Origin of the sequence: Streptomyces synnematoformans, from assembly GCF_039531005.1 — a bacterium.
Lineage (GTDB): Bacteria > Actinomycetota > Actinomycetes > Streptomycetales > Streptomycetaceae > Streptomyces > Streptomyces synnematoformans.
Genome location: NZ_BAAAPF010000011.1, coordinates 1 through 53,277, shown reverse-complemented (window position 1 = coordinate 53,277; position 53,277 = coordinate 1). Strand labels below are relative to the sequence as shown.

Here is a 53,277-nt window from a genome sequence, read left to right as displayed (position 1 = left end):
CGCTGGCGCACAACCCCGCCTACCGCAACGACATGACCGTCAAGGGCTACATGCAATCCCACCACGTCGACTACTTCCTCGGCGCCGGCATGACACAACCCCCGCGGCCCGACATCACCTACCCCGGTAGGTGACGGACGAGCGAGTCACGTGTCCACGTGCGCCGGCGCCGTACGGCCCGGCCCGATCAGCGCCGCGCGCCGGCGCACGTGGACACCTTCCCCAACCCTGCCATCGGGAGGAATTGATGAAACCGCTCAGCAAGGCCTCGAAACTCGGGGCCGCCGTCGCATTGTCCATGGCGTTGGCGGTTCCGCTCTCCGCGAGCACGACCGCGGCGCAGACACCGGCGGCGCAGACAACAGCAACGCAGACACCGGCAGCAGCGCCGCCGGCAACAAGGCTCAACGATCAGGGTCCCGAAGCCAAACCGGTGCAGGAGCGCGGCTTCGATCACCTGGTCTCGGACTACCAATCACGCGACAAGGCGGACTACACGGCCGAATCCTGGGCACCCTTCGCCAAGGCGTTGACCGCCGCGGACGTTGTCGCGGACGACACGTCGGCCAGCAAGTCGGACGTGGCGGCCGCCAAGACGAAGCTGCAAACGGCCGCCTCCGAGCTGGAGCCGCTCCAGTCGTCGTTCGAGACCATCACCAACGACACCTTCTGGAACGACACCGACGGCAATCCCATCTACTCTCAGGGCGGCGGGGTCTTCAAGTTCGGCGACACCTACTACTGGTACGGCGTGCACTACCTCGGCGCCGAGTCCTACCGGGCCAATCCGACGCGGAAGTACGACGACCAGGTCAGCTTCAGGTCCATCCCGGTGTACTCGTCGCAGGACCTGGTGAACTGGAAGTTCGAAAACCGCGTCGCGACGACCTCCACCGACGCCGGCGACGGCGCCACCATGGGTGGTGCGGGCTGGATCGGGCGGCTCGGTGTCACCTACAACGAGAACACCGGCAAGTACGTGCTCGCCGTCCAGATGTGGCACCCCGGCCGGGGCGGGCACGGCGTTTTGCTGCTGCAGGGCGACTCGCCGACCGACAGCTTCGACTTCGGCCACTTCCAGACCTGGGTCGAGAACTCGCCGACGTCCGGCACCGGAGACCAGACCGTCTTCACCGACGACGACGGCACGGACTACCTGATCTTCTCCAACCGCGAAGGACGCTCGCGCGGCTTTGTGTCGAAGTTCCGGGAGTCCGACTCGCTGCGGATCGAGCCCGGCGTGGAGATCCGCCGCGGCGACGGCCGCGAGGGCAACGCCATGTTCAAGCTCGACGGCAAGTATTACCACGCGGCGTCGGACCTGCACGGCTGGAACACCTCGGTCAATTACGTCAACGAGTCGACCAGCGGCAACATCCAGGGTGACTATTCCGGCGAGTTCGTACTCGACGGCACCGAGATGGACTACAGCCACGTGACCCAGACCGGGTTCTTCGTGACGGTCAACGGCACCGAGCAGAGCACGGTGATCTACGCCGGCGACCGCTGGGCCGACTTCGCCTGGAACGGCATCGGATACAACCAGTGGGTACCGATCACCAAGACCGGCTCACGGCCGGAGTTCCACTCCATGAGCCAGTGGCAGTTCAACGCCACGACCGGAGAATGGCGCGCCGGGCCGGCGAACAACTACATCCTCAACCCGGACATCCAGGCCGACCGCATCATCGTCTCCAACGTACGGGGATGGCAGCGGACCGGCGGCTGGTCGACAAACGTCGAGGGCGGCGCGAACGGGTCCCGCTTCGCACTCCAGGTCGGTGACAGCGGCGGCGTCGAGCAGCGCATCGAGTCCGTGCCCAGCGGCGAGTACACCCTGTCCCTGCACGCTCGGGGCAGCTCCGGGCAGGTCGTGGTCACCGGCGCCAACGGCAGTCAACGCACCCTGAGCGTCCCGTCGTCCGGCGGCTGGACCCAGCGCGAGCTGACCGGCATCGAGCTGCCCAGCGGGGCCGCCACCGTCACCGTCCGGGCGTCGGGTTCCGGCGGCTTCACCGTCGACCAACTCTCCCTCGTCAAGACCGACGACGGCCCGCCGCCGGAGCCGCCGGGGCCGCGTTACGAGGCAGAGTCCGCAGCGGCGGAGTGCCAGGGCACGATCGACTCGGACCACGCCGGCTTCTCCGGCACCGGGTTCTGCAACGGTGACCAGGCCGCGGGTGCCTACGCACAGTTCACGGTGACCCCGGAGGCAGACGCCGGTACGGCCACGGTGGAGGTCCGCTTCGCCAACGGCGCCAGCGACGGAAACGCCCGGCCGGCGAACCTGGTCGTCAACGGGACCACGGTGGACACCGTCTCGTTCGAATCCACCGGTGCCTGGTCCACCTGGGCCACCAAAACCCTCACCGTGTCACTCGACGAGGGCGACAACACCATCCGGCTCGACCCCACCACAGCAGCAGGGCTGCCCAACGTCGACTACCTGGAAGTCGGCACCACCACCTGACACCTCCACGGCGCTTCCGGGCAGCAGCACGCGCTGCTGCCCGGTCAGGGTCCGTCACACGAACGGACGTTCAGTGTAAGTGCTCACACTCTCATCGACCCTCACTGATGAGGAGGCCGAAAATGCGCTTGACGAGATCACGACTGGTGATCCACAAGGCAGTGACTGCGGCCATCGCGCTCGCGGCAGGACTGCTGGTCCACATCCCCGCCAGCGCGGCGCAAGAGTCCGAGCCGTACGCGGGGTACCTGTTCACCTACTTCACCGGTGAGGGTTCGAGCAACGGCGAGCAGATCTACTTCGCGCTGAGCCGAGGCAACGATCCCCTGCACTGGCGCGAACTCAACGGCGGCAACCCGGTGCTCACCTCCGGGGTCGGCGAACGGGGGATGCGTGACCCGTTCATCATCCGGTCCGCGGACGGCTCCAAATTCTATCAAATCGCCACTGATCTGCGGATTTACGGCAACGGGGACTGGAATCGGGCCCAGCGGCACGGGAGCAAGTCCATCGTGGTCTCCGAGTCGGACGACCTGGTGAACTGGAGCACGCCGCGGCTGGAGCGCGTCTCGCCGGACACCGCCGGCAACACCTGGGCGCCCGAAGCGTTCTACGACGAGTCGCTCGGCGCGTACGTGGTGTTCTGGGCGTCCAAGATCTACGCCGCCGACGACCCGGACCACACCGGAAGCTCGTACAACCGGATGATGTATGCCACCACCCAGGACTTCCGGACGTTCAGCCCGGCAAGGGAGTGGTACAACCCGGGCTACTCGGTGATCGATTCCACGGTGCTTGAGCACGACGGCACGTACTACCGATACACCAAGGACGAGCGGGACGGCGCCACGTGCGGCAAGTACATCACCTCGCACACCTCGACCTCGCTGACCAGCACCGACTGGCGGCTGCAGGCCGAGTGCATCGGGCGGGGGACGATCAACCAGGGCGAGGGCCCGCTGGTGTTCAAGTCCAACACCGAGGACCGCTGGTACCAGTTCATCGACGAGTACGGCGGCCGCGGGTACGTACCGTTCGAAACCACCGACCTCGCCGGCGGCCGGTGGACCGAGTCCTCCTCGTATGACCTGCCGTCCTCACCGCGCCACGGCACGGTGGTGCCGGTCACGGCGGCCGAATACGACCGGCTGGAGCAGACGTACGCCGGCGGCGGTGGCGACGCGGTCACCCTCGCCGCCCGGCATAGCGGGAAATGCGCCGACGTGGCGAGCAGCTCGACCGCGGACGGTGCCACGTTGCAGCAGTGGTCCTGCCATGACGGGACGAACCAGCAGTGGACGCCGCGGGATCTGGGCAACGGCTATGTGCAGCTGGTGGCGCAGCATTCGGGGAAGTGCCTGGATGTGGCCTCCAGCTCGACCGCGGACGGTGCCACGTTGCAGCAGTGGTCCTGCCATGACGGGACGAACCAGCAGTGGCAGCTGCGCGACGCCGGTGACGGATACGTGTCGCTGGTCGCCCGGCACAGCGGAAAGTGCGTGGACGTCTCCAGCAGTTCCAGCGCCGACGGAGCCCGGTTGCTCCAGTGGTCCTGCCACGGCGGCACCAACCAGCAGTGGCGACGGAGTGCGGCATGAACCCCGCACGGAGAGGACATCGGATGAGCAGGCCCCTCAAGGCCGCGCTGACCGCAGCCCTCGGCCTGGTGCTGTCCGCGCCGCTCAGCGGGCAGGCGCATGCGGACGAGCCGACTTCCCTCGCCGCCCTGCACAGCGGGAAATGCGTTGCGGTGGTCGGCGGCTCGACCAGCGACGGCGCGGAGACCGGCCAGTGGCCCTGCGACGGCGGCACGAACCAGATGTGGGACCTGCGGGAGGTGGGCAACGGCCACGTGCAGGTGGTCGCGCAGCACTCCGGCAAGTGCCTGGACGTGGAGGGCAGCTCGACCGCCGACGGCGCCAGGGTGCTGCAGTGGTCCTGCCATGACGGGACGAACCAGCAGTGGCAGCTGCGCGACGCCGGTGACGGACACGTGTCGGTGGTGGCCCGGCACAGCGGGAAGTGCCTGGACGTGTCCGGCGTTTCGAGCGAGGACGGAGCCCGCACACAGCAATGGTCCTGCCACGGCGGCACCAACCAGATGTTCGGGTTCGACCACGACGGTGAGGGCGGCAACAACAACCCGGCGCTGCCTGGTCTGTACGCCGACCCCAACGTCGCCTTCTTCGACGACCGGTTCTGGATCTACCCGACCACGGACGGGTTCGACGGCTGGAGCGGCACGCAGTTCAAGGCCTTCTCCTCCCCGGACCTGGTCAACTGGACCGACCACGGGGTGATCCTCGACCTCGGCGAGGACGTCTCCTGGGCGGACCGCAACGCCTGGGCGCCGGCCATCGCGGAACGCGACGGCAAGTACTACTTCTACTTCAGCGGCGGCAAGGCCAGCGGTGACACCCGCAAGAACCTGGGCGTCGCGGTCGCCGACTCACCGGCGGGCCCGTTCCGGGACGCGCTGGGGCGACCCCTGGTCTCGGCGGGATCCTTCGGCGGGCAGATGATCGACCCCGCGGTGTTCACCGACGACGACGGGCAGCCCTACCTCTACTGGGGCCAGGGATATGCGCACCAGGTTCCGTTGAACGCGGACATGGTCTCCTTCGACCGGGCAAAGGTGGAGACGTACCAGCCGAGCGGCTACAACGAAGCCGCCTTCGTGTTCAAGCGCGAGGGGCGCTACTACTTCCTGTGGTCAGAGAACGACACCCGCAGCGAGAACTACCAGGTCGCCTACGCGACGGGGCCATCGCCGACGGGCCCGTGGAGCCGCAAACAGGTCATTCTGCGCAAGGACCTCTCGCTCGGGATCAAGGGCACCGGCCACTGCTCCGTGGTCCAGGCACCGGGGCGGGACGAGTGGTACATCGCGTACCACCGGTTCGCCATCCCGAACGGTGATGGCACACACCGGGAGACCGCGATCGACCGGCTCACGTTCAACGCCGATGGCACCATCAAGCCGGTGACACCGACGTTGCAGGGTATCGACCCGGTGCGTCCCTGATACCTGAGAGCGTCAAACCTCATGGGGCGGAATACGACACAAAAAGAGCTGCTGGCCTGCATTCCCCGCAGGTCAGCAGTTTGTTCCGAAGTGCCCCCGGCGGGGGACCCAGAACATGGGAACAGGGAGAACCGCTGGTCGGGGGTGGGCGACTGGTGATTCAGATGATCACCCGACTAAACCGGTAGATAGGTGATGCTCAACCGTACGTCCGCCCCTGGTGGCGCGCTAAGCGGGTGGGAACGGCTGTGACCAGCGGGTTGATGGCCCTTCGCCTACCGCGTGCCCGCTTTCGACGTTTTGGCAGGGCTTCATCAAGATGGAGGTCACCTCCCGCGGCGACCTCGTCACCGCCGATTCTGTCGGCGACCCGCGGGCAAGTAATACGCGATGGGGGTCGGCGATGTGGCGGAGTTTCGCTTCAACGTATAGGCCACGCGATGCCGTGGTTCCGGCGAATTAGCAAACCACCAGGTCAGCGGGGGTGGTCTGAATCCGGGCCGCCCCCGTTGGCGTACCGTGGCTGGATTTTGGCTGGAGAGCGCTCAACGGCGAGTCAGCGCACGGGGCGCGGGCGGACGGCGTGTACGCCCGCGCCGGCCGAGCAATCGGGGGAACGCACCCCGGGGACCCGGCGTGTGTGAACGGCACCGTCGCCGCCCCCGTGGGCCGCTGGGCGGAGCCGCCCGGGTCTGGAGCCGGTGCCTGCCAAGGTCGCGGGGGTGCGGTCGAAGGCGCGGCGGCTGGTGGAGCAGGGCTGGGCGGTGCCGTTGGAACCGGGGGTGTTCAGAAGTCGACCGGAACGGCTCGCCACTTGATGCCGTTGTCCGCGACGTAGCGGATCGCATCGACCATCTGCCGGTCACAGTAGCCCTCCGGCTACCCGCCTCGCCCGGACAGCCGGGCCGGCAACGGCAGCAGCGGGCGGACGGCCTCCCACTCCGCGTCCTGGCGCGGATGGCGGCGAGGAAGGAGTGCGCGAGCATCGCGAGGGTCAGCCAGCGCAGCCAGGGGGTGTAGCGGCGGACCTGGTGTTCGTCCCAGTCCCGCGGTCGCCTGGTGGAGCTTCGGGGCATACCAGCGCCCCGGTGCCGATGGCTGTGGCGGTGACCATGGAGGAGTCGCCGGTCGCGTAGACGACGGTGCCGCGGCCCCCGGGAGAGCTTTCCCGGGGGCCGCCTCTTTCTGTCAGGCCAGGGGCAGTTCCGCCATGGCGTCCGCCAACTGCCCGGCAGTGTTCCCGGCGGCCCATAGGTGCCCGTCCGGGCGTATCAGCGCGGCGGCCGTGGGCCAGGGCAGCTCGGTCTCGTACAACCGGAGGTCCGCGCTCGTGGCCAGGTCCTTCAACGCCGGGCTGGCTTCCGGGGCCAGCAGCACCGGGCGGCCCGCGCGCAGCAGGTGGAGCTGCTCGCGGGTGGTGGCGGGGAGGCGCCGGCCTGCCAGGGGATGGGTGCCCGGATAGCGCACGTCCAGCGCGGTCACCGTGTGGGCCAGTGCGGTCGCCACGTCGGGATGGGTGCGCAGCAGATCCGCCATGAACCGACGCAGGGACAGGCCCTCCTCGCTGGTGGCGGTGATCAGGGCGGTCTGGGCCTTGGTGTGTTCGCCCAGGGCCACGCCGACGGGGTGGCGTTCCGGGTGGTAGGTGTCCAGCAGGGCCGCGTCCGCCCGGCCCTGCTGGACCGCGGCCAGTTTCCAGCCCAGGTTCATCGCGTCCTGCAGGCCCACGTTCAGTCCGATGCCACCCGCCGGGAAGTGCATGTGCGCGGCGTCGCCCGCCAGAAACACCCGGCCCTTCCGGTACTCCGCCGCGAGCCGGGTGGCGTTGCCGAAACGGGACAGCCACACCGGGGAGTGCAGGCCGAAGTCCGTGCCCGCGATCCGTTGCGCCGTCTCCCGCAGGGACTCCAGGGTTGGGGTGGGAGCTGACGGGGCGTACCCGGTGACGCGGTAGTGCCCGCCGGGGATCGGGGCCACGATCAGCGCGCCGTGTTCGTTGTGCCAGGAGCCCGGCTGCTCTGGCGGGTCGGCCAGCTCGACGTCGCCGAGGAAGCCGAAGACGGTCGAGTCGGTGCCGGGGAAGTCGATGCCCGCCGCCTGGCGCACGGTGCTGCCCGCGCCGTCCGCCCCGACCACGTGGTCCGCGGTGATCTCGTACTCGCCGTCCGGCCCGCTGACCCGCAGCGTCACGCCCTGTTCGCCCTGGCTCAGCCCGGACACCTGGTGCCCGCGCCGGATCACCACCCCGAGGGCCAGGGCGTGCTGTTCGAGCAGTTCCTCGGTGCGCAGTTGCGGGTGCGCGAGCATGAACGGGAACGGCGTGGCCAGCTCTCGGAAGTCCAGGCGAACAGGCAGCATGCCGAAGTGCCCGTCCGGCACGGGCAGACCGCCGTCGAGGAAGGCCTGTTCCTGCCCGCGCATCGCCAGTACCTCGATCGTGCGCGGGTGGATGGCCAGCGCCTTCGAGTGCGGGCTGCGCTGCTCGGCCCGTTCCAGGACCAGCGGTCGCCCGCCGCCCAGGGCCAGTTCCGCCGCCGTCCACAGCCCGACCGGGCCCGCGCCGACCACGATGGTGTCGTGTGCATTCACAAAGATCACTCTCCATTGAATCGAGGTGTGACGCGTGCGGTGATTCCGGCCGCGCTGAGGTGGGGTACGGGTGCGGCGCCGAGGTCGCGGTGACCGACCTTGCGCTCCCGGCCTTCGCGGAAGGACCGGGCGGCCTGGCGGGAGACCGAGGCCTCACCGAGCGCGGGTGAGCCGATGTGAAGCAGGCAGGACATGGAGGGGTTCCTTCAGAGTGGTTTGAGAGCGCGCTCCGGTGACCAGGGAGAGGGCCGGAGTCGTGGATTGGTGCGTGGTCGCCCCGCGGGCGTTACATACTGGTAGTGCGGTTGCACCCGGATGAGAGGGAATCGGGATGGCGTCAGCGCGACAGATCAGTGGTCCGTGTCAGGCATGGCCGGAGGACAGCGCCTTCATCCGTGAGGTGCTCGACCGCGTCGGCGACAAGTGGACGGTGTTGACCATCAGCACCCTGAGCGCCGGCTCATTGCGCTACTCCGACTTGCAGGCGAGCATCCCGGGGATCTCCCAGCGGATGCTGACCCAGACGCTCAAGCATCTCGAACGCGACGGCCTGCTCACCCGGACCGCGTACGCCGAGGTCCCGCCGCGAGTGGAGTACGAGCTGACGGACCTGGGCCGGTCGCTGATCGACGCGGTGATGGCGATGGCCGATTGGGCCGCCACCCACCACGGCGAGATCGCCGGCAACCGGGCCGCAAGCGAGCTGACCGGAGTCGGCCGAGCCAAGGCCGCGGTCAGCGCGTCGGCAGGCTGAGGTGCCGGTGGCACTCATCGGTCCGCAGCGTTGGGTACATCGAGCACGTCGCCCGCGGCACCTCGTTGTCCGCCTCGGCGCTCGCCGCCTCGTCGGCGGTGTCGATGTGGCACACCCCGGTGTGGGGATCGCACCACCCGCCGACGGGAGCCGCCACGATCTGAAGCCCGTCCTTCGCCTTGCTCATGACACACGCTCACTCGGCACGGGCCCGGCCGCCTGCTCCAGCAACCGGGCATAGACGGCGACCTTCTGCGCGCCGGGGGCGGCGACCCGGCGGTCGAGGACGACGAACGGAACGCCGGTCGCGCCCAACTCCACACCCGCGCGGCGGTCGGCGCGCACACGGTCGGCGTACTCGTTGCTCGTGAGGATCTCGCGGCCCGTCCAGCCCGACCGACTCCGCGACGCCTGCCAGCGCGTCCGCGTCGTAGGGGTTGAGGGTGCCCGCGAAGAAGCCGTCCTGGGCATCGGAGAAGAACTCGAACCCGCGGCCCTGATCGTTGGCGTACTGCACCACGCGGTGCAAGCCGAACGTGTTGGCGTTCAGGCGGTCCAGAGAGTACTCGAGCCCCTCCTTGCGGGCCATGGCTTGCATCTGGCGCTCCGCCTGGAGGACGTGGGCGGCGGTGCCGCCGTGGGTCCGGATGAAGCTCTCCTCGTTCTTCTCCAGCTCCTGCGGCGCCTCCGGGTCTAGCTCGAAGGATCGCATCATGATCTTGAACCGATCCGCATCCGGGCGCTGTGAGATCGCGGCCTGGAGCCGGTGCTTTCCGACGTAGCACCAAGGGCAGCCCAGGTCAGCCCACACCTCGATGACGACCTGCGACCCCGTGGATCGTGTCGATTGCTCAACCATCTTCCTCACCTCACTAGCAGTGCGTAACCTCATCATGAGTGAGTATGAGAGGGCCTGCAAAAGGCACTTTCACGTGCGTGGGCAACGCCCGCGCGATGCGGCCGTGGAGGGGTGCTGCTGAACGCCGGGAAGAGGTGACGTGATGAGGCGGGATCATCGACAATGAGTGACATGGCCCGCCACTCTCGACGTGTCGCCCTCCTCAGCCGATGCCGGAAGCTGCCGCACAGTTCGGCATGTCGTCAAAGGTCCCACGGGCGGCGGCGCGTTCGCGTAGGCGGAAGCCGCCCATCCGTTCGTCCCGCGTCCACAGGAAGTCGCCCGGGTTCGCCGGGGTGGACCGACATGGGATACGTGGGCGGCCCGGCATCCCGGTGTGTCGGCCGGCGCCGATGAGCGGAACGACGCTCCGAGGCCGGCGGGCCGAATGTGAGGTCGTCGACCGGTTGCTGGGCCGGGCGCGCGACGGTCGCAGCGGCGTGCTGGTGGTGCGCGGCGAGGCCGGCATCGGTAAGACGGTGTTGCTGGAGTACGCCGGCGTCACCGCGCGCGGGTTCCGGGTGGAGCACGCGGTCGGCGTGGAGTCCGAGATCGGATTCGCGTTCGCCGGGTTGCACCAGATGTGCGCGCCACTGCTGGGCCGGCTCGACGCGCTGCCCGAACCGCAGCGAGTCGCCCTGGACGTGGCGCTGGGGCGACGTACCGGTGCCCCGCCGGCCCCTTTCCTGGTCGGACTGGCTACGCTCAGCCTGCTGGCAGAGGTCGCGGAGGACCAGCCTCTGCTCTACCTGGTGGATGATGCGCAGTGGCTGGACGCTGCCTCCGCGCAGACGCTGGCGTTCGCGGCGCGGCGCCTGCACGCGGAGCGTTTGGCGTTGTTTTTCGCGATGCGTGATCCCGGCCCCGAGTCGGGTGAGGCTGAGACGTTCGCCGGGCTGCCGCAGCTGCGCCTGGACGGACTCGGCGAGACGGACGCGCGGGCGATGCTGGCCACGGCCGTCCACGCCCCGCTGGATGAGGGCGTGCGCGACCGGATCGTCGCCGAGGCACGGGGGAACCCACTGGCGCTGCTGGAGCTGCCTCGAAGCGTGGAGTCGGCAGAGCTGAGCGGGTTCGGGCAACCGATCGCGCAAAGCGTGCCGAACAGACTCGCGGAGAGCTTCCGGCGCCGGGCCGGCAGTCTGCCCAGAGACACGCAGATGCTGCTGCTCGTCGCGGCGGCGGAGCCGCTCGGCGACCCGACGCTGTTATGGCGCGCTGCCACGCAGCTCGGCATCGGTGCCGAGGCTGCGGCACCGGCGGAAGCGGCGGGGCTGCTGGAGATCGGCACCAGGGTGCGATTCTGGCATCCGTTGGTGCGCTCGGCGATCTACTGGGCCGCTGGACTGGCTGAGCGCCGCCGCGCGCACTGGGCGTTGGGCGCGGGGACCGATGCACAAGCCGACCCCGATCGCCGTGCCTGGCACCGCGCGCAGGCCATGCTCCGGCCCGACGAGACGGTCGCCGCGGAGTTGGAACGCTCAGCCGACCGGGCCCGGGTCCGGGGCGGGCTGGCCGCCGCGGCCGCGTTCCTGGAACGAGCGAGCGCGCTGACCCCCGCGCCCGCAGAGCGGGCGCGCCGGGCGCTGGACGCCGCGTACGCCACACACCACGCCGGGGCGCCCGACGCCGCCCTGGAACTGGCGACAGTCGCGGCGGCCGGACCGCTGGACGCCATGCAGCGTGCCCGGGTGGAGTTACTGCGCGCCCAGGTGGCGTTCCACACCACCCGCGGCAACCAAGTGCCGGGGATGCTGCTGGACGCCGCCAGGACGCTCGCCCCGCTTGATGCCGCGCTGGCCCGCGAGACCCGCCTGCAGGCGCTTGAGGCGTCCATGCTCGCCGGTCCGCTCGGCCGCGACCGCGGTGTGCTGGAGGTGGCCGAGGCCATCCGGGCAGCGCCCGCACCGCCCACACCACCGGGGCCGGTCGACCTCCTGCTCGACGGGCTGATGACCAGGTTCACACACGGATACGAGGCGAGCGTGCCCGGCCTGCGCCGGGCGCTGGAAGCCCTCGGCCGCCCGGGGCACGGTTCCCGCACGGTGGCGGTGGACGACGGCGACAACCGCCGCTGGCTGTGGCTGGCCTGCCGTGTCGCGACGACACTGTGGGACGACGAGCGACTGTACACACTGTCCGGCCGCAACGTCCGGCTCGCCCGCGAAACCGGCGCGCTGGCCACGCTCCCCACCGCGCTCAACCACCACGCCGCCGTGCTCGTGCTCACCGGCGAGCCCGCGCACGCCGCTGAGCTGGCAGCCGAGTCCGCGGCGATCACGCGGGCGACCGGCGGTGCGCCGGCTCCCAACACCGGGCTCCTGCTGGCCGCCTGGAGCGGTGGGCGGGCCGAGGTCTCCGAGCTGTATGCGGCCAGCGTCCAGGACGCGACCGAGCGGGGCGACGGCACCGTCGTCACCTTCGCCCTGTACGCGCTGGCGGTGCTGCACAACGGCCTGGGCAGCTACGACGCCGCGTTGAGCGCCGCGGAGCGGGTGTGTGAGTACGACGAGGTGGTGTACAGCAGCTACGCCCTGCCGGAGCTCGTCGAGGCGGCTGTGCGCAGCGGCCATCCAGCCCGCGCGGCCACCGCGCTGGAGCTGCTCAACTCACGGGCTCGCGCCAGCGGTACCCACTGGGCGCTCGGGGTGGAGGCGCGGTCGCGGGCGTTGATCAGCACCGGGACGGCCGCCGAGAAGCTCTACCTGGAGGCGATCGAGCGGCTCGGCCGCTGCCGGATGGCCGCCTACCTCGCTCGCACCCACCTGGTCTACGGGGAATGGTTACGCCGCCAACGCCGCCGCCGGGACGCGCGTGAGCAGCTGCGCACCGCGCACGAGCTGCTGTCGGGCATGGGCATGAAGGCGTACGCGGCACGCGCCGCCCGCGAACTGCGCGCCGCCGGCGAGCAGCCCCGCAAGCCGACCGCCCGGCCGACCGATGCGCTCACCGCCCACGAGCTGCACATCGCCCGGCTGGTGGCCACCGGGGCCACCTCCAGGGAGGTCGGCGCACAGCTGTTCCTGAGCCCGCGCACCATCGACGCACATCTGCGCAGCATCTTCCGCAAGCTCGACATCACCTCCCGCCGCCAACTCCGGAACCTGTCGCTCCCCTGACCCCCGACCGCCAGGCGCCACGCCGGGGCGCCCGGGAGACATAGGCGACTATCGCCGATGCGACCGCCGCGCGGCAGCGGCAAGGATGGACACGCGTCCGGAGCAACCCGCTCCGGACAACGCGCGGACGAGACGTTGACGTAGATGTGCCGCATCACGCCACAGCGTCTCTACCGCGCCCACGACAACTGACGTGCACTCATGAGTGAGACTCCGCAACGGGGTCCCGGACTGGGTGCGACGTTCGACCTAGGGAGAGCTACGATGCGCCACACGTTCAAGCGGAGTTTGACGGTCGCGTTAGCGACGCTCACCGCCTCAGTCGTCAGTGTGGGACTGTCCACCACCGGCGCGAATGCCGCCACCGACCAGACCCAGCGCGCCGACAACTGTGTCGTCAACGTCGATTCGGGCAGCAAGCAGTGCTTCGGCACCTTCCGCGAGGCCATTGCGGCCACCACGGACGGAAAGATCACCAACGCGCCGCTGTCCGCCAAGCACATCGACCAGAAGCTGACCGACCGTCTCAGCGCCGCATCCCACACCACAGGGGCGCAGGCCGTGCAGCTGGGCGTCGTCTTCAGGGACTCGAACTACGGGGGCAGTGCCCAGGTCTTCGAGGCGTCCAGCGGGTGCCAGAGCGGAAACGGCCGGGACTTCCAGATCGACCTGTCCGGCAGCTGGAACAACGCCGTCAGCTCGCTCACCACGCTCTCGTGCTGGCTGGAGCTGTGGGACGCCCCCGGGACGGCTGGCTTCCACCAGGAGTACCAGCAATCCACTTCGTATGTCGGGGACGCCATGAACGACCGGGCCTCCTCGATCGCCTTCCTGTAGACCACCGCACGGTGCCCACCCCGCGAACCGCGGGGTGGGCCGGGGTGTCGCGGAAGACGAGCCTGGCGCCGCCGGGCTCCTCGTCGAGCCGGACGAAGCGGGCCTCCGCTCCGCGGAGGCGATCCTCGTCTTATGCCGATACGGGCAGGGCGGGGAGCGTGCCAACCCTGCCGAACGATCATGCAGAATGCCCTGGGGCCGGGCGGCCTGGCGTAGGGGTGCAGGGTGGGCACTCGCCGGGCAATGGATCCGGCGTGAATAGGGTCAAGAACCCGCCGGTTCCGGCGGCTGGATACTCGCTGGATCCAGTCCGGCCCTCCGGCGTTTCCGCAGGCCAAAACCGTGCGCCCGGCGTTCCGGTTCTATGAGGTTTTCTCAGCCGAGTTCATCGCCATGAGGTGTTGAGGACGAGGGCTGCTTTGGCGATGGTGCCGATGCGGCTGGGGCTGATCGTGACGTGTTGGAGTGCGCGCCAGCGTTGTTTGAGTTCGGCCGCGGCACGTTCGCCCAGGGATCGGATACCGCGCAGGAGCTTGTTGTGAGCGGCGATGAACTGCATGTTCCCGGCGAAGTGCTTGGCCTTGCCGGAGTACCACAGGTCGTTGCCTCGCTCGGTGGCCCCGGCCACGCGGTCGCAGGAGATGAGGGTGCCGTCCAAGACCACGTGGGTCATGCCCTTCTCCCGGCAGCGGGCCAGGACCTCGTGCAGGTCCGGGGCCCGCGCGGCCAGCAGGTCGATGCCTTCGTGGAGGTAGCGGTAGCCGGTGGCCTGCGATATTCCCGCTTCGCGGGCCAGGCAGTGCACGCATCCGGCCTCGCGGAACCAGCGCAGCACGAGCACGGCTTGGCGAAATGGCCCCAGCGCCCGGCTCCCGCGCGGGGTGCCGATCCGCCGGCGGTGCGCGGCCAGCAGCCGGGCAAGGAACTCCACCACCGGGCGGGGGACATCGAGGCTGACTGCTCACGTGCCCGGCATGGAACGAACGTTTCGAGCGCTGCAGCGCCCCGGCACACCGAGCTCAGACCTTGACGACGGTGACGCGCGCTCTGCACGGGATGGCGAGGTTCCTCGGGATCGGAGGTGAGGACTGTGGCCGGGCCTGGGGCAGCGAGGGCGGTGGCGTGGCGGGTGGTCGGCTCGGTGGGGTGTCCCAGGGTGCGGCGGCGGGAGGGGCGACGGTCTCGTTGGCGGGACCCGCCGGCCAGCAGCCGGCGGACACCCGCGGAACGGCTTTCTCTGGGGGGTACCCCAGCCTCCACCCCAGGTTCGGTACCGGAGCCTCCGTCCGTGCGTGGGCGCGCCTTTACGGTGAGGCTGAGCTCAGTGCCGAGCGCCAGGTTGGAGCAGTGCACGTGATCACTATTCCGCAGGAAAAGTCCCTGATGGGTGTGGCCGTCGACGACATGGACGTCCTCGGCGCACCGGACGCGGACCTCGCGTCGCTGAAGCAGCTCGTCTACACCCACAAGATCGTAGTGCTGAAGAACCAGAAGCTGGACCCGGCCGAATTCGTGGCGCTGGGCAGACGTCTCGGCGAGGTGGAGACGTACTACCAGCCGATGTACCACCACCCCGAGCATCGGGAGATTTTCGTCTCCTCCAACGTGAAGAAGGAGGGGGAGCAGGTCGGCGTCCCTCAGACGGGGAAGTTCTGGCACCACGACTATTCCTTCATGCCGCGCCCGTTCGGCCTGACCCTGATCTATCCCCAGGTCATTCCGCGCGGCGAGCGCGGTACGCTCTTCATCGACCTGGAGGCGGCGTACGAGCAACTGCCCGAGAAGCTGAAGAACGAGATCGAGGGCACCCGCGTCCTGAACAGCGTGCGGCGGTATTTCAAGATACGGCCGACCGACGTCTACCGCCCGATATCCGAGATCATCGCGGAGATCGAGGAAACGACCCCGGCGATCGCCCACCCCACCGTCTTTCCCCACCCGGTCACCGGCCGGCCGGTGCTCTACATCAGCGAGGCGGTCAGCTTCCAACTGGTGGACGGCGAAGGTAAAGCGCTGCGCGACGGGCTGCTGGAGGATCTCTTCACGGCCGTCGGCCAGTCCGACACCACCTTCACCCACCCCGCCATCCACCTGCAGCGGTTCGACGAGGGCGACCTGCTGATCTGGGACAACCGCAGCCTGGTGCACCGAGCCCTGCACACGGTCAATCCCGAACCCACCGTGTCCTTCCGGGTGACCGTCCACGACGAGTACGAGTTCTACCCCGGCATCGGGCAGCCGTGAGGTTCGGCGACGACGAGGCACTGCTGGAACGCGTGCTTCGGGTCTACAAGCCGCATTGCCGGTACCTGGGTTCGGCCACGGTGACGGTCAAGGGGGATCCGGCGGACGAGGGCGGGCAGGTCCGCGTACGCGGCCGGTTCCACATCCCCGAATCGTGCTACATCGATGACACCGGGCACTTCAACGCTGTCGAGTTCAACATCTGCTACAACCAGATGATTTATCTCCTCATCGCGAAGTCGGTCGACGGGCGGCTGATGCGCTCCTTCGACGGCTGGTCCATGGACGACTTCTGGGCGCGGCAGCTGGAAGACATGTTCATCGCCGACTTCCACAGCTCCTTCCGCCGGCCTATGCGCGGTCGCCGTTTCTGGGGAGAACTCGACGTCGTCGAGGCGTTCCAGGGCGACTGGGGAAACGGGCCGTTCCTGTTTCTCCGCACGACGTGCCGATTCGGCGAGACGGAGGAGGCCGCCGCGCACGGCAAGGTGCTGGTCGCCGTGAAGGCCGCCGCCGGCGCCGCGGGCTTCTCCGCCCCGGCGCCGTAGACCGACCAGACCCTGACCACGGATGACACGGGAGTACGGAGTCATGTCCACACCCCATGGGGAGCCCATCGCCGTCGTCGGTATCGGACTGCGGTTTCCGGGCGGCAACACCACCCCCGACGGATTCGCCGACTTTCTCCGCGACGGGCGCTCCGGTCTGCGGCCCCTCCCCACCGACCGGTGGGACCCGGTGGACGCGGGTCAGGACGACCCCGAGGAACGGGGCGTCATCCGGTGCGCGCAGGGCGGGTTCATCGACAAGGTCGACCACTTCGACGCGAAGTTCTTCCACATCTCGCCGAAGGAGGCCGACTACATCGACCCCCAGCACCGGGTCGCGCTGGAGGTCGCCTGGGAGGCGCTGGAGGACGCGGGCATCGACCCGACCCCGCTGCGGCACGGCACCGGCGGCGTCTACATGGCCGTCAGCAACGTCGACTACGTCGGGGAGATGTCCGCGTACCCCCTGGACGAGCTGAACACCTACATGGCCACCGGAGGGACGTTCAGCGCGCTCTCCGGCCGGCTCTCCTACTTCCTCGGCTGGCGCGGGCCCTGCGTGACGGTGGACACCGCCTGTTCCGCCTCCCTGGTCACGGTGCACCTCGCCGCGCAGGGCCTGCGCGCCGGCGAGACCGACCTCGCGCTGTGCGGCGGGGTCAACACCATCCACAGCCCGCGCCCCTACGCCATGGCCGCCAACGGGAACATGCTGGCCCCCGACGGCGTGTGCAAGACCTTCGACGAGGCCGCCGACGGCTACAGCCGCAGCGAGGGCTGCGGCGTCATCGTGCTCAAACGGCTCCGCGACGCCCAGCGCGACGGCGACCGGATCTACGCCCTCGTCCGCGGTTCCGCCATCGGTCAGGACGGCGAGAGCAGTTCCCTCATGGTGCCCAACGGCACCGCCCAGGAGCGGCTGATCCGCGCGGCCCTCGCCGGCGCCGGGCTGGCGCCGGGCGATGTCTCGTACGTCGAGGCCCACGGCACGGGCACGCCGCTCGGCGACCCGATCGAAATGGGCGCCATCGGCGCCGTGTTCGGCGCTTCGCGCACCCGCGAGGACCCGTTGGCGGTCGCGTCGCTCAAGACGAACATCGGGCACATGGAGTCGGCCGCGGGGATCGGCGGCGTCATCAAGACCGTCCTGCAGCTACGGGAGGGTGCGCTCTACCCGCACCTGAACCTCGACACGCCTTCCCGGCGCATCCCCTGGGACGACCTCCCGGTCACCGTCCCCACCGAGCGGCGCCCGTGGACCGCCGACACCCGGCGGGCCGTGGTCAGTTCGTTCGGCCTGACGGGCATCATCGGCTCGGTCGTACTCGAAGAAGCGCCCGCGGAGACCGGGGCCCCGCCGGCGGACCCCGCCCCGCCCGGCGAGGCGCACGTCCTCACCCTCTCCGCGCGCAGCGCCGGGGCGCTGCGCGGGCAGGTCCAGCGCTGTCAGCGACTGCTGCGCGACCGCCCCGAGACCGACGTGGCGGACCTGTGCCACGCCGCCGCCACCACCCGGGCCCACTTCGACCTGCGCACCGCGGGAGTCGTCCGCGACCAGGACGACGTCGCCCGGTTCCTCGACAACGCTCTGACCCGCTCCACCCGGCCGAGCCGGGCGGCCGCATCCCCCTCGGTGGCGTTCCTCTTCTCCGGCGGCGGCACCCAGTACGTGGGGATGGGGCGGCCGTTGTACGAGCGCTTCGACGCCTTCCGCGCGCACCTGGACTCCTGCGACCGGTTGTTCACGCCGCACCTCGGCCGGTCGATCCGGGACATGGTGCTCGGCGACGCGGACGACGCCGAGCTGATCCACCAGATCCGGTACATGCAGCCCGCGCTGTTCGCGCTGGAGTACGCCGTGGCCGGGCTCTGGCTCTCCTGGGGCGTACGTCCGGCCGTCCTGGCCGGCCACAGCATCGGCGAGATCGTCGCGGCCACCGCCGCCGGCCTGTTCTCCCTCGACGACGCCGTCACCCTCATGGCCGCCCGGGCCCGCCTCATGGACGCCTCGCCGCCCGGCGCCATGGCCGCCGCGGAGGCGTCGCCGGCCGAGGTCGCCGACCTGCTGGAGGAGCACGACGACCTCTCCGTGGCCGCCGTCAACGGCTCCCGGCAGATCGTCCTCTCCGGCGGCAAGGCAGCACTGGCGAGCGTCGAGGAGGCCCTGACCGGGCGCGGGGTCAAGACGCGCCGGCTCGCCGTGTCCTGCGCCTCGCACTCGCCGCTGATGGCCGGGGCGGCCGAGGAGCTGCGCGAGGTCGCCGCGGGACTCACCTTCCACCCGCCCGAGTTCACCCTCGTCTCCAACCTGACCGGCCGGATCGCCGACCCGGCCGAGCTGTCCACGCCCGACTACTGGGCCCGCCACCTGCGGGAGCCGGTGCGGTTCGCCGAGGGCGTACACGCCGTCGCCGAGCGCGGCCGGCACGCCTTCCTGGAGATCGGCCCGGCCACCGAACTCGTCGGCATGGGCAAGCAGGTCCTCGACGCCCCCGGTGACCACCTGTGGCTGAGCAGCCTGCACGCCGAGGACACCGACGGCACGGTGGCCCGCCAGTCCCTCGCCCAGCTCTACGCCGCCGGCGCCCCCGTGTCCTGGGCCGGCTACTACGGCGACCGCCCCCGCAGCCGGCTCACCCTGCCCACGTACGCCTTCGACCGTCGCCGGCACTGGCTTCCCGCCCCGAGCGGCACCACCGCTGCCCAGGGCCGCGCCGGCGTGCCCCCGCTCCTCGGCCGCGAGGTGTCCACCGAGGAGGAGCGCGCCGCCGGGGTCCGTGCGTTCGCCACCCGGCTCGACGCCCGCCGGCCCTACCTCGCCGACCACAAGGTGCGGGGCCGGGTCGTCTTCCCCGGCGCGGCCTACGTGGAGACGCTGCTCGCGCTCCAGGACGCGGTCTACGGCGAGACGAGCCTCCCCGTCACCGACGCGACCATCCACGAGGCCCTGCTCATCCCCGACGAGGGCACCGTCGAGCTGCGCACCCGGCTGCGGCCCGGCGCCGGAGACCTGGCGGAGGTGGAGATCGTCAGCCTGGTGGAGAGCGAGGACACCGGCGCCGCGCCGCTCGAACGGCGCCATTTCACCGCCACCGTCGACGCCGCCGGGCTCGCGGACACCGGCGCCGCGGCCGGGCTCGCCGATACGGTACGGTCCCTGCACACCCTCCTCGGCCAGGCGGGCGAGCCCCGCTCCCGGCTGCGGTCCGACGACCTCTACGCGGACTTCGCCGAGCTGGGCGTGGAGTACGGCCCGCATTACCAGGGCGTACGGAGCATCGAGCGATACGGCGACCACCTCGCCGTCGGCGAACTGCGCGGCCAGCAGGCGACTCCGGTCGAGCACCTGCCGCCCGCCGTCCTCGACGCCGCACTCCAGAGCCTCACCGCGCTCGCCGTCGACGACACCCTCGCCATGCCCGTGGGGTTCGGCCGCTGCCGGCTGCTGCGGAAACCCCGCGGCCACACCCTGCGCAGCGTCCTGCGCACCACCCCGCCCGCCGTCGGCGAGGAAGGGGAGCTGCCCACGGCGGACGTCCTCGTCCTGGACGGGGACCGTCCGGTCTTCGTACTGGAGGGCCTCACCCTGCGGCGGGTCACGAACGCCGCCCCCGACCGCGACCGGATGTACTCCGGGGTGCGGTGGGTCAAGCGTGCGCCGCAGGCCACCTCCCGCGAGCCGCGCCGGGTGCTGCTCGTCGGCGCCACGCCCGCCGGCCTCGACGCCCTGGCCGGCCCCGCCAAGGAGCGCGACGTGACCCTGTCGGTCGCCGCCGCCTCCGCCGAGGCCGTGGCGCTCCTGCGGGAGCGGCCCACCGACGTGTGCTGGTTCTGGAGGCCGCCGCGGGAGCCCGGCGAACCGCTGCCCGCCGAGTGTGAACGCAACTACCGCGACCTGCTGGCGCTGCGCGACGCGCTGGAGGAGACGGGGTCCGGGCAGGCGCCACGGCTGTGGCTGGTGACCGAGGGCGGCCAGTGGGTTCCCGGCGACCGGCCTGAAGGACCGGAAGGACCGGAAGGACCGGAAGGAGGGGCCGGGGCCGGGCAGGCGCCGCCGGCGGCCGCCACGCTGTGGGGGTTCGGACACGTGATGTGGACCGAGTACCCGTCGTACGGCGTCACCCTCGTCGACCTGCCGCGGCCGGCCGCGGACGGCGCCGGTGCCGGCTCCGGCTATCCGTTGCTGCTGGACGAGTGGAGCGCCACGGAGTCCGCCGACTTCCAGGTGGCCTACCGCTCGGGGGTGCGGCACGTACGCCGGGTGTCCGCCGAGCCGGGCGGCCCGCGCACCGACGTCGAGCTGGTCACGGGGCAGGGGCAGATCGGCGTCGTCGCGGTGCCGCTCGCGGAGGAGCCCGCTCCCACGGGCGGCCGGATCCGCGTGCGGGTCCACGCGGCGGGCCTGAACTACGTAGATGCGGCGAACGCGCTGGGCCTGCACAGCGAGGCCGTCGAGGACGTCGCGGACGCGCTGGCGGAGCTGCCGCTGGGAATGGAGTGCGCGGGCGTGGTGACGGCCGCAGGACCCGACGCCGCGTTCCGGGTGGGTGACGCCGTCGTCGCGGCCCACATCGGCGTGCTGCGCCGCGAGGTGACGGTCGAGTCGGACACGGCGGTCCCCAAGCCCGCGCGGCTCGGCTTCACCGAGGCCGCCGGCCTGCCCATCGCGTACCTCACCGCCCACTACGCGCTGCACGACCTGGCGGGGATACGGCGCGGCGACCGGGTCCTGATCCACTCCGCGGCCGGCGGCGTCGGCCAGGCCGCGGTGCGGCTCGCGCAGCGGGCCGGGGCGGAGGTGCTGGCCACCGCCAGTCCGCAGAAGTGGCCGCTGCTCAGGGCCCAGGGCATTCGCCACGTCATGAACTCCCGCACGCTCACGTACCCCGACGAGGTGCTGGCCGCAACGGACGGCCGGGGAGCCGACGTCGTGCTCCACAGCCTCAGCGGCGACCGCGTCGAGTCCAGCCTCCGGTCGCTCGGGCGCGACGGCCGCTTCGTCGAACTGGGCAATGTCGGCACCTGGACTCCCGACGAGATCCACCGGGTCCGGCCCGACGTCGCCTATCACACCTTCGACTTCATCGACTTCACCGCCGAACAGCGCCGGCGGCTGATCGGGGACGTGCTCGGCACCGTCATGGAGCTGATGGACGCCGGGGAGCTGTCCCCCCTCCCCACCACCGTCTACGCCGTCGACGAGGTCGACGAGGCGTGCAGGTCGATCGTCCGCGGCACCAACGTCGGCAAGCTCGTCGTCGGATTCGACGACTGGCTCGGCGCCGAACCTCCGTCCGCCGCACGGCCCGTCGAGGTCGACCCCGACCACACCTACCTCGTCACCGGCGGGTTCGGCGCGCTCGGCCGCCTCGTCGCCGAGCGCCTCGCCGCCCTCGGCGCCCGCCACCTCGCCCTGCTGGGCAGGCACACCCCGGCGGACGAGGACCTCGCCGCCCTCCGGGCCCGCCTGGGCCCGGACGTCGAAGTCGTCGCCTACGCCGCCGACATCGGCGACGACGGCGACGTACGCCGTGTCTTCGCGGACCTGCGGGCCCGGCCGTGGCCGCTCGGCGGCATCGTGCACGCGGCGGGCACGCTGGCCGACGCGCCGGTGGCGGCGCAGACCTGGGAGAGCATCGACACGATCTTCCGGACCAAGGTGTACGGCAGCTGGCTGCTGCACCAGGCCGCTCTTTCCCTCCCCGATCTGCGGTTCTTCATCGGCTACTCGACCGTGACCGCCATCCTGGGCAACGGCGGCCAGGCGAACTACGCGGCGGGCAACGCGTTCCTCGATACCCTGATGTGCCGCCGCCATGCCGCCGGGCTGCCCGGGACGAGCGTCAACTGGGGCGCCTGGGGCGAGGTCGGTCTGGCCGCCGCCGCGGACGCGCAGCATGCGGCGAACGTCGAGCGGCAGGGGTTCACCTTCTTCCGGCCGGCGGCCGGGATCCGCGCCCTGTTCCGGTTGCTGGACCGCCCGCCCGCCCAGGTCACCATCGCCGAGGTCGACTGGGACCGCTTCGCCGCGACCCGTCCGCAGCACAACGCCCTGTACCAGCAGGTCGCTCGCGGCCCGAGGCGCCGGGCCGGCGACGTCGACCCGGACGCCCTGCTGGCGCTTCCCCCGGCCGAGCGGCGGGAGACCGTCGCTCGTATCCTCCGCGGGCTCATCGCCGACCTGCTGCACTACGACAGTACCGACGACGTGCCAAGCGACGCCCGCTTCTTCGAGGTCGGCCTGGACTCCCTGGCCGCCGTCGAGCTCAAGAACGCGCTCCAGCAGTGCTTCCGGCTGCCGCTCTCCGCCGCCAGCGTCTTCGACCACCCGTCGGTCTCCCAACTCGCGGAGTTCCTTGACGGGCAGCTCACCACCGCCGCCGGCACAGACGGCGCCGGCAGCACAGACAAAGCAGACGGCACGAACGGAGTCACGCGATGAGCCAGGCCACGGAAACCGCCGTCCGGCTCCCCACCATCGCCGCCACCGCGGCCCACCATGCCGGGGTCCGCCCCGACGCCACGGCCGTCGAGTGCGCCGGCCGCGGCGTCACCTTCCGCGACCTGCACCACCGCAGCAACCGTACGGCCCACGCGCTGGCCGCCGCGGACGTCACCGCCGGCTCCCGTGTCGCATACCTCGCCCGGGACACCGAGCACTACTACGACCTCCTCCTGGCCTGCGCCAAGACCGGCGCCGTACTGGTGCCGGTCGACCCGCGGCTCACCCCCGGCGAGGTCGAGCACGTGCTGCGCGACTCCGGGGCCGTCCTGCTGGTCACCGACGCCGAGCGGCTGCCCGGCGCCGAGGGGATCCGCCCCGCTCTCGCCGCGCTGCGTACCGTGATCTGCCTCGACGAGGACACGCCGCACGGCGGCTTCCCCGGCTGGACCGCCGGCCACCCGGCCACCGACCCCGACCCCGGCACCGCTCCCGGCCCCGGGCAGCCGCTGACGCAGATGTACACGAGCGGCACGACCGGCGCACCCAAGGGTGTCGTGCTCAGCCAGGGCAGCTACTGGGCGATCAACGACCTGCTGGCCCGTCACCGGCTGGACTGGATCGACTGGCGCCCGGACGACCGGATCCTGCACGTCCTGCCGGGCCATCACATCGGCGGCCCGTGGTGGTTCCTCCAGGGCTTCCGCGCCGGGGGCGTCAACGTGCTCGGGCAGGGCTTCGAGGGCGGCCGGACCCTCCGCACGATCCGGGACGCCGGCATCACGACCACGCTGATGGTGCCCTCCATGCTGCAGGTCCTCCTCGACGAACCGGGCGTCGGCCCGGCCGACTTCGCGGGCCTGCGCAAGGTCGTCTACGGCGGCTCCCCGATGCCCGAGGCCCTGCTGCGCAGGTGCCTGGAGACGATGGGCTGCGAATTCGCGCAGATCTTCGGCCTCACCGAGACCTGCGCCTCCGCCCTCTGCCTGCCCCCGGCCGACCACGTGCCGGGCGGGCCCCGCCTCACCGCGGCCGGCCGGGCCTACCCCGGCGTGGCCGTGCAGGTCGTGGACCGCGCCGGCGAGCCGCTGCCGGCCGGGGAGGTCGGCGAGATCCTGCTCGACACCCCCGCCGTCATGGACGGCTACTGGAACCGTCCCGACGAAACCGCACGCACCGTCGTCGACAGCTGGCTCCACACCGGCGACGCGGGCTTCCTCGACGAGGACGGCTACGTCTACGTCCGCGACCGCATCAAGGACGTCATCCTCGTCGCCGGTGAGAACGTGTACCCGGCCGAGGTCGAGAACGCCCTGGGCACGCACCCGGCCGTGGCCGAGGTCGCCGTGGTGGGCGTGCCCGACCGGGTACGCGGCGAGGCGGTCCGGGCGTACGTCCTCGCCCGGCCGGGGGAGCGGCCGACGGCCCACGCGCTGAGGACGTTCCTCAAGGACCGGCTCGCCGACTACAAGAGCCCCACGGACTACGCCTTCGTGGACACCCTGCCGCGTACCGCGAGCGGCAAGATCCTCCGCCGCGAGCTGCGCGGCCGTTCTTAGAGAGGCGACACCGACGATGAACGAGTCTACGGACCGACCGGGCGGGCCGGATCTTCTGGAACTGCCCTTGCCAAAGCCGGGGGAGTGCCCCTTCGGGCCGCCGCCGGAGATGGCCGGGCTGCGGGAGCGGACACCGGTGGTACGGGTGAAGTGCCCGACGGGCCTGACGGCCTGGCTGGTCACACGCTACGACGACGTGCGCGAGGTGCTCGGCGACGCCGAGCGCTTCAGCAGCCGCGCCGGCCAGGCAATCCACCTGATGGCGCACGCGGACCCCGAGCGGCCGGTCGGCGACCTGGAGTTCTCGCGCCTGGACGGCGCGGACTACCAGCGGTTTCGCCGGACCATCGGCCCGGAGTTGTCCACCGCCCAGCGCATGGCGGAGCTGCGTCCGATGGTGCAGGCCCTCGTCGACGAGCGGCTCGACGCGCTCGCCGCCGCCGGGCCGCCCGCCGATTTCTACGGCGACTTCGCCGTCCCCGTCACCACGGCCGCGATCGGCGGGCTCGTCGGCGTGCCGTACGCGGACCGGGAGCTCTTCCACAACGCGGCGGCGGTGATGTTCAGCGGCGCCACCAGCCGGGCGGACGTGCTGGAGGCGATGCGTCCGCTCCACGAGTACCTGTTCACGATGGTCGTGACCCGCCGCGCGACACCCGCGGACGACAGCCTCAGCCGCATCATCGCGCGCAGCGAGGCAAGCGAACGGCCGTACACCGACGTGGAGCTGGTGGGGATCTGCGCCGCCCTGCTGGTCCCCGGCTTCGACACCAGCGCGACCGTCATGGCCCACGGCCTTCTCACCCTGCTCGCGCACCCGGAGGAGCTGGCGCGGCTGCACGCGGAGCCGTCGCTGATCCCCCGCGCGGTCGAGGAGATCGTGCGCTTTCTCGGTGGCGCCCCGGGCATCGTCCGCCAGGCGACTCGGGATACCGAGATCGGTGGCCACCCCGTCGCCGGAGGCGACTACGTCGTCCTTGCCATGCAGGCGGCCGACCGCGACACCGCGGCGTTCCCCGACCCCGACCGGCTGGACGTGGGCCGGCGGCCCAACAACCACCTGGGTTTCGGCTACGGCACGCACCAGTGCTTCGGACAGCAGACGGCGCGGCTGGAGCTGACGGTGACCCTGGAGACCCTGCTGCGCCGCGTCCCGTCGCTGCGCCTCGCGGTGCCGTTGGAGGACGTTCCGTTCAAGACCGGGAGCATCGTGTACGGACCGGCCGAGGTCCCGGTGGCTTGGGACGCCGTCCTTCCCGTGGCAGCGGCGGGAGGACGGGGGACGGGGCCGGCCGGCCGATGAGGATCAGCGTCGACACCGCCAAGTGCGTGGCCTCCGGCATGTGCGCGTTCGTGGCACCCGAGGTCTTCGACCAGAGGGCGGAGGACGGCGTGGTCGTGATCAGGCGCTGGGACCCGCCAGAGGACCAGCTCGACGCGGTGCACGAGGCGGCCGTGAGGTGCCCCGCGCAGGTGATCGACGTCGAGTAGCCCGCCCCCGCTCCATGTCACCGACGGGAGTCTCTTCCGATGTCTGCTGACGAACAACAGCTGCGCGAGTACCTCAGGCTGGTGACCGCCGACCTCCGCCGGACCCGGCAGCGTCTTGAAGAGGCGGCGGCGAGCCGGCCCGAGCCCGTCGCCGTCACCGCCATGGCCTGCCGCTTCCCCGGCGGAGTGACGTCACCCGAGGAACTGTGGCGGCTCGTCGCGGACGGTGCGGAGGGCCTGTCGCCCCTTCCGGGCGACCGAGGCTGGGACCTGGACGCGCTCTACGACCCCGACCCCCTGGCGCCCGGCCGGAGTTACCTGCGCGCGGGCGGATTCCTGTGCGAGGCGGGCGACTTCGACGCCGAGCTGTTCGGGATCTCGCCCCGTGAGGCGCTGGCGACGGACCCGCAACAGCGGCTGCTGCTCGAAGTGGCGTGGGAGGTTTCCGAACGTGCCGGACTGCCGCCCGGAGAGCTGCGGGGCGAGCCCGTCGGCGTCTTCGTCGGGGGGACTCCTCAGGAGTACGCGCCGCGCCACGGTGACCCGGCGGCGCGGGATCTGGAAGGCTACCTGGCCGTCGGCACCACCACGAGCGGGATGTCCGGCCGTATCGCGTACACCTTCGGACTGCGCGGCCCCGCCCTCACCGTCGACACCGCCTGCTCGTCCTCGCTGACCGCCCTGCACCTCGCCGTGCAGGCCCTGCGGCGCGGCGAGTGCACCCTGGCGCTCGCCGGCGGGGTCACCGTCATGTCCTCGCCGAACTGGATCGTCGACCTCAGCCGCCAGCAGGCCCTGGCCGCCGACGGCCGGTGCAAGGCGTTCGCCGCGGCGGCCGACGGCTTCGGCCCCGCGGAAGGCGTGGGCCTGTTGCTGCTGGAGCGCCTGTCCGACGCCCGGCGCCACGGCCACCCCGTGCTGGCCGTCGTGCGGGGTACGGCGGTGGGGCAGGACGGCGCGAGCAACGGCCTGACCGCCCCCAACGACGAGGCGCAGGAACAGGTCATCCGGGACGCCCTCGCCGACGCCCGGCTCACCGCCGCCGACGTGGACGCGGTGGAGGCCCACGGCACCGGCACCCGGCTCGGCGACCCGATCGAGGCCCAGGCGCTGGGCGCCGTCTACGGCCCAGGGCGCCCGGCCGAACGGCCGCTGCTGCTGGGGAGCGTGAAGTCGAACATCGGGCACACCCAGGGGGCGGCCGGCATGGCCGGGGTCATGAAGATGGTCATGGCGATGCGCCACGGGATGCTGCCCGCGACGCTGCACGTCGATGCGCCGTCGGCCCATGTCGACTGGGCGGCCGGGGTGCTGGAGCTGCTGACCGACGCCAGGCCGTGGCCGAAGGGCGGTGGGCCCCGGCGGGCGGGGGTGTCGTCGTTCGGCATCACCGGTACGAACGCACACGTGATCCTTGAGGAAGCCGGGGAAGCCGGGGGAGCCGCCGCCGACACCGTCGACTCCGCCGCCCCGGCCACCGTCGTCCCGTGGATCCTCTCCGCACGCGGCGAGACCGCGCTGCGGCAGCAGGCGGTGCGGCTACGGGAGTACGCGGCCGGCGCCGACCCGTACCCCCGCCCTCTGGACGTCGGCTGGTCGCTGGCCCGGACCCGTACGCCCCTGGAGCACCGCGCGGTCGTGGTCGGCGGTACGCCGGCGGAGCTGACCCGCCGCCTCGACGCCGTGGCCGCCGGCACGGAACAGCCCGGCGTGGCCCGCGGCGTGGCGCGCGGCGACGCCGCCGGCGTGGGCCTGCTCTTCGCCGGCCAGGGCGCGCAGCGGCCGGGCATGGGCCGGGAGCTGTACGAGGCGTTCCCGGTGTTCGCGGCGGCCTGGGACGAGGCCCGCGAGATCCTCGACAAGCTGCTGCCCCGCCCGCTGAACGACGTCGTCTCCAGCGCGGACGAGGAGACCCTGCGCCGTACCGAGTGGGCGCAACCCGCCCTCCTCGCCCACGAGGTGGCGCTGTTCCGGCTGGTGGAGTCGTGGGGCGTCCGGCCGGCGCTCGTGGCGGGCCACTCGGTCGGCGAGATCGCCCTCGCGCACGTCACCGGCGTCCTCTCCCTGGCGGACGCCGGCACGCTGGCGGTGGCCCGCGGCCGGCTGATGCAGGCCCTGCCCGCGGGCGGCGCCATGGTCGCCGTCGCCGCGCCGGCGGACGAGGTCGTATCCGCGCTGGCCGGGCACGAGGGCGACGCGGGCATCGCCGCCGTCAACGGCCCGCGCGCGGTGGTCGTCTCCGGGGCGGAACCGGTGGTGACGGCCCTCGCCCGGCGGTTCACGGACCGCGGGGTGAAGACCCGCCGACTGCGGGTGAGCCACGCCTTCCACTCGCCGCTGATGGAGCCCGTGCTGACGGACTTCCGCGCGGTGGCGGAGGGCCTGCGGTTCCACGCACCGCGGATCCCGGCCGTCTCCACGGTGACCGGCCGGCGCGCCGGGGCGGGAGACCTGGCGTCCGCGGACTACTGGGTGCGGCACGCCCGCGAGGGCGTGCGCTTCCACGACGCCGTACGCACCATGGCGGCCGAGGGCATCCGGCACGTGCTGGAGATCGGGCCCGACGCCACACTCAGCGGGATGGCCGCCGAAGCCCTCGCGGACCCCGACGACATGGTGTTCTGCCCCCTGGGCCGCGCGGACCGCCCCGAGCCGTCGGCCGCCGTCGAAGGACTGGCCCGCGCCTGGTGCGCCGGCATGGACGTCGACTGGCAGGCCCTGTGCTCCGGCGGGCGCCGCGTCGAACTGCCCACGTACGCCTTCCAGCGGCGGCGGTACTGGCTCCGGCCCGCGCCGGAAGGCGCGGCGGCGGCCGATCTCGGGGTACGGGCCGCCGGCCACCCGATGCTCGGCGGAGCGGTGGACATGGCCGACGGCCGGGGCGTGGTCCTCACCGGACGGCTGGCGCGGTCGGCGCAGCCCTGGCTGGCCGCCCACCGCGTGGGGGAGCGCACGCTGGTGCCGGGCACGGCGTTCGCCGACCTGGCCCTGCGCGCCGGTGACGAGGCCGGCCGCGGCCGGCTGGACGAACTCACCCTGCACACCGCGCTGGTCGTACCGGAACACGGCGGCGTCCAGCTCCAGCTCGTCGTGGACGGTGCGGACGCGGCCGGCCGGTGCCCGTTCGGCGTGTACGCCCGGCCGGACATGGATTCCGAGGCGGTGTGGACCCGGCACGCCACGGGCGTGCTCGCGCGGACCGCGGCAGACCCGCCCGCCGACCTCACCGCGTGGCCCCCGCCGGGCGCCGACCCGGTCGACCTCACCGACTGCTATCCCCGGCTCGCCGCCGCCGGCCTGCGCTACGGCCCCGACTTCCAGGCGCTGCGCGCGGTCTGGCGGCGCGGCGACGAGGTGTTCGCCGAAGCCGCCCTGGCCGCGGACGTGGACGTACGGGGCTTCGGACTCCACCCGGCGCTGCTGGACGCCGCGCTCCACCCGGTGGTCCTCACCGGCATGGTGCCCACCGACGGAACACCGGCCCTGCCCTTCTCCTTCGAGGGGGCCGAACTCCTCGCCACCGGCGCCACCACGCTGCGTGTCGCGCTCACCCCGGTCGCCGACGACGCGGTCTCCGTGACCCTCGCGGACGGTTCCGGCCGGCCCGTGGCCACCCTCGCCTCCCTGACGTTCAGGAGCGCCCCCGTCGAAGGCCCCGGCCACGTACCGGCCGCGCGGAACTCCCTGTACCGCGTCGCGTGGGAGCCCGTCACCGCCGAGCGCACCCCCGTCCCCGACCCCGATCTCGTCGTCGCCCGGCTCGACGAGGACACCGACGCGCGCGGAGCCGTCCACCAGGCCCTCACCTTCGTACGCGGCTGGCTCGGCGCGCAGCGGCCCGCCGAGGAGCGCATGGCGATCGTCACCCGCACCGGCCTGCCGCCGCACGCCGCGGCCGAGGGCCTGATCCGCTCTGCGCAGGCGGAACACCCCGGCCGCTTCGTGCTGGTGACCACCGACCGGGACCCCACACGGCCCGCCGACGTCGCGGGCATCGCGGCCGCCGTCGACGAGGACCACATCCGCCTGCGCGACGGCCTCGTCCTCCGCCCCCGCCTGGTCCGGGCCGACCCCGGGGAGACGCCCGGGCCCTCGCCGCTGGCCGACGACGGCACCGTGCTCCTCACCGGCGGGACGGGGCACCTGGGCCGGCTGCTGGCCCGCCATCTGGTGACCCGCCACGGTGTGCGGCGTCTGCTGGTGGCCGGCCGGCGCGGCCCGGCCGCCGAGGGTGTCGAGGCGTGGGCGGCGGAGCTGACCGGGCTGGGTGCCACGGTGCACGTGGCCGCCTGCGACGTGGCCGACCGTGCCGCGCTGGCGCGTCTCCTCGCGGACATCCCGGCGGAGTTCCCGCTACGGGCCGTGGTGCACGCCGCCGGTGCGGTGGACGACGCCGTCGTCACCTCCCTCACGGACGAGCAGGTGGACCGCGTCCTGGCGCCCAAGGCCGACGCGGCGCTCGCGCTGGACGAACTGACCGCCGGGACGGACCTGTCGGCGTTCGTGCTGTTCTCCTCCGTCGCGGGCGTGCTCGGCACCCCCGGCCAGGGCAACTACGCGGCGGCCAACGCCTTCCTCGACGCACTCGCCGCCCGCCGCCGCGCACGCGGCCTGCCCGCCGTGTCGCTGGCCTGGGGCCCGTGGGCGGAGACCGGCGGCATGACCGGCGGGCTGAGCCCGGCCGACCGGGCCCGGATGGGCCGGTGGGGCATGCGCGGACTCGGCACCGAGGAGGCCCTGGCGCTGTTCGACGCGGCGCTGGCCCGGAACGGGACCGAGCGGACCGGCGGTTCGCAGCGGCCCGGCCGGACCGACAGGACGGGCGGCTCCTTCGGGGCGAACGGGCCAGACAGGGCAGACGCGGCTGACGCGGCCACCCTGGTGCCCGTCCGGCTCGACCCGGCCGCCCTCCGGGCCCGCGGAGCGGCCGAGGGCGGCGTCCCGCCGCTGCTGCGCTCCCTGGTCCGTACTCCGGCCCGGCGCACCCTACCCGCACGGGACGCGGCAGACCCGTCCGACCCGTCCGACGCGGAGAACCTGTCGCTCGCCCTGGCCGGCGCTTCCGCGGACGAACGCCGGCGCCTGCTCCTCGACCTGGTGCGTACGCACGCGGCCGTGGCCCTGGGCCACGGCCGGAGTGACGACACCGGAGCCGACAGGGCCTTCCACGATGCCGAACGGCCCTTCCGCGACGCCGGGTTCGACTCGCTGGCCGCGATCGAGCTGCGCAACCGCCTGGTCACCGCAACCGGACTGCGGCTGACCGCCACGGCCGTGTTCGAGCACCCCAGCCCGGCCGCACTCGCCGCTCACCTCCTTTCCCGCTGGGACGCCGCAACGCCCTCCGACCGGCTCTCCTCGTAGCGGCAACGCCCGGGCCGCGCCGCCGCCCGGCCCCGCCCGGCCCCGGGATGGCTGGGGTCTGGCCGGGGGTGTGCACCGGGGTGGGCGGCTGGTACAGGGGCACAGAATCTGTTGTCTCTGCAATGACAAGACCGCGAGCGGTGCGGCGGCCGAGCCACCGCACCGGTGACATGGCAGGGGGAGCGCCGCGTATGACCGGAACGGATCCGATCGCCGTCGTCGGCCTCGCCTGCCGGTTGCCGGGCGCGTCGAGCCCGGCGGAGTTCTGGCGGCTGCTGCGCGACGGGGTCGACGCCGTCGGAGAGGTCCCCGAGAGCCGCAGGCGGCACGCCGGCGGACCGGGGTACGGCGCCTTTCTGGAGCGCGTTGACGCCTTCGACCCGGAGTTCTTCGGCATCTCCCCGCGCGAGGCCGCGGTCATGGACCCGCAGCAGCGCCTGATGCTGGAGCTGGCGTGGGAAGCGCTGGAGAACGCGGGCATCGTCCCGTACGACCTCTCCCGGACCGCCACCGCCGTCTACGCCTCCGCCATCTGGGACGACTACGCGGAACTGGCCCACCGGCGCGGCGGCCCGGCCCGCACGCACCACACCTTCGCCGGCACCCGGCGGGCGATGCTGGCCAACCGGGTGTCGTACGCCCTCGGATGCACCGGTCCGAGCCTCACGGTGGACACCGGGCAGTCCTCCTCCCTCGTCGCCGTCCACCTCGCCTGCGAGAGCCTTCGCCGCGGGGAATCCACCCTGGCCCTCGTCGGGGGAGTGAACCTGGTCCTCGCCCCCGGGTCCACCGCCACCTCCGACCGGATGGGCGCGCTGTCCGCCTCCGGACGCTGCCGCACCTTCGACGCCGCCGCCGACGGCTACGTCCGCGGCGAGGGCGGTGCGGTGCTCGTCCTCAAGCCGCTGCCACGCGCCCTCGCCGACGGTGACTTCGTGTCGTGCGTGATCCGCGGCAGCGCCGTGAACAACGACGGGGGCGGCGACTCCCTCGGGGCACCGCGCCGCCGTACGCAGGAGGAGGTGCTTCGGCTGGCGTACCGGCGGGCCGGCACGGACCCCGGTGCCGTCCAGTTCGTCGAACTGCACGGCACCGGCACCCCCGCCGGGGACCCCGTCGAGGCGGCGGCCCTCGGCGCGGTGGTCGGCGCCGCGCGTCCCGCGGGCGACCCGGTCCGCGTCGGCTCGGTCAAGACCAACATCGGGCACCTGGAGGGCGCGGCGGGCATCGTCGGCCTGCTCAAGGTGGTCCTCAGCGTGCGCGGTCGGGAACTCGCGCCCAGTCTCCACTACGTCACACCGCATCCGGGGATTCCGCTGGACCGGCTCAACCTGCGGGTGCAGGCCACCCGCGCGGGCTGGCCGCGCCCGGAGCGGCCGCTGGTGGCGGGCGTGTCCTCGTTCGGCCTCGGCGGCACCAACTGCCATGTCGTGGTGGCGGAACCGGAGATCCCGGCGCCCGGCGGCGCGTTCGGTGGCGCCGGCGGCTCGCGGGCGGAGGGCTCGCGTGTGGCGGGCGCGGATGCGCCGTCGCTGCCCTGGCCGTTCTCCGCGCGCGGGCCCGCCGCCCTGCGCGAGCAGTCGGCCCGGCTCCTGCGCGACCTGCGCGCACACCCCGGGCGTACCCCGCAGGACGTCGGCCTGTCGCTGGCCACCACCCGCGCGCGGTTCGACCACCGCGCCGTCGTCCTCGCGCCCGGCGAGGACCGCTTGCGCGACGGAGCCGCGCGCCTGTCGAGGGGAGAGCCCGCCCCCGGGGTCGTGCAGGGCGTCGTCCTCCCCGGCGCGGGGCCGGTGTTCGTCTTCCCGGGCCAGGGGTCCCAGTGGCGGGGCATGGCGCTGGAGTTGTACGAGGAGTCGGAGGTGTTCGCGGGGGCGCTGGACGAGTGCGCCGCCGCGTTGGCCCCGTACACGGGCCGTTCCCTGCTGGCGGACGTGCGCGGGGAGCTGAGCCGCGGGGACGTGGTCCAGCCGGCGTTGTGGGCGGTGATGGTGTCGCTGGCCCGGCTCTGGGAGTCGTTCGGCGTGGTGCCGTCGGCCGTCGTGGGTCATTCGCAGGGCGAGATCGCCGCGGCCGTGGTGGCGGGGGCGTTGAGCCTGGAGGAGGGTGCCCGGGTCGCGGCGCTGCGCAGTCAGGTCATCGCGCGCGGGCTGGCCGGGCAGGGCGGGCTGGTGTCGGTGGCGCTCCCGGCGGACGAGGTCCGCGACCTGCTGGCTGCCGTCGGCGGTGGGCTCTGCGTCGGGGCGGTCAACGGCCCGGCGGCCACGGTCGTCAGCGGGCCGCCGGCGGCCCTGGAGAAGCTGACAGCGGTGCTGGCGGTCCGGCGGATCCGTACGCGCCGCGTCGACATCGACTACGCGTCCCACTCCGCGCAGGTCGACGCCGTCGTGCCGGAACTCCTCGACGTCCTGGGCGAGGTCTGTACCCGGTCGTGCCGCGTGCCGTTCTGCTCGACGGTGACCGGGGAGATGCTGGACGGCCGGGAGCTGGACGCCGGTTACTGGGTGCGCAACCTGCGCCGTACGGTGCGGTTCTCCGACGTCGTACGACATCTGCTCGGCCGGGGACACCGCCTGTTCATCGAGACCGGCCCCCACCCCGTGCTGAGCGCCGCCGTCTCCGCGACCGCCGACGCACTCGGCGTCGAAGCCGGCGCCGTCGGCAGCCTCCGGCGCGGCGACGGCGGCCGGCAGGGGTTCCTCACCGGCGTCGCGCAGGCGTGGACGCGGGGCGCGGCCGTCGCCTGGGAGGCCGCGTTCGAGGGCCTCGGCGCCCGGCGCGTCCCGCTGCCCACGTACCCGTTCCAGCGCACCGGCCACTGGCTGCCGCCCGGTGCCGACGAGGCGAGCGACGAGGCGAGCGCCGCCGCCCCACCGGCCGGCCCCGAGACCGGGGACGCGGCGCCGGTGTCGGTGCCGGCCGGGGCACCGGCCGCCGGCGACCGGCAGGGTCGGTCGCTGCTCGACGTCGTACGCAGCCACGCGGCGGCGGTGCTCGGATACGCCGACCCCGAACGTGTCGCCGAGCGGACGACGTTCAAGGACGCGGGCTTCGACTCGCACATGTCCGTCGAACTGCGCGACCGCCTCGCCACCGCCACCGGGCAGCGCCTGCCGTCCGACGTCCTCTTCTCCTTCCCCACCCCGGCCGCGCTCGCCGAGCGGCTGGGCGCCCGGCCGACGGACCCGTCCGCGGCGGCCGGCGCACGGGAGCGGTCGGACCGCCGCCCCGGCGACGAGGCCGGGGACGAGGCCGGGGACGAGCCGATCGCGGTCGTCGGGATGGCGTGCCGGTACCCGGGCGGTGTCCGGTCCCCCGAGGACCTGTGGCGGCTCGTGGCGGACGGCACCGACGCGATCACCGGCTTCCCGCACGACCGGGGCTGGGACACCGGCGGCGCCGGCCGCACCTGGCGGGGCGGCTTCCTGGCCGGCGCCACCGAGTTCGACGCCGGGTTCTTCGGGATCTCACCGCGCGAGGCGCTGACCATGGACCCGCAGCAGCGCGTGCTGCTGGAGGTCTGCTGGGAGGCGGTCGAGCGGTCCGGGATCGTCCCGGCGACGCTGCGGGGCACGACCACCGGCGTTTTCGTCGGCGCCATGGCCCAGGAGTACGGTGCCCGGCTCGACCAGGCGCCGGAGGGCTTCGAGGGGCAGATCCTCACGGGCGGTACCCCGAGCGTGCTGTCGGGGCGCGTGGCGTACACGCTGGGCCTCCACGGGCCGGCGCTCACCGTCGACACCGCCTGCTCCTCGTCGTTGGTCTCCCTCCATCTCGCGGCGCAGTCACTGCGGCAGGGCGACTGCTCCCTCGCCCTCGCCGGCGGGGTGGCCGTCATGGCGAACCCGGGCATGTTCCTGGAGTTCGGCCGCCAGGGCGGCCTGTCGGCCGACGGCCGCTGCAAGGCGTTCGGGGCCGCCGCCGACGGCACGAGCTGGGCGGAGGGCGCGGGGGTGCTCGTACTGGAGCGGCTGTCGTACGCGCGCCGCAACGGGCATCGCGTCCTCGCCCTGCTGCGCGGCTCCGCGGTCAACCAGGACGGCGCGTCCAACGGGCTGACCGCCCCCCACGGCCCCGCCCAGGAGCAGGTCATCCGCCGGGCCCTGGCCGCGGCCGGGCTGACGGCCGGGGACGTCGACGCCGTCGAGGCGCACGGCACGGGCACCCGCCTGGGCGACCCGATCGAGGCGCACGCCCTGCTGGCGACGTACGGGCAGGACCGTGACCCCGGCGATCCGCTGTACCTGGGCTCGCTGAAGTCCAACATCGGCCACGCCCAGGCCGCCGCGGGCGTGGGTGGCGTGATCAAGATGGTGCTGGCGATGCGGAACGGGGTACTGCCGCCGACGCTCCACGCCGACCCGCCGTCCCCGCACGTCGACTGGGCGTCCGGCGCGGTCGCCCTGCTGGCCGAGACGCGTGCCTGGCCCGGCCGCGGCCGACCGCGCCGGGCCGGGGTCTCCTCGTTCGGCATCAGCGGCACCAACGCGCACGTGATCGTCGAGGAGGCCGCCGAGCCCGCCGAGCCTGTCGATGCGCGTCCGGAGCCCGCGGCTCCGGTCGTGGTGTGGCCCGTATCCGGACACACACCCCGCGGGCTGGCCGCCCAGGCGGGGCGACTGCGTGACTTCGCCCGGGCGCACCCCGGGCATGCCGCGGCGGACATCGGCTGGTCGCTGGCCGCGACCAGGGCGGCGCTGGAGCACCGGGCCGTGGCGATCGGCGGGAACGCCGACGACCTGACGAAGGGCCTGGCCGCGCTGGCCGCGGGGGAGCCCGCCGCCCACCTCGTCACGGGCCGGGCCACGGGTGTCGGTGCGGGGCCGGTGTTCGTGTTTCCGGGGCAGGGGTCGCAGTGGCGGGGGATGGCGCTGGAGTTGTCCGGGCAGTCGGCGGCGTTCGCGGAGGCGTTGGACGAGTGCGCGGCGGTGCTGGCTCCGTGGACGGGACGGTCGTTGCGGGCGGACCTGGAGGGTGATCTGGGGCGTGCGGATGTGGTTCAGCCGGCGTTGTGGGCGGTGATGGTGTCGCTGGCGCGGTTGTGGGAGTCGTTCGGGGTGGCGCCGTCGGCGGTGGTGGGTCATTCGCAGGGGGAGATCGCGGCAGCCGTGGTGGCGGGGGCGTTGAGCCTGGAGGACGGCGCCCGGGTCGCGGCGCTGCGCAGCCGCGTCATCGCGCGGCGGCTGGCCGGCGGCGGTGGGATGGTGTCGGTGGCGCTGCCGCCGGATGCGGTACGGGAGCGGCTCGACGCCCTGGGCGGCGGGCTGTGCGTGGCGGCGGTGAACGGCCCGGCCACCACGGTCGTCAGCGGGCCGCTGGCGGCGCTGGCGGAGCTGACGGCGGCGCTGGCGGCCGAGCAGGTCCGGGTGCGCCGTGCCAACGTCGATTACGCGTCCCACTCCGCGCAGGTCGACGCCATCGCGGCGGAGCTGGCCGAGGTGCTGGGCGAGGTCCGTACCCGGTCGTGCCGCGTGCCGTTCTGCTCGACGGTCACGGGGGAGATGCTGGACGGCCGGGAGCTGGACGCCGGTTACTGGGTGCGCAACCTGCGCCGCCCGGTACGGTTCTCCGACGCCGTACGGAAGCTGCTCGGCCAGGGCCACCGCATGTTCATCGAGACCAGCGCACACCCCGTGCTCACCATGGGCGTCCAGGAGACCGCCGAGGCGGACGCGGTCGCCGTGGGCTCCCTGCGCCGCGGCGACGGCGGGGCCGAACGCTTCCTCACCTCGCTCGCCGAGGCCCACGTGCACGGTGCCGCCGTCGACTGGGCCCCCGCCTTCCACGGCGCCCGCGCGGTGGACCTGCCGACGTACGCCTTCGAGCGCCGCCGCTACTGGATGGCCGCCCCCGCGCCCGCCGCCCACACCGGCGACCACCCCCTGGCGCGGTCCGTCACCCGACTCGCCGACTCCGACGCCGCCCTGCTGACGGCCTCGCTGTCCCGCCGCACCGCGCCGTGGCTCGCCGACCACGTCGTCTCCGGCAGCGTGCTGCTGCCCGGCGCCGCCCTCGTCGAGCTGGTCCTCCGCGCGGGCGAGGAGGTCGGCTGCGGGCGGCTGGAGGAACTGATCCTGCACGCCCCGCTCCACCTGCCCGAGCGGGACGCGGTCCAGGTCCAGATAGCGGTACGCCCTCCGGAGGACGGCACTGCCGCGGTGCCCCGCCGCCCCGTCGTGGTCCACGCCCGCCCGGCCGGCGCCGCGCCCGGGGAGCCGTGGGCCGGCCTCGCCGCCGGGGTCCTCGCGCCCGCGCGGGGAGTGCCCGGCGGCTCCGTACGCACCGACTGGCCGCCCGCCGACGCCGAGTTGCTGACCGCCGACACGCTGTACGCGGAGCTGGCGGCGCTCGGCTACGACTACGGTCCCGCCTTCCGCGGCCTGGGAGCGGCCTGGCGGCGGGGCGGCGAGGTGTTCGCCGAAGTCGCGCTCCCGGCCGGAGACCCGCTCGCGGCCGCGGGCTACGGCATACACCCCGCGCTCCTCGATGCCTGCCTGCACGCTGCCCTGCCCGGCCGGGTCGACGAGCGGGCCGGCCGCCCGGCCCTGCCGTTCGCGTGGAGCGGAGTGGAGTTGTTCGCCACCGGCGCCACGGCGGCGCGCGTCCGTATCGTCCCGGACGGGGAGGGGGCTTTCGCCCTGCACGTGGCCGACGCCGCCGGCCGCCCGCTGGCCACCGTCGAGTCCCTGACGCTCAGGGAGAGCACCGCCGCGGACGACGCCGCCAGGGCGGACGGCTCCGGGCGGCTCTACCGGATCCGCTGGCGGCCCGCCGCGCTTCCCGACTCGCCCACGGCGGCTGGCAACTTGCCTGCGGCGGCTGGCGGCTCGCCCGCGTCGCCTGCCGACCCGGCCGGTGCGGCGGGGAGCGGTACGCCCGCGTACGTCCTGGACGGGCATGCCACCGACCTCTCCGCTCTCACCGACCCCGTGCCGCCCACCGTGATCGCCCCCGTACCCGACACGGGCACCGCCGAAGACGCCGCCACCCGGGTGCTGGGACTCGTCCAGGAGTGGCTGGCCGACGAGCGGTTCGCCGCCTCCCGGCTCGCCGTCGCCGTTACCGGCGAGGGCCCGGCCCAGGCCGCCGTCGCGGGGCTGGTACGCACGGCCCGTACCGAGCACCCCGGCCGCTTCGCGCTCGCGCACGTCACCGACGACCCGGGGTACCGGGCCACGGTCGCCGCCCTCGCGTCGCTGGACGAGCCCGAGATCAGCGTGGTGGCCGGACAGGTCCGCGTCCCGCGGCTGGAGAACGCCGCCCGCCGGCTCCCGACCGCGCCGGCGGACGCAACGTGGCGGATCGACGCCACCGCCCGGGGCACGCTCGACAGCCTGGCGGCGCTCCCCGCCCCGGCGGCGGCCGGGGCCCTGCCCGCGGGCCACGTCCGCGTCGCCATGGGCGCCGCGGGGCTCAACTTCCGCGACGTGCTGATCGGGCTCGACATGTATCCCGGGCGGGCGGACATGGGCGTCGAAGGGGCAGGCACGGTGACCGGCGTCGGGCCCGGCGTCACCGAACCGGCCGTCGGCGACCGCGTGCTGGGCCTGATACCCGGTGCCATGGGCCCCGTGGCCGTAGCCGACGCGCGCACCCTGGTACGGATGCCCGAAGGCTGGACGTTCGCGCAGGGGGCGGCCGTGCCCGTCGCGTACCTCACCGCCTGGATGGGACTGGTCGACGGGGCCGGCCTCGCCCGCGGCGAGCGGGTCCTCGTCCACGCCGCCACCGGAGGGCTCGGGCTGGCGGCGCTGCACGTCGCCCGCCATATGGGCGCCGAGGTCTTCGCCACCGCCGCCCCGGCGAAGCAGCACCTGCTGCGCCGCCTCGGGCTCGCCGACGACCACATCGCCTCCAGCCGCGACCTGGACTTCCGGCAACGGTTCCGGGAAGCCACCGGCGGCGCCGGTATGGACGTCGTCCTCCACACCCTCGCCGGCGAGTTCACCGACGCGTCGCTCGACCTGCTGCCCCGCGGCGGGCGGTTCGTCGAGATGGGCAAGACCGACGTCCGCGACGCCGACGCGGTGGCCGCGGACCGTCCCGGCGTCGTCTACCGGCCCTTCGACCTGCTGGCCGAGGACCCCGGCCGGGTCGGGGACGTCCTGCGCCGCCTCGCCGGCCTCTTCGCCGCCGGTACGCTCCCGCCGCCGCCGATCACCGCATGGGACATCCGGGAAGCCCCGGACGCGTTCGAGACGCTGAAGGACGCCGGGCACCTCGGCAAGGCCGTGCTCACGCTGCCCCGCCGCCTCGACCCGGACAGGACGGTCCTCATCACGGGCGGTACGGGGACGCTCGGCCGCCTGCTGGCTCGCCACCTGGTGACCCGGCACGGTATCCGGCACCTGCTGCTGGCCGGTCGGCGCGGCCTCGGCGCGGACGGCGCGGAGGCGTTCGCCGCCGAACTCGCGGACCTCGGTGCCCACGTGCACGTGGCCGCCTGTGACGTCGGCGACCGCCGCGCACTGCGCGGTCTGCTCGCGGCCGTCCCGGCCGACCGGCCGCTGGGCGCGGTGATCCACGCGGCCGGGACGCTCGACGACGCCGTCGTGGAGAGCCTCACGCCCGCGCGGGTGGCGCGGGTGCTGCGGGCGAAGACCCGGGCCGCGCAGCACCTGGACGAGCTGACGGCGGGACTCGACCTGGACGCCTTCGTGCTGTTCTCCTCCGTCGCCGGGCTACTGGGCACCGCCGGCCAGGCCAACTACGCCGCGGCGAACGCCACGCTGGACGCCCTGGCCCGGCACCGCCGGCGCCGCGGGCTGCCCGCCGTCTCCCTCGCCTGGGGCCTCTGGCGGGAGGCCGGCGGCATGACCGGGCACCTGGCCGAACGGGACCTCGACCGGCTCGCGGGTGCCGGCGTGGCGCCGCTCGACTCCGCCGACGGGCTCGCGCTGTTCGACGCGGCGCTGGCCGGCGGCGAGCCGGTGCAGGTCGCCGCCCGGCTGGACCTCCCGGGGCTGCGGCGGCAGGCCGCCGCCGGCGAGCTGGCGGCCCTGTTCGGCGGCCTGGTCGGCACGGTCAGGCCGCAGGCCGCGGCCGGTGCGCCGGCGGGGGAGGCCGGTGCCGACGACGGCGCCCTGGCCCGGCGGCTGGCCGGGACGCCGCCCGAGGAGCGGCGGCGGGTCCTGCTGGGGCTGGTCCGGTCGCAGGCGGCCACGGTCCTGCGGCACGGCACCGCTCAGGAGATCGTGCCGGACCGCCCCTTCCGGGAGCTGGGCTTCGACTCCCTCACCGCGGTGGAGCTGCGCAACCGGCTCACCACCGCGGCGGGCGTGCGGCTGCCGAGCACGGTGGTGTTCCGGCACCCCACCCCCTCCGAGCTGGCGGACCGTCTGCACACGGAGCTGTTCCCACCCGGCCCCGAGCACACCGCATCGAACGGGACCACCGGAACCACCGGAACCACCGGGCCCACCGTAACCGCCGCGACCGGCCCGGATGCCGGGGGCGGCGGCGGAGCACCGGAGCACGTGCCGCTCGTGGACGACGAACTGCTCGCCCTCATCGACAAGGCCGTGGAGGGAGAGTGACGAGCCGGGACCCCGGCTCACCGCACCGACAACGCGTCACCGACGGGGGAAGGACTTCATGCGCGCAGCAGACGTGCCGTTGATCGAGCGGGACCACGAACTCGCGGTCCTCGACAGCGCGGTCACGCGAAGCCGGCGCGGAGCCGGGCAACTGCTCCTGGTCGAAGGCGCTCCGGGGCTGGGCAAGACCGCCCTGCTCGCCGCCCTGCGGCATCGGTCGGAGGCGGCGGGCTGCCGCGTCCTGCAGGCCAGGAGCGACGAGTCGGAGGGGGGATTCCCGTACGGCGTCGTGCGTCAGCTCTTCGAGTGCTGGCTGGCGTCGACAGCCCCCGAGGAGCGGCGCCGGGTGTTCCGTGGTCCGGCGGGCCCGGCGCTCCGGCTCTTCGAGTACGGGCCCCAGGACGCCCCCGCGGGCCCGGACCCCGCGCTCTACTCCGGCGACCGGCAGCACGTACTCCTGAACGGCCTCTACTGGATGTGCGTCCACCTCGCGGAACGCCGGCCCCTGGCGCTGCTGCTCGACGACGTCTGGTGGGGTGACGCCCCGTCGCTCCGCTTCCTGCACTACCTCGCCACCCGGCTGGACAGCCAGCCGATCCTGCTCGGCGTCACCACGGATCCGGCGCAGCGGGGGCCCTGGGGCAGCGGTGCCCACACCGTCGCCAGCCTGCCGGCGGCGGAGTTGCTCCGCCTCGCTCCGCTCAGTGCGGCGGGGGTCAGGGCCTGGCTCGGCAGGCGGCTGGGCGAACGGGCCGGTACCGCACTCGTGGACGCGTGTCACCAGGCGACCGGCGGCACCCCCTTCTTCCTCCGCGAGCTGATCGACGAACTGGCCGCCGCCGACCCGCCGGACGGCGGTCAGTTCGTCGATCAGCTCGGGGCCCTCGTGCCCGGCCTCGCTCCGCCCCGGGTCGTGCACGGCTTGCGGCGCCGGCTGCGTGCGCTGCCGGCGCCGGCCGTCGCCCTCGTCGAGGCCATGGCCGTGCTGGGGACCGAACCCGGTCTCACGTACGCCAGCGGGGTCGCCGGCATCGACCCGGGATCCGTCGCCGGGGCGCTGGGGGCGCTCGTGGACGCCGGGCTGCTCCAGCCGGACCTGCCGCCGCGCTTCCTCTACCCCATCGTCCGGGCCGCGCTCTACCACAGCCTGCCGGCCACCAGGCAGAACGCGGTCCATGCGCGCGCGGCGCACGTCCTCGCCGCGGCCGCCGCCCCCGTGGACGACGTCGCCCGGCACCTGTTGCACGCCGACGTCGCCGGGAACCGGGACGCGGTCGCCCTGCTGCGCAGAGCGGCCCGGCAGGCGATCGCCGACGACCGGCCGACCGCGGCCGTGACGTATCTGACCCGCGCGGTCCAGGAGCCGCCCGCGCCCGGGGACGAGGTGACCGTGCTCGCCGAACTGGGCAGGGCGGAGCTGCGCGCCCGGATGGCCGCCGCCGTGGACCACCTCGGCCAGGCGATGGAGCTGAGCGCGGACCCCGTGGAGCGCGGCACGATCGGGCTCGACCTCGCGCAGGGACTCGTGGCCGCCGACCGGGTGGAGGAGGCCGTCACCCTTCTCCAACAGCTGCGCAAGGAGGTCGTCGACCTCGACGAGACCCTCGGCGACCGGCTGGACACCGCGCTCGTCGTCGCCGCGCGACAGGCATCCCACCTGCGGTCCGTCGCGACGCAGCGGCTGAGCGAGCTGGCGCGTACCGACGCCGTGGGCCCGGGGGCGGCCCGGCTTCTCGCCCTCGAAGAACCGGCCGCGGCCCTGCGCCGCGGGGAGCCCGCGTCCCGGATCGGCGAACTGACCGAGAAGGCCCTCGCGGAGGTGTTCGCCGACGGCGTCGCGTCGTACGACCACGAGGTGTCCGCGCAGCTCTGGTGCCGGGTCGCCGCCGTCCTCGTCTGCTGTGACCTGCTGGGAGACGCGGAGCAGCTGCTCACCCACGCGCTCGCGGACGCGGAGGGGACCGGCGCCTCGATCGCCGCCGACTCCTACCGCGCCGTGCGCGCCTGGGTCCGGTACCAGCGCGGCCGGCTGGCCGAGGCGGAGACGGATGCGCGACACGTGCCGGACCGGGTCGACGGCGCCGGACTGCGCAGCCCCATGGCGGTGTTCGCCGTCGGCGCGCTGACCAGCGTGCTGACGGCGCGCCACGAGCTGGACGCCGCGGCGGCGGTCGTACGCACCCACGACTTCAGCGCGTCGACGCGGCGGTCGGCGATCTACGTTCCCGTGCTGTTCGCCCGCGGCCGTCTGCACGGCGCCCTCGGCGACACCGACACCGCCGTCGAGGACATTCTCCACGGGAGCAGGCTCATGGAGGACTGGGGCCTGCGCGACGCCACTCTCCTGCAGACCCTGGACGCCGCCGTCCTGCTCAGCCGCGCGGGCCGCACGGAGGCGGCCCGCGCCATGACCGAGCGGGTGCTTCCGCGCGCACGGGCCTTCGCCTCCCGGCGGGTGATCGCCGCCGGGCTCCGCGCCCGCGGCCTGACGGCGGCGCCCGGCTCGGCGGTGCGGTACCTGGAGGAGGCCGCCGAGATGCTCGCCGACTCCGAAGCGCGGCTCGACTACGCCACGGTGCTCGTCGACCTCGGGGCGGGCCTGCGCCGGTGCGAGCGGTGGGCGCGGGCCAGGCGGACCCTGAACAACGGCCTGGCTGTGGCCCGGCGCTGCGGGGCGTGGGGGCTGGTGACGGCCGCCAGGTCCGAGCTGTCGGCGATGGGGATACGGGTCCGCGTCACCGAGGCGGGCGCCGGTGCCCTCACCTCCCAGGAACGGCGGGTGGCGGCCCTGGCGGCGGAGGGCATCCGCAACCGGGACATCGCGCAGACCCTCTTCGTCACCGTCAAGACCGTGGAGTGGCACCTCAGCCGGGCCTACCGGAAGCTGGGCATCACGTCACGGCACGAGCTGCCGAAGGCGCTGGCCCGGCAGCGTGCCACGGCCGCCTGAGGCTCCGGGGCCGGCGTCAGGGGCCGGCGTCGGGGTGCGTCGTCAGCCGCCCGCGAGGGCGGCGCCGAGTTCTCGCCGCGAGGCGATCCCGAGCTTCCGGTAGACCTGGCTCAGATGCCACTCGACCGTCTTCACCGTGACGAAGAGGATGCGGGCGATCTGCCGGTTGCTCTTGCCCTCCACCGCCAGCAGCGAGACGCGGTGCTCGCGGGGGGTCAGCCCCGCGACGCCGGTGCGCACGGCCCGGCGTACGCGCACGCCCATCGCGGACAGCTCCCGCCGGGCCCGCTTGCCGAGCGCGGTGAGGCCGGCGGAGTCGGCGACCTCGATGGCGTCGCCCAGCGTGCGGCGGGCCTGTGCGGTACGGCCGGCCGCCCGGAGTCCGGCACCGAGCTGTACGAGGATCTCGCACTCGTCGACGACCGCGCCGGTGCCCTCGACGTGCTCCACCGCCTCGGTCAGCAGCGCGAGTGCCGGGTCACCGCCCAGGGTGGACGCGCGGGCGGCCAGGGCGCACGCGAGGGCGCGGGGGTCGCCGAAGGCGCGCGCGGCGCGCAGCCGCTCCCCGGCGAGGGCGTGGGCCTCGTCGGACCTGCCGAGCGCGGTGAGCGCCTGCACGGCCCGTACCCCCGAGTCGAACGCGGGGGAGCGGACACCGCGGTCGGCCAGCACCTCGTGGACACCCAGCAGGTCGAGGGCGCCGGCGGCCGTGTCGCCCCGGGCGAGGCGCAGCCGCCCGCGGGCTGCCGTCAGCGGCAGGGACAGCGCGTGATGTGGAGCGGGTGCGACGCCGCCCGGCGTTCCATGGCGTGCGAACGCGGCGGTCGCGGCGCTGGTCTGGTTCCGTAGCAGGAGAACCTCGGTGAGCGCGTACACGGCGAAGGGCCGGCCGAGGACGGTCGCGTCGTGCGGGTCGGCGTCGCTGAGTGCGACCGTGGCGTCGGTGTCGGCTTCCGCCAGCATGCCCCGGCCGAGCTGCACGAACGCCCGCAGGGACCGCAGATCGCGGGAGGCCGGCACCAGTCCCAGCGCCTCGGCGCGCCGGACGGCGTCGTCGAGGACGGCCGCGGCCTCGGGACGGCGCCCGGAACAGGACAGGCACAGCGCGATCAGGCCGGGGGCGAGGGCGTCGCCCTCCGCCGCGCCGCCGCGCGGGCCGCGCCGCCGCGCCTCCTCCGCCAGCCGCGCCTCCTCCGCCAGCCGCGCCTCCTCCGCCAGCCGCGCCTCATCGGCCGCGCTCGCGCCGTCGGGCAGCGCGGCGATCGCGGGCCGGTCGGGCGGCTGCGCGGCGCCCGCGCCGCCGTCCGCGGCTGGGCGGGCGGGCGGGAGGTGCAGCAGATGCTCGGCGACCTTCTCCGGCGGGGCACCGCCGCGGGCGAGCGCCTGCGCCACGCCGGCGTGCGTGCGGTAGCGGCACGCGCTTGGCATGTGGGCGTATACGGCGTTGCGCACGATGGGGTGGGCGAAGCGGGGCGGGACACCGGGCTCGACAACGCCGATGTCGGTGAGCACGCCGACCGCCTCCCTGGCCTCCCGCAGGGTGAGCCCTGTGACGTCGGCAAGCTCGCGGTGCCCGGCGGAACCGCCCACCACGGCAAGCACGTCGGTGAGGCGCCGGGCCCCTTCCCTGTGCTCCTGCGGTACGTGCCCCACCCACCGCTGCACGGCCCTGGCGACCTGCCGGGGCCCGGCCCTGGCCACGAGCCCGGGATCCCACGGCACCCCCGGCCCAGGGGCGTGCCGCAGTTCGCTGACGAGTTCGTAGAGCAGACCGGGATTCCCGCCGGTGACCAGCCGGGCCGTGTACGCCACCCCCGGGTCCGGCTCCCCGTCCAGCACTGCACCGATGACCTCTGCCACGGCCTTCTCGCTGAGGACGCCCACCGGAACGGAGCGCACCCCGGACGCACCGCGTAACGCGTCGGCGATGTCGGAATGCCCGCCGCAGTCGACGGAGGAGGTGGCGGCGACGCACAGCACGGGAAGGCGCTTGAGCCGGCTCTCGACGTACTGGAGAAAGCGCAGCGACGCGGCGTCCGCCCAGTGCAGATCGTCGAGGAGCAGCAGCACGGGGCTGCGTCTGCTCATGTTGACGAGCATCCAGTGCAGCCCGCGCAGGATCGCCTCGTGCTGCCGCCGCGCAATGTCGCCGTGCGCGACGGGATGCCGGTGGTCGAACAGCGGCGAGGCGAGCGCGGCGGGCCCGTCGACGGCCGCGGCGCGGGCTTCGGCCGAGGCGGTCGCGAAATACGGCTCGAAAAGCTGGCGGACGATCCCGTACGGGAAAGCACTCTCGAATTCACTGCAGCGCGCGCGGAGAACGGTGAACCCGGCGTCGGCGGCGCGCTCTTGGGCGGCCCGGAGGAGGGAGGTCTTCCCGCTACCGAAGCCCCCTTCGATGACGAGGAGGCCACCGGCACCGTTTCGGCAGGAGTCGGCGGCGACGTCCAGCAGACGTAGCTGGTAATCGCGCTCGACGATGGGAACGGTGTCGAGGTGGTGAGTCGCGCGCATTACGCAGACATCCTCGTGAGACGCCTCATCCTCGCTCATCTCCGTTTCTTCTCGGGGAGATTGCCGACGCCCCAGCTCCGCGGGCGGGGTCTGTGGGGGGAATTGTCGCTGATCGCCCTTGGCTTCTTCTTGGCTGGCTGCGCGATCGCGATCCGAAGCTCCACGGCGCCGGCCCGCGGGCACTGGATGATGGCCGCCAAGGCGCGGCTGTTCGGCGACGCCGCGGCCGCGGAGCGCATCGTCGCGGCCCGCCACCCGGGGGAGGCCAAGGCCGAGGGCCGGAAGGTGCGGGGGTTCGACGAGGCGGTGTGGGAGGCACACCGCTACGACCTCGTGGTACGGGGCAACGCGGCCAAGTTCGGCCAGCACGAAGATCTCGGGGCGTACCTCCGCGGCACCGGTGACCGGGTGCTGGTGGAGGCGAGCCCCGTGGACCGTGTCTGGGGCATCGGCATGGCGGCGACCGACGACCACGTCGAGGATCCGGAGCCGTGGCGGGGGCTGAACCTGCTCGGCTTCGCGCTGATGGACGTACGCGCCCGGTAATGTCGCCACGCGGCGCCGTCGCCGGGGGCGAAGGCGCCGAGCGTGCTCTCCGGTTCGCAGTAGTTGAGCAGTGGCACCTACTCCCTGCGATCACCGTGGGCGGTCCCGGGCCATGGCAGACGACACAGCCGAGACCGGCAATGGCAGCCGGATCGCGAATCGGACCGGGAAGCCGCTGAGGGAGTCACGTCGGTCTTCCCTGGGATCGTCGATGTCACGCGCCACTCCAGGCAGTTCACCGCGAAAGCGCTGCATGGGCCATGCCCAGGGCGCCGAGGCGCGACGCAAGCGCGTGGGGATGAGGGCTTCGGACAGTGCTCCGAGGCGCAGGCTCGGTACATCTGGGCGGTGGCGACAGAGGGCCCGGGGAAGAAAGTGAAACGCGGAGAATCCCGCCTTGCGGCTCGTCTGTCCCGCGCATGTCCCGTGCTCGACGATCTCATGGGATCGGACATCTCGGATTCCGCCCGGCCAGCGCCGCGAAGGCCCAGCTCGGAGCGTTGGAAGAGTGAGCGCTCAAGTTGCTGGGCCGTTGCACTTTTTGCATGCACAAGAAATGCGCTGACCAGCGTTTAGGCTGGTCAGCGCCTTGATTCCCGGTGCCCCCGGCAGGATTCGAACCTGCGCACACGGCTCCGGAGGCCGTTGCTCTATCCCCTGAGCTACGGGGGCGGGTCTCCGCGTGGTGGTGCGGTGACGGGTAGAACCCTACCAGCTTCGCGGGGGTGGTCGGGTACCGGGTTTGGGGGGTGGGGGGCGGGGTGTGTGTGCAGGTCAGGGGCGGAAGTGTCCAAAAGCCGGACGTAGGGGGGCGGGCGCGCCTACGCTTTCCCTTGTGCCTGGCTTGTCCGGTCGGGTCCTTGTGGTCGATGACAACAAGGTGATCCGGCAGCTGATCAGGGTCAATCTCGAACTAGAGGGCTTCGAGGTCGTGACCGCGGCCGATGGTGCCGAGTGTCTGGAAGCCGTCCACCGGGTGCGTCCCGATGTGGTGACGCTCGACATCGTGATGCCCCGGCTCGACGGGCTGCGGACCGCGGCCCGGCTGCGGGCCGATCCGCGGACGCGGGAGCTGCCGATAGCGGTGGTCAGCGGGTGCGATCAGCTGGAGGTCGAGGCCGGGCGGGCGGCCGGGGTGGACGCGTTCGTGGCCAAGCCCTTCGAGCCGGTTGAGCTGGTGCGGGTCGTGCGGCGGCTGGCGGCGCGGCGGGCTTCCGAGCGGGTGGGGGAGAGGCTGGCCGGGGACTCCGCCGACGACGCGGAGCCCGCCGGGTCTCCCGTGTGCTGAGTCGGGGACGAGTCCGGTAAAAGGGTTCGCCTGCCTCCCCCGTGCCTCCCATACGCTGGTTCCGTGGACCCCGCAGAGCTCACCGGCACCGTCTTGCGTACGGTGCGATCCGCCGCGGTGGGTGAGTTCGGCGCACCCGTGCCGGCGCGTGTCGTCGTGGAGCGGCCGCGGCCCGGGGGGCGGGGGGACTACGCCACCAACGCCGCCCTGCAGCTCGCCCGCGCCGCCGGGCGCGACCCGCTGGACGTCGCCGCGTTCCTGCGGGAACGCCTCGCCGCCCAGCCCGGCATCGCCGACGTGACCGTCAGCGGGCCCGGGTTCCTCAACATCACCCTGCGGGGGAGCGGGGACCCCGTCGAGGCGGCGCTCGCGGGCGGCGGGCGGTTCGGGGGCGGGACGTCGCTGCGCGGGGTCTCCTGCCACCTCGTCGCCGACGGGCACCTCCGGGCGGCCGTGCTCGCCGGTGTGCTCCGGCGGCTCCTCGCCGCCGCCGGCGCCTCCCTCAACGATGCCGGTCACGGCGAAGCCGTCCGCGTACGGGCCGTCCCGCCGGCGGACGGGACCGGGCCCTACCCCTGCGACGCCGTCCGGTGGGCCTTCCTGCGCACGCCCGCCGGCCAGCGGCCGCGGCTCGGTCCCGAGCTGCTCGTACGGCGCGAGTCCAACCCCCTGTTCCGTATCCAGTACGCCCACTCCCGCACCGCCGCCCTCGCCCGGGCCGGCGCCGACCTCGGCCTGGGCGGCCCACCCGCCGCGCCCCCGGCCGGGGCCGTACGGCACACTCGCACCGACGGCGCCCTCCGCGCCGCCATCGGCGAACTCCCCGCCGTCGTGGAGACCGCCGCCCGCCGCCGCGCGCCCGACCGGCTCGCCCGGCACCTCGACGTCCTGGCCGGCGCCTTCCTCGGTGCCGAGGCGGCCCACCCCGCCCTGCCCGCCGGCGACGAGGACCGCGCCGCCGGCCCCCGGGCCCGGCTGCGCCAGGCCGCCGCCGCCGGCGTGGCCCTCCGCAACGGCCTCGGCCTGCTCGGCATCCGGGCCCCCGAGCACCTCTGAGGCCCCGCAGGACAACCGACGTCCCCGACCCGCATCACCGACCCCCGCACCACCGAAGGAGTACCCCGCCGTGAGCCGATCCGCCCACCCCGCCGGCCCCCGGCACGGCGACGTGCTGCCCGAAGGGCACTACGCCGCCCCGCCCGCCGACCTCAACGGCCTCGACCCGCACGTGTGGGCCCGCACCGTCGCGCGCGGCGCCGACGGCGTCGTCACCGTCGGCGGGCTGCCCGTGACCCGGCTCGCCGAGGAGTTCGGCACCCCCGCGTACTTCCTCGACGAGGAGGACTTCCGCGCCCGCTGCCGCGCCTGGACCGACGCCTTCGAGGGCGCCGACGTCTTCTACGCCGGCAAGGCGTTCCTCTCCCGCGCCGTCGTCCGCTGGCTGCGCGAGGAGGGGCTGAACCTCGACGTCTGCTCCGGCGGCGAGCTGGCCACCGCGCTGGCCGCCGGCATGCCGGCCGAGCGGATCGCGATGCACGGCAACAACAAGAGCCCGGGCGAGATCGAACGGGCCGTCGAGGCCGGCGTCGGGCGGATCGTGCTCGACTCGTACCAGGAGATCGTCCGCGTCGCGCACGCCGCCGAGCGCCTCGGCAGGCGCCAGCGGGTGCAGATCCGGGTGACGGTCGGCGTCGAGGCGCACACCCACGAGTTCATCGCCACCGCCCACGAGGACCAGAAGTTCGGCCTCGCGCTCGCCGACGGCCAGGCGGCCGAGGCGGTGCGGCGGGTGCTGCGGCTGGACGCGCTGGAGCTGGTCGGCATCCACAGCCACATCGGCTCGCAGATCTTCGACATGGCCGGCTTCGAGGTCTCCGCCCGCCGCGTCGTCGGGCTGCTCACCGAGATCCGCGACGAGCACGGGGTGGAGCTGCCCGAGATCGACCTCGGCGGCGGCCTCGGCATCGCGTACACCCCCGAGGACGACCCGCGCGAGCCGTACGAGATCGCCAAAGCGCTGCGCGACATCGTCGCCCGCGAGTGCACCGCCGCGGGGCTGACGATGCCGCGGCTGTCCGTCGAGCCGGGCCGCGCGATCGCCGGCCCGACCGCCTTCACGCTCTACGAGGTCGGCACGGTCAAGGAGCTGGCGGGGCTGCGCACGTACGTGAGCGTGGACGGCGGCATGTCGGACAACATCCGCACCGCGCTCTACGACGCCGAGTACTCGGTGGCGCTGGCCTCCCGCGCGTCCACCGCCGAGCCGATGCTCGCGCGGGTCGTCGGCAAGCACTGCGAGTCCGGCGACATCGTCGTACGGGACGCCTACCTGCCCGCGGACCTGGCGGCCGGCGACCTGATCGCGGTCCCGGCCACCGGGGCGTACTGCCGCTCCATGGCGAGCAACTACAACCACGTGCTGCGCCCGCCGGTGGTGGCCGTGGCGGACGGTGCGGCGCGGGAGATCGTGCGGCGCGAGACGGAGGCGGACCTGCTGCGGCTCGACGTCGGCTGAGCCGCGGGCCCATATCTCAAGCCGTAAACCGTACGTCTCGGCATCCGGACAGGGCGTCGCAATCGCCCGCCGCTGCGTGAGACTGGAATCGCCCCCGTTGGTGCACGTGAGGAACGAGGTCATATGAGCGAGAGGCGTCCGCTGAAGGTGGCGCTCCTGGGCTGCGGGTCCGTCGGCTCCGAGGTCGCCCGCCTCATGACGGCGAACGCCGCCGACCTCGCCGCCCGGATCGGCGCGCCGGTTGAGCTGGCGGGCGTCGCGGTGCGGCGCACGGGGGTGGACCGGCCGGGGATCCCGGACGAGCTGGTCACCACGGACGCCACGGCGCTGGTCAAGCGGGGGGACATCGACGTCGTCATCGAGCTGATCGGCGGCCTGGAGCCGGCCCGTACGCTCCTCACCACCGCCTTCGCGCACGGCGCCAGCGTCGTCACCGGCAACAAGGCACTCCTCGCCGAGGACGGCCCCAGCCTCCACGCCGCCGCCGACAGCCGCGGCGTCGACCTCTACTACGAGGCCGCCGTCGCCGGCGCCATCCCGCTCGTCCGCCCGCTGCGCGAGTCCCTCGCCGGGGACCGGGTCGACCGGGTGATCGGCATCCTCAACGGCACCACCAACTTCATCCTCGACCGCATGGACACCTCCGGCGCCGGCTACGCCGAGGCGCTGGAGGAGGCCACCGCCCTCGGCTACGCCGAGGCCGACCCCACCGCCGACGTCGAGGGCTACGACGCCGCCGCCAAGGCCGCGATCCTCGCCGGCATCGCCTTCCACACCCGGGTCCGCTTCGACGACGTGCACCGCCAGGGCATCACCGAGATCACCGCCGCCGACATGGCGGCCGCGGCCCGCATGGGCTGCACGGTCAAACTGCTGGCCATCTGCGAGCGCACGCCCGACGGCAGGTCCGTGACCGCCCGGGTGCACCCGGCGATGATCCCGCTGACGCACCCGCTGGCCTCCGTCCGCGAGGCGTACAACGCCGTCTTCGTCGAGGCCGCCGCGGCCGGGCAGCTGATGTTCTACGGCCCGGGCGCCGGCGGCGCGCCCACCGCCAGCGCCGTGCTCGGCGACCTGGTCGCGGTCTGCCGGCACCGGCTCAGCGGCGGCAGCGGGCCGGGCGAGAGCGCGTACGCGCAGCTGCCGGTGGCGCCGCCGGGCGGCGTCGTCACGCGGTACCACATCAGCCTGGACGTGGCCGACCGGGCGGGCGTGCTCGCCCATGTGGCCGCGGTCTTCGCCGAGCACGACGTGTCCATCGACACGGTCCGCCAGCAGGGCAAGGACGGCGAGGCGTCGCTCGTGGTGGTCACGCACCGGGCGACGGACGCCGCGCTGGCGGCCACGGTCGAGGCGCTGCGGCGGCTGGAGACCGTACGCGGCGTGGCGAGCATCATGCGGGTCGAAGGAGAGTGACGCAGGAGATGGACGCAGTGATCGACGAACCCCGACGCGACATGAGCGGCTCCGCCGCGCGGCCGGCACCCCAGTGGCGGGGCGTCATCGAGGAGTACCGCGACCGGCTGCCGGTCGGCGCGGCGACCCCGGTCGTGACGCTCCGCGAGGGCGGGACCCCGCTGGTGCCGGCCCAGGTGCTGACCGAGCGCACCGGTTGCGACGTGCACCTGAAGGTGGAGGGCGCCAACCCCACCGGGTCGTTCAAGGACCGCGGCATGACGATGGCGATCTCCCAGGCGAAGGAGTCCGGGGCCCGGGCCGTCATCTGCGCCTCCACCGGCAACACCTCGGCCTCCGCGGCCGCCTACGCGGTACGGGCCGGGCTGACCTGCGCGGTGCTGGTGCCGCAGGGCAAGATCGCGCTGGGCAAGATGGGCCAGGCGCTCGTGCACGGGGCGCGGATCCTCCAGGTCGACGGCAACTTCGACGACTGCCTGACGCTGGCCCGCGCGCTCAGCGAGAAGTACCCGGTGGCGCTGGTGAACTCCGTCAACCCGGCGCGCATCGAGGGCCAGAAGACCGCCGCCTTCGAGGTCGTGGACGCGCTCGGCGACGCGCCGGACATCCACGTCCTGCCGGTCGGCAACGCCGGCAACATCACCTCGTACTGGAAGGGCTACCGCGAGTACCGCGAGGACGGCCCCGCCACCCGCACCCCCCGGATGTGGGGCTACCAGGCCGCCGGCGCGGCCCCGATCGTGCGCGGCGAGCCGGTGAAGGAGCCGAGCACGCTGGCCACCGCCATCCGCATCGGCAACCCGGCCTCGTGGGAGCTGGCCGAGCGGGCGCGGGACGAGTCCGGCGGGCACATCGAGGCGGTCACGGACCGGCAGATCCTGCGGGCGTACAAGCTGCTCGCGGCGCAGGAGGGCGTCTTCGTCGAGCCGGCCTCGGCGGCGAGCGTCGCGGGGCTGCTGCAGGCCGCGGAGCTGGGGCTGGTCGACGCCGGCCAGCGCATCGTCTGCACGGTCACCGGCAACGGGCTCAAGGACCCCGACTGGGCGGTCGCCGGCGCCCCGCAGCCCGTCGCCGTCCCGGTCGACGCCGACGCGGCGGCGGAGCGGCTGGGGCTGGCCTGACCGCGGCCCGCGGCCATCCGCGCGCCGTCATCGACCGCATGTCCCCGAAGG

24 protein-coding genes, 1 tRNA gene and 4 pseudogenes are annotated in these 53,277 nt (G+C 73.5%); 22 read left to right on the top strand and 7 right to left on the bottom strand.

Going from position 1 to position 53,277, the window contains the following annotated elements:
- Positions 1–433: 433 nt before the first annotated feature.
- The 4 genes and pseudogenes from ABD317_RS04525 to ABD317_RS04510 all read left to right on the top strand — a co-directional run.
- The gene (locus ABD317_RS04525) at positions 434–2,470 is read left to right on the top strand and encodes a family 43 glycosylhydrolase (RefSeq protein ID WP_344288038.1); all 2,037 of its coding nucleotides are present in this window, start codon (positions 434–436) and stop codon (positions 2,468–2,470) included.
- Between the two features lie 122 nt (positions 2,471–2,592).
- Positions 2,593–4,068 carry an RICIN domain-containing protein gene (locus ABD317_RS04520; RefSeq protein ID WP_425582266.1) on the top strand — a complete coding sequence of 492 codons (1,476 nt, stop codon included), beginning with the start codon at positions 2,593–2,595 and terminating at the stop codon, positions 4,066–4,068.
- Positions 4,065–4,592, top strand: a pseudogene (locus tag ABD317_RS04515) (RICIN domain-containing protein); the annotation flags it as partial. The gene ABD317_RS04520 and the pseudogene ABD317_RS04515, both read left to right, overlap by 4 nt.
- Before the next feature lie 18 nt (positions 4,593–4,610).
- Positions 4,611–5,495 (top strand): annotated as a pseudogene (locus ABD317_RS04510) (family 43 glycosylhydrolase); the annotation flags it as partial.
- Between the two features lie 1,188 nt (positions 5,496–6,683).
- Here ABD317_RS04510 and ABD317_RS04500 read toward each other — a convergent pair.
- The gene (locus ABD317_RS04500; protein ID WP_344288034.1) at positions 6,684–8,084 is read right to left on the bottom strand and encodes an FAD-dependent monooxygenase; all 1,401 of its coding nucleotides are present in this window, start codon (positions 8,082–8,084) and stop codon (positions 6,684–6,686) included.
- 331 nt (positions 8,085–8,415) lie between these two features.
- Here ABD317_RS04500 and ABD317_RS04495 point away from each other — a divergent pair, with 331 nt between their 5' ends.
- On the top strand, positions 8,416–8,838 hold the full coding sequence (locus ABD317_RS04495; protein ID WP_344288032.1) for a winged helix-turn-helix transcriptional regulator: 423 nt from the start codon (positions 8,416–8,418) through the stop codon (positions 8,836–8,838).
- Here the strand turns inward: ABD317_RS04495 and ABD317_RS04490 are convergent.
- From ABD317_RS04490 to ABD317_RS04485, 3 genes and pseudogenes are all read right to left on the bottom strand, one after another.
- Positions 8,819–9,025, bottom strand: coding sequence for a hypothetical protein (locus ABD317_RS04490; protein WP_344288030.1), 207 nt, complete (start codon positions 9,023–9,025; stop codon positions 8,819–8,821). The two genes, ABD317_RS04495 and ABD317_RS04490, sit on opposite strands and share 20 nt — an antisense overlap.
- Complete coding sequence (locus tag ABD317_RS37740) at positions 9,022–9,309, bottom strand: DsbA family oxidoreductase (RefSeq protein ID WP_425582267.1); 288 nt, start codon at positions 9,307–9,309, stop codon at positions 9,022–9,024. The genes ABD317_RS04490 and ABD317_RS37740 overlap by 4 nt, the downstream gene beginning before the upstream one ends.
- Positions 9,236–9,697, bottom strand: a pseudogene (locus ABD317_RS04485) (DsbA family protein); the annotation flags it as partial. The pseudogene ABD317_RS04485 and the gene ABD317_RS37740, both read right to left, overlap by 74 nt.
- A gap of 392 nt (positions 9,698–10,089) precedes the next feature.
- On the opposite strand from ABD317_RS04485, the gene ABD317_RS04480 reads away from it, so the two are divergent.
- The gene (locus tag ABD317_RS04480) at positions 10,090–12,855 is read left to right on the top strand and encodes a helix-turn-helix transcriptional regulator (RefSeq protein WP_344288026.1); all 2,766 of its coding nucleotides are present in this window, start codon (positions 10,090–10,092) and stop codon (positions 12,853–12,855) included.
- A gap of 330 nt (positions 12,856–13,185) precedes the next feature.
- Positions 13,186–13,692 carry a hypothetical protein gene (locus ABD317_RS04475; protein ID WP_344288024.1) on the top strand — a complete coding sequence of 169 codons (507 nt, stop codon included), beginning with the start codon at positions 13,186–13,188 and terminating at the stop codon, positions 13,690–13,692.
- A 385-nt stretch (positions 13,693–14,077) separates the two neighbouring features.
- Here ABD317_RS04475 and ABD317_RS04470 read toward each other — a convergent pair whose 3' ends face one another.
- Positions 14,078–14,626: a hypothetical protein gene (locus ABD317_RS04470; protein WP_344288022.1), complete on the bottom strand. Its 549-nt coding sequence runs from the start codon at positions 14,624–14,626 to the stop codon at positions 14,078–14,080.
- Between the two features lie 419 nt (positions 14,627–15,045).
- Here ABD317_RS04470 and scoE point away from each other — a divergent pair, with 419 nt between their 5' ends.
- From scoE to ABD317_RS04425, 9 genes are all read left to right on the top strand, one after another.
- Positions 15,046–15,936, top strand: coding sequence for a (3R)-3-[(carboxymethyl)amino]fatty acid oxygenase/decarboxylase (gene scoE, locus ABD317_RS04465; protein ID WP_425582265.1), 891 nt, complete (start codon positions 15,046–15,048; stop codon positions 15,934–15,936).
- Entirely contained in the window at positions 15,933–16,484 is a 552-nt protein-coding gene (locus tag ABD317_RS04460; RefSeq protein ID WP_344288018.1) for an FcoT family thioesterase, read from the top strand. The genes scoE and ABD317_RS04460 overlap by 4 nt, the downstream gene beginning before the upstream one ends.
- A gap of 43 nt (positions 16,485–16,527) precedes the next feature.
- Positions 16,528–22,926, top strand: coding sequence for a type I polyketide synthase (locus tag ABD317_RS04455; RefSeq protein ID WP_344288016.1), 6,399 nt, complete (start codon positions 16,528–16,530; stop codon positions 22,924–22,926).
- Complete coding sequence (locus tag ABD317_RS04450) at positions 22,923–24,485, top strand: long-chain-fatty-acid--CoA ligase (RefSeq protein WP_344288014.1); 1,563 nt, start codon at positions 22,923–22,925, stop codon at positions 24,483–24,485. The genes ABD317_RS04455 and ABD317_RS04450 overlap by 4 nt, the downstream gene beginning before the upstream one ends.
- 67 nt (positions 24,486–24,552) lie before the next feature.
- Positions 24,553–25,788, top strand: coding sequence for a cytochrome P450 (locus tag ABD317_RS04445; protein ID WP_344288012.1), 1,236 nt, complete (start codon positions 24,553–24,555; stop codon positions 25,786–25,788).
- Positions 25,785–25,976 (top strand): ferredoxin, encoded by a 192-nt coding sequence (locus ABD317_RS04440; RefSeq protein ID WP_344288010.1) that lies wholly within the window; start codon positions 25,785–25,787, stop codon positions 25,974–25,976. Before ABD317_RS04445 ends, ABD317_RS04440 begins: the two co-directional genes overlap by 4 nt.
- 39 nt (positions 25,977–26,015) lie before the next feature.
- Positions 26,016–31,340: a type I polyketide synthase gene (locus tag ABD317_RS04435; RefSeq protein WP_344288008.1), complete on the top strand. Its 5,325-nt coding sequence runs from the start codon at positions 26,016–26,018 to the stop codon at positions 31,338–31,340.
- Positions 31,341–31,531: 191 nt separating this feature from the next.
- A complete protein-coding gene (locus tag ABD317_RS04430) occupies positions 31,532–40,876 on the top strand; it encodes a type I polyketide synthase (protein ID WP_344288006.1) in 9,345 nt (3,114 codons plus the stop codon).
- Positions 40,877–40,934: 58 nt separating this feature from the next.
- Complete coding sequence (locus ABD317_RS04425) at positions 40,935–43,826, top strand: helix-turn-helix transcriptional regulator (protein WP_344288004.1); 2,892 nt, start codon at positions 40,935–40,937, stop codon at positions 43,824–43,826.
- A 42-nt stretch (positions 43,827–43,868) separates the two neighbouring features.
- On the opposite strand, the gene ABD317_RS04420 is transcribed toward ABD317_RS04425, so the two are convergent.
- Positions 43,869–46,340 (bottom strand): AAA family ATPase, encoded by a 2,472-nt coding sequence (locus ABD317_RS04420; RefSeq protein ID WP_344288002.1) that lies wholly within the window; start codon positions 46,338–46,340, stop codon positions 43,869–43,871.
- A gap of 180 nt (positions 46,341–46,520) precedes the next feature.
- Between ABD317_RS04420 and ybiA the strand changes: the two are divergent.
- Positions 46,521–46,886: pseudogene (gene ybiA / locus ABD317_RS04415) on the top strand (riboflavin biosynthesis intermediates N-glycosidase); the annotation flags it as partial.
- 600 nt (positions 46,887–47,486) lie between these two features.
- Here ybiA and ABD317_RS04410 read toward each other — a convergent pair.
- A tRNA-Arg gene (locus ABD317_RS04410) sits at positions 47,487–47,558 on the bottom strand.
- A 163-nt stretch (positions 47,559–47,721) separates the two neighbouring features.
- Between ABD317_RS04410 and ABD317_RS04405 the strand changes: the two genes are divergently transcribed.
- From ABD317_RS04405 to thrC, 5 genes are all read left to right on the top strand, one after another.
- Positions 47,722–48,174: a response regulator gene (locus ABD317_RS04405; protein WP_078627747.1), complete on the top strand. Its 453-nt coding sequence runs from the start codon at positions 47,722–47,724 to the stop codon at positions 48,172–48,174.
- Between the two features lie 63 nt (positions 48,175–48,237).
- Positions 48,238–49,230, top strand: coding sequence for a DALR anticodon-binding domain-containing protein (locus tag ABD317_RS04400; RefSeq protein WP_344288001.1), 993 nt, complete (start codon positions 48,238–48,240; stop codon positions 49,228–49,230).
- 70 nt (positions 49,231–49,300) lie between these two features.
- On the top strand, positions 49,301–50,689 hold the full coding sequence (gene lysA / locus ABD317_RS04395) for a diaminopimelate decarboxylase (protein WP_344288000.1): 1,389 nt from the start codon (positions 49,301–49,303) through the stop codon (positions 50,687–50,689).
- A gap of 123 nt (positions 50,690–50,812) precedes the next feature.
- Positions 50,813–52,105: a homoserine dehydrogenase gene (locus tag ABD317_RS04390; protein ID WP_344287999.1), complete on the top strand. Its 1,293-nt coding sequence runs from the start codon at positions 50,813–50,815 to the stop codon at positions 52,103–52,105.
- A 41-nt stretch (positions 52,106–52,146) separates the two neighbouring features.
- Positions 52,147–53,226, top strand: a complete 1,080-nt coding sequence (thrC, locus tag ABD317_RS04385; RefSeq protein ID WP_344288040.1) for a threonine synthase — start codon at positions 52,147–52,149, stop codon at positions 53,224–53,226.
- Positions 53,227–53,277: the final 51 nt, after the last annotated feature.

What these genes read in the sequence shown, in the direction of transcription:
- thrC (WP_344288040.1), top strand. Translation starts at nt 52,147, where the DNA reads ATGAGCGGCTCCGCCGCGCGGCCGGCACCCCAGTGGCGGGGCGTCATC.
- ABD317_RS04520 (WP_425582266.1), top strand. Translation starts at nt 2,593, where the DNA reads ATGCGCTTGACGAGATCACGACTGGTGATCCACAAGGCAGTGACTGCG.
- ABD317_RS04450 (WP_344288014.1), top strand. Translation starts at nt 22,923, where the DNA reads ATGAGCCAGGCCACGGAAACCGCCGTCCGGCTCCCCACCATCGCCGCC.
- ABD317_RS04480 (WP_344288026.1), top strand. Translation starts at nt 10,090, where the DNA reads ATGAGCGGAACGACGCTCCGAGGCCGGCGGGCCGAATGTGAGGTCGTC.
- ABD317_RS04430 (WP_344288006.1), top strand. Translation starts at nt 31,532, where the DNA reads ATGACCGGAACGGATCCGATCGCCGTCGTCGGCCTCGCCTGCCGGTTG.
- ABD317_RS04495 (WP_344288032.1), top strand. Translation starts at nt 8,416, where the DNA reads ATGGCGTCAGCGCGACAGATCAGTGGTCCGTGTCAGGCATGGCCGGAG.
- ABD317_RS04390 (WP_344287999.1), top strand. Translation starts at nt 50,813, where the DNA reads ATGAGCGAGAGGCGTCCGCTGAAGGTGGCGCTCCTGGGCTGCGGGTCC.
- ABD317_RS04425 (WP_344288004.1), top strand. Translation starts at nt 40,935, where the DNA reads ATGCGCGCAGCAGACGTGCCGTTGATCGAGCGGGACCACGAACTCGCG.
- ABD317_RS04440 (WP_344288010.1), top strand. Translation starts at nt 25,785, where the DNA reads ATGAGGATCAGCGTCGACACCGCCAAGTGCGTGGCCTCCGGCATGTGC.
- ABD317_RS04435 (WP_344288008.1), top strand. Translation starts at nt 26,016, where the DNA reads ATGTCTGCTGACGAACAACAGCTGCGCGAGTACCTCAGGCTGGTGACC.
- ABD317_RS37740 (WP_425582267.1), bottom strand. Translation starts at nt 9,309, where the DNA reads ATGCCCAGGACGGCTTCTTCGCGGGCACCCTCAACCCCTACGACGCGG.
- ABD317_RS04420 (WP_344288002.1), bottom strand. Translation starts at nt 46,340, where the DNA reads ATGCGCGCGACTCACCACCTCGACACCGTTCCCATCGTCGAGCGCGAT.
- ABD317_RS04490 (WP_344288030.1), bottom strand. Translation starts at nt 9,025, where the DNA reads ATGAGCAAGGCGAAGGACGGGCTTCAGATCGTGGCGGCTCCCGTCGGC.
- ABD317_RS04455 (WP_344288016.1), top strand. Translation starts at nt 16,528, where the DNA reads ATGTCCACACCCCATGGGGAGCCCATCGCCGTCGTCGGTATCGGACTG.